Genomic DNA, 56,561 nt, shown 5'->3' on the forward strand with positions numbered 1-56,561 from the left:
CATCGTGTTCGGCGGGGCCGACATCCGTGACCTCGACGACGAGGCCCTGCGCCGCCAGCGCCAGGGTGGCTTCGCGATGGTGCTGCAGTCCGGCATGAACGCGCTGAACCCGGTGCGCACGGTGCGCAACCACTTCATCGACGTGTTCAAGGCCCACGGGCACGTGCCGCGTGAGCGGTGGGACGCCCGGATGCGGGAGCTGATCGGCAAGGTCAAGCTGCCCGAGACGATGCTCGCGCGGTACCCGGGCGAGCTCTCCGGCGGCATGCGGCAGCGCGTCTCGATCGCCCTCGCCCTGTCGCTCGAGCCGCAGCTCATGGTGTTCGACGAGCCGACCACGGCCCTCGACGTCCTCGTGCAGCACGCGGTGATGGACACGATCATCGAACTGCAGCGCTCCGAGGGCTTCACGGCGATCCTCATCAGCCACGACCTCGGCATCGTCCTCGAGGCCACCGAGCGCGTGCTCGTCATGCACGAGGGGCGGATCGTCGAGGACGGCCGATCGCTCGAGGTCCTCCGCGACCCGCAGGACGACTACACGAAGATGCTGCTGTCGCACTACGCGGACCCGCGCGCTGAGGTCGTGTCGCTGCCCGGTTTCCCGGACCGGTCGCTGCGCTCGTCCGAGGGCGCGACCCGCCAGGAGACCACGTCCTCGTTCAGCACCGTCGGGTCCCGCGAGCGCAGCGCCGCCCGCAACCCGATCGTCGTCGACCACCTCGTCAAGACGTACCCGGCGCCCCGCCGCGGCGAGCAGCCCGTGCAGGCCGTCCGCGACGTGTCGTTCACCCTCGAGCCGGGGCAGTCGCTCGCCCTCGTCGGCCAGTCCGGCTCGGGCAAGTCGACCATCGCGAAGATGCTCACCGGCGTCGAGCAGCCGACCAGCGGCACGGTGCGGTTCGGTGACACGGACGTGGCCAAGCTCGGGCGGCGAGGGCTCAAGGACCTGCGCTCCGAGGTGCAGATGGTGTTCCAGGACCCGTACGCGGCGCTCAACCCGCTGCACACGGTGGAGTACATCCTGTCCCGGCCGATCGCGAACTACACCGGACTCCGCGGACGTGATGCCCGGCGCCGGATGCTCGAGATCCTCGAGACCGTGGGCCTGACGCCCGTCGAGCAGTTCGCGCAGAAGCTCCCGCACCAGCTGTCCGGTGGGCAGCGGCAGCGCGTGGTCATCGCCCGGGCGCTCGCGAGCGACCCGCAGGTGATCATCGCCGACGAGCCCGTCTCGATGCTCGACGTCACGCTGCGCGCCGGCGTGCTCGCGCTGCTCGAGGACCTCCGCGAGCAGTGGGGTGTGTCGCTCCTCTACATCACGCACGACCTGCTGAGCGCCCGGCTCATCACGGACGACATCATGGTGCTGCACGACGGCGCCGTGGTCGAGCGGGGCCGGACGGCCGAGGTGCTGCAGCACCCGCAGGACGACTACACGGTCGCGCTGCTGGACGCGGTGCCGAACCCGCGGCGGACACTGCTCGCATGACCACCGTGCACGAGTTCCCGTCCGTCCCGGCCTTCGGGCACCTCCCCACGCCCGAGGGCGTCGACGTCGTCGGCATCGACCTGCCCGTCGGGCGGCTCACCGCCTACCGGGTGGTCCCGTCCGGACCGTCGAAGGGCGTCGTGCTCGTCGTCCCCGGGTACACCGGCTCGAAGGAGGACTGGCGCACCTTCATGCCGCTCCTGCGCGAGGCCGGCTGGACCGCCGTCGCGATCAGCCGCCGGGGCCAGGCGGACTCCGCGGCGCCCGACACCCCCTCGGAGTACTCGCTCGACGAGGAGGCTGCCGACGTCGTCCGGGTCGCCGCACTGCTCGACGACGGCGCGCCCGTGCACCTGATCGGCCACTCGCTCGGCGGCGTGATCGCCCGGGCAGCAGCCATCGCGTCGCCGCACGCGTTCCGCAGCGTCGTGCAGTTCTGCTCCGGCCCGTACGGCTGGCCCTACCGCAAGGTCACCGAGCTGACGATCCTGCACGACACCGGCGGCAACCTCCGCCAGCTGTTCGACGCGACGAACCCCCTCTGGGCCGGGCGTCCGGACGAGGACCTCCCCGACGACGTCCGGATGGTCCGCGACCGCTTCGACGCGACGAGCCCCCTGAGCGTCGTCGCCGGTGGGCACGTCCTCGAGGACCACACCGACTCGTCCGCCGAACTCCGCGCGACCGGCCTGCCGGTCCTCGTGGCGCACGGCGAGTGGGACGGCGCCTGGCCGATCCCGTGGCAGCGGCAGATGGCCGAGGACACCGGCGCCCGCTACGAGGTCGTCGCCACGAGCTACCACGGCCCCCACGTCGAGAACCCCGCCGCGACCATCGCGCTCTTCGACGACTTCCTCGGCCGGCACGCACCGGCTCGCACCTGAAAGGCTCCATCATCACCACGCTGCAGTTCCCCGACGGCTTCCTCTGGGGTGCCGCCACCGCCGCCCACCAGATCGAGGGCAACAACGTCAACTCGAACTGGTGGGTGCACGAGCACGAACCCGACACCACCATCGTCGAACCCTCCGGCGACGCCGCGGACAGCTACCACCGGTACCGCGAGGACATCCGCATCGCCGCCGACCTCGGCCTGAACTCCTACCGGTTCAGCATCGAGTGGGCCCGCATCGAGCCCGAGCGCGGTCACGTCTCCCGCGCCGAGGTCGACCACTACCGCCGCATGGTCGAGGCCTGCCACGAGGTCGGCATCGAACCGATCGTCACCCTGATGCACTTCACCGTGCCGCGCTGGTTCGAGCGCGACGGCTTCTGGCGCGCCGACGACGCCGCCGACCTGTTCGCCCGCTACACCGAGGCCGCGCTCCCCGTCGTGCAGGACGGCGTCCGCTACGTCTGCACGATCAACGAGCCGAACATCGCGGCGATGCTCGCCGGCGGAGAGGACGCCGCAAACCTGGTCGCCTACGGCCTGCCGAACCCGGACCTGCACGTGGCGGACCAGCTGCTCGCGTCGCACAAGCGGTCCCGCGAGGTCCTGTCGCAGGTGTCCGGCATCCAGTCCGGCTGGACCATCGCCACGCAGGCGTTCCGCGCGAACGGCGAGCCCGGCTCCGAGGAGATGCTCCGCGAGTACGGCTACCCGCGCGACGACTGGTACCTCGAGCAGGCCGCCGGCGACGACTTCCTCGGCGTGCAGGCGTACACCCGCACGTTCATCGGCGCCTCGGGCCCGGTGCCGGTCGAGGACGACGTCGAGACGACCCTCACCGGGTGGGAGTTCTACCCGGAGGCCTCGGCCGACGGGCTCCGCAGCGCCTGGGAGCTCTCCGGCCACGTGCCGCTGATGATCACCGAGAACGGCATCGCCACCGCGGACGACTCCCGCCGGGTCGCGTACACGCAGGGCGCCCTCGAGGGGATCCACCGCTGCATCGAGGACGGCATCGAGGTCCTCGGCTACCAGCACTGGTCCCTCCTCGACAACTACGAGTGGGCGTCCGGCTACCGCCCGACGTTCGGGCTCGTCGCGTGGGACCGCGAGACCTTCGCGCGGACGCCGAAGGACTCGGCCCGGTGGTACGGGAAGGTCGCGCAGGCGAACGCGCTCGAGACCCGTCGCGACTGACGCGACCCCCTGACGGACTGGAGGCGGGGGGGGCCCGCGGGCCCCCCCCCCCCCCCCCGGGCGGCCCGCCCCCCCCCCCGGCGGGGGGGGGGGGGGGGGCCCCCGGCCCCCCCCCGCCTCCAGTCCGTCCAGGGGCCCCTCGGTCAACGGGTCGCCTCATCGCTCGAGGGATCGTCGGCAACGTGGGCCTCGCCGATCGCGTGCGCGTCGAACCAGGCGAGCAGCACCTCCTCCGCCTTGCGCGACCCGCGCTCGCGGGCGATGTCGAGCGCCGTCCGCCCCTCGGCGTCGAGCAGGGTGACGTCCGCGCCGCGTTCGATGAGTGCCTCGGTCGTGCCGCGCCGGTCGAACCAGGCGGCGGCGTGCAGCGGGGCGAAGCCCCATCGCGGGTCGACCTCGTCGATGCCGGTCGGGTCCGCGCCGAACCCGTCGAGCTCGAGTGAGAGCCCACCGACGTCACCGTGACCCGCAGCGCGCACCGCGGGGGCGGCCCACTCGAGCCAGCCGTCCGGCACCGGGCCGTGCCAGCCGTGGGTGGGGCGCGCCTCCAGGTCGGACCACGCCGACTCGGCGACGGGGCGGACCTCGATCACCACGTCACGGAAGTGCACCGCGAGCTCACCGGTGGGGGAGAGCAGCAGGCGGAGCTCCCAGACGTCGGCGTCGACGTGCGCGATCTCGCCGCGGGAGACCTGCACGTCGCCGGCGAGGACCGCGAGCGGTGCGGTGTCCTCGGGCTCGAGCACCGCGCGGTGGAACTCGAGCGTCACACGGGCGTGGTTCCAGCGGCGCCAGAGGCCGTCCGGTGTGTCGAGGACCTCGTCGGTCCGGACCACGAGGACGGCCCGGACGGTGCGGGTCGGCGCCTCGTCGATGCCGGCGGTGTCCGGGGTGCCGGTCGGGGTCGTGGTCTCGGTCTCGTGCCACGCGGCGATGCGGGCCTCGTTCCACGTCACGGACGCGAGGGCCGCGACGGACGGGGGTGCGTCGGTGACCAGGCGGGCGAGGTGCTCGGCGTAGCCCTCGACGTCCTCGAGGGAGACGTACCCGACCCCGGGCCAGCCCACTCGACTCCATCGCACGGACATCAGCATACTCGGCGGGGTCTCGTATACCACTGTAACACATCTACGCCACATTCAGTACGGTCACGACTGTTGCCCGTTCTCGAGGAGGAGCCTCCGCCATGACCCAGGACCGAACGACACCACGAGCGGCGTCCGCAGCGCCCAGCGCCGACGTCGCTCCCGACGCCGCGGTCGCGAGCGACGTCGTGCTCGCAGCGGGAGTCCGCGTCTGGGGCGTGTCCCACGTCGAGGCCGGCGCCGTGATCGGCAGCGGCACGACCGTCGGCCGCGGGGTCACGATCGGTGCCGGCGTGCGCATCGGCGCCGACTGCAAGGTGCAGAACGCGGCGCTGGTCTACGGACCCGCGGTGCTCGGCGACGGCGTGTTCGTCGGGCCGGGATGCATCCTCACGAACGATCACGTGCCGCGAGCGGTCGATCCCGACGGCACGGTGCGACGCGTCGGTGACTGGCAGCCCGCTGCCGTGGTGGTGGAGCAGGGGGCGTCCCTCGGTGCCGGCGCCGTCTGCGTGGCGCCCGTCCGCATCGGGAGGTGGGCGATGGTCGCAGCCGGTGCGGTGGTCGTCGCGGACGTGCCCGACCACGCCCTCGTCGCGGGGGTGCCGGCGCGGCAGATCGGGTGGGTCGGCCGGACCGGCACACGGCTGGTGCGGGTCGACGACCTGACCTTCGTGTGTTCCGACACCGGCGACCGGTTCGTCCTCGACGGCGAGCGGCTCGAGGTCGTCCGATGACCGCGACGGCGCCGGGGCCGGAGGTCATCCCGGCGGCGAGGCCACTGATCGGGACGGCGGAACGACGGGCCGTCGACGCCGTCCTGACGTCCGGCGGTCTGGCCCAGGGGCCGGAGGTGGCGGCCTTCGAGCGCGAGTTCAGCGAGGCGCTCGTGGAGTCCCGACCGGTAACGGCCGTGAACAGCGGCACCGCCGCCCTGCACCTCGCACTCGTCGCGCTCGCGATCGGCCGCGGCGACGAGGTCGTCGTCCCGTCGTTCACCTTCGCCGCGTCGGCGAACGCCGTCCGTCTCGCCGGCGCGGACCCCGTCTTCGTCGACATCGACCCCGCGACCTACTGCATGGACCCGGGCGCCGTCCGCAGCGCGATCACCGGACGGACGCGTGCGGTGATGCCGGTCCACCTCTACGGCCACCCGGCCGACATGACGGCGATCGCAGCCCTGGCCGCCGACCACGGTCTGCTCGTCGTCGAGGACGCCGCGCAGGCCCACGGTGCGCGGTGGGCCGGTCACCGCGTCGGCAGCGGTTCGGACGCCGCCGCCTTCAGCCTGTACCCGACCAAGAACATGACGGCGGGCGAAGGCGGCATGGTCGCCACGGCGGACGCGGCGAGTGCTCGCCGCGTCCGCCTCCTGCGCAACCAGGGGATGGAGCGCCGCTACGAGAACGAGGTCGTCGGGTTCAACGCGCGGATGTCCGACGTCCACGCCGCCATCGGACGTGTCCAGCTCGCGAAGCTCCCGCAGTGGACCGCACAGCGACAGGCGAACGCGGCGTACCTGACGCGGGAGCTGCGCGGGGTCGGCGCACCGGTCGTCGCGCCGGAGGCCGAGCACGTCTTCCACCAGTACGTGATCCGGGTCCCGGAGGACCGTGACGGCTTCGCCGCGGCGCTCCTCGAGGAGTTCGGGATCGCCACCGGTGTCTACTACCCGACGCCCGTGCACCGCCTGCCGTCCTTCGGGCTCGCGATCGACCTGCCCGAGACCGAGCTCGCGGCCGCACAGGTCCTGGCGCTGCCGGTGTACCCGTCGCTCACCCTGCGGCAGCTCGACCGGATCGTCGACGCGGTCAACACCCTGGCGGGAGCCGGCCGGTGAGCGCCGTGCTCCGCGCGGGGGTGATCGGGCTCGGCATGATGGGGCGCCACCACGCGAGGGTGCTCCACGCCCTCGACGGCGTCGAACTCGTCGCGGTCGCGGACGAGGTCGGGGACCGCCTCGGGGCAGCGCAGGGCGCCCCCGTCGTCGGCTCGGTGGACGAACTCCTGCGGGTCGGCATCGACGTCGCCGTCGTCGCCACCCCGACCGCGACGCACGAGGAGGTCGGTCTCCGGCTCGCCTCGGCAGGGGTCCACACCCTGATCGAGAAACCCGTCGCGGTCGATGCCGCCGCGGCAGCGCGTCTCGTCGCCGCGTTCGACCGGGCCGGGCTCGTCGGAGCAGTCGGGCACATCGAGCGGTACAACGCGGCGCTGCAGGCCCTCCGGCAACGGCTCGACGCCGGCGAGCTCGGTGACGTCTTCCAGATCGCGACGCGGCGTCAGGGTCCCTTCCCCGACCGGATCGCGGACGTGGGCGTCGTGAAGGACCTCGCCACGCACGACATCGACGTGACCACCTGGATCGCGCGCTCGCCCTACGCGAGCATCAGCGCACACGCCACCACGAAGAGCGGGCGGCTGCACGAGGACCTCGTCGCCGTCTCGGGGCGCCTGGAGGACGGCACCGTGACGTCGCACCTCGTCAACTGGTTGAGCCCCTTCAAGGAACGGGTCGTCGTCGTGACCGGTGCACGGGGCGCGTACGTCGCGGACACCCTCACCGCCGACCTCACCTTCCACGAGAACGGCACCGAGCGGACGTCGTGGGACCAGCTCGCCGCCTTCCGCGGCGTGGCCGAGGGCGCGTCGACACGGTTCGCGATCCCGAAGCGGGAACCGCTCGTCCTCGAGCACGAGGCGTTCCGTGACGCCGTCCTCGGTCGGCGGCAGGACGTCGTGACGCTCGCCGACGGCATGCGGACGGTCGCCGTCGCAGACCGCGTCATCACGTCGGCACGGACCGGCACGGTCTCGATCGTCGACCACGCGGCAGCAGGAGGGGGCGCAGGATGAACGTCGTCGTCGTCGGTCTCGGCAAGATCGGTCTCCCGCTCGCGGTCCAGTACGCCGGCTCGGGCGCGACGGTGTCCGGTCTGGACGTCTCGACGCGGGTCGTCGACGCCGTCAACGCCGGGACGGAACCCTTCCCCGGTGAGGCCGAGCTCGCGGTCCGACTCCGGTCTGCGGTGGCCTCCGGTCGTCTGTGCGCCACGGTCGACGCCGCGACGATCACCGCGGCGGACGTCGTCGTGGTCGTCGTGCCGCTCGTCGTCGACGGCGACGGCCGGCCGGACTTCACGTCGATGGACGGCGCGACGGCATCGATCGGGAAGCACCTCCGACCGGGCACGCTCGTCGTGTACGAGACGACCCTGCCGGTGGGGACGACCCGCGGGCGGTGGCTGCCCCGACTCGAGGCCGCGTCCGGCCTCGTCGCCGAACAGGACTTCCACGTGGTCTTCTCGCCGGAACGGGTGCTCACCGGACGGGTGTTCGCGGATCTGCGCCGGTACCCGAAGCTGGTCGGAGCGGTGTCCCCCGCCGGGGCGGCAGCAGCCCGACGCTTCTACGAGGACGTGCTGCAGTTCGACGAGCGCCCCGACCTCGGGCGTCCCAACGGGGTCTGGGACCTCGGCAGCACGGAGGCCGCAGAGCTGGCGAAGCTCGCCGAGACGACCTACCGTGACGTCAACATCGCGCTCGCGAACGAGTTCGCACGGTTCGCGGACGATCACGGCATCGACGTGGCGGCGGTGATCACCGCCTGCAACTCGCAGCCCTACAGCCAGATCCACCGCCCGGGCATCGCCGTCGGAGGCCACTGCATCCCGGTCTACCCGAGGCTGTACCTGTGGAACGACCCGGAGGCGACGGTCGTGCGTGCCGCGCGTGAGCGGAACACGGCGATGCCCGAACACGCCGTGGGGCTGCTCGAACGCGCACACGGCAGTCTGGACGGGCAGCGTGTCGTCGTCCTCGGCGCTGCCTACCGCGGCGGCGTCAAGGAGACGGCCTTCTCCGGGGTGTTCGCGACGGTCGACGCGCTCCGCGCACGCGGTGCGATCGTCACCACCTCCGACCCGCTGTTCCCCGACCGGGAACTCGCGGCGTCGGGACTGCAGCCGCACCCGGCCGGATCGCGCGTCGACGCCGCGATCGTCCAGGCGGACCACGCCGAGTACACGGCCCTCGAGCCGACCGACCTCCCCGGGGTGCGGACCATCGTCGACGGCCGTCGTGTCCTCGACCCCCGGCGCTGGTCCGGCGTCACCGTCCTGGCGATCGGGAGCGGCGGGGGCGTCGGGAGCGGCGGGGGCGTCGGGGGCGTCGGGGGTGCCGGCGGCGGGGCCGGTGGGGCGCCGTGACGACCGCCGACCGCCGGCACCGGGTGCGCTCGCGGTTCCGTCCGCGCGGGGTCGCACTCATCCTCGGCGGGACCGTCGTGGGGCAGGGGCTCGTCGTCGCGGTCTCTCCCCTGTTGACGCGCCTCTACCGGCCGGAGGACTTCGGTGCACTGGCCGTCGTCACGGCGATCGCCTCGGTCATCGGAGCCGGCGCGACCGCCGGGACCGACCGCGCGCTGGTCGTGGCGCACGACGATCGAGGCGTCCACGCCCTCCTCTGGGCCGGGAGCCTGTCGATCGCGGCCACCGGGACCGCCGTCGCCGTCGCTGCCTGGGCGCTCCGCGGCTGGACGTCCGCTGTCTTCGCGACGACCGTCCTCGCGTCGTCCTGGTGGGTCCTGCCGGTGTCGGTCGTCGCCGTCGGGGCGCACCGTCTCGCGTCCGCCGTGCTCGCTCGTCGCGAGCAGCACCGCGCGATCGGGCTCCGCAACGCGGTCCAGGGCATCGGCCAGACCGCATGGAACCTCCTGGCGTCCGCTGCGGGCCCGGTCGGCCTCGTCGGTGGGCTCGCCGCGGGACGGTTGGTCGCGGTCGTCGGCGTCGGACTGCGCCGACCGACCCCGTTCTCACGCGTCGCGGTCAGGCGTGCCGTGCGTCACCACCGGCGGTTCTTCCTGCTCACGCCCTGGTCGGCCGCGACGAACGTGCTCGGACAGCAGGCTCCGGCCCTCGTCTTCGCTGCACTGCACGGTGCGACGGCAGCCGGTCTCGTCGCCCTGACGATGCGCGTCCTCGGCGCACCGGTGGGCATGCTGGCGGATGCGGTCGCGCAGTACGCGGCCGGGGCGTTCGGCCGGGTGCGCCGGAGCGGTGGGCCGATGGCTCCGCTCGTCGCGCGCCTCGTCAGCCGTCTCGCGATCGCGGGCGCCGTCGGCGTCCTCGTCGTCGTGGTCGTCGGCCCGGGGGCGTTCGGAAGCGTCTTCGGCGCCGAGTGGGCGGTGTCCGGCGAGTACGCCCGGGTCCTCGTCCCGGCGTTCGCCGCGCAGGTCGCGGTCTCGCCGGTGACACAGGTGCTCGCGATGGTCGGGCAGCAGGCCGCCCAGCTCGCCTGGGACGTCGGCCGCCTCGTCCTGACGACGGGCGCCGTGCTGGTGCCGTCCGCGCTCGGGGCGTCCGTCCCCGTCGTCCTCGCCGCGCTCGCCGTCGCCATGGTCGTGGCGTACGGAGCGATGCTGGCGATGGTCGTCGCCGTGGTCCGCCGGGCCCCCGCTGCACCCGCTCGTGTCCCGACCGCCGAGGAGTCGTAGCGCGGCGTCCGTGGATCGACGGCCTCGCGTGCCCGCGGCTGTCCATCCGGTCCGCGGCGCCAGCGCGAGCAACAGCGTCCCGACCAGCAGGCCGTGCGAGAGCATCGCGGTGAAGATCGAGGTGTTCGACAGCATGATGCTCGGCATCACCACTGCCATCGCGGTCACGCGCATCGGCAGACCACGTGTGGCTCGGTCCAGGAAGTGTGTCCAGACCAGGAGGGCCAGCGCGGCGACGGCGATGCCGAGCCAGCCGAAGTTCGCGAAGCCGTCCGCGAAGAGGTTGGCGTTGGCGTAGCCGACGGCACCCGGCACCAGGAAGTCGGCGATCCGCTTCGGAGGCGGCAGCTCGTCGGGGTAGTCGACCCACCACCGGAGGAAGGAGTACCCGTACCGAGCCGTGGGGTGGCCCGAGAAGTACTCGACGTACACGGACGACAGCAGCCCCGGTGTGAGCATGAAGCGTCGCGTGAACACCGAGGTCCAGGTGATCCCGCCCTGGATCTCGTCGGCGACGGCGGACACGACCATGATCGCCAGCGGCGCCACGAGGAAGGTGCGTGCCCGCGGGACGAGGGAGACCCCGAAGAGCACGGCCATCCCGAGCACCGCGACGAAGGAGAAGAGGACGGCCTTGAACCCCGTGCTCGAGTACAGCAGGAACTGACCCGCGAGGGCCAGTGCGACCAGAGCGGGTCGTCGCTGCAGGAGTCCGCGGGCGAGCACGAGCGGGTTGACGACGTAGGCCTGCCCCGTCAGCAGGTAGCCGAGCAGACCGCCGGTGCCGACCTCCGACGTGTAGTCCGCACGCACGTCGTAGATCTCGTCGAGTGCGACGAGCCGGAGGTGCACCCCCACCGTGACCGCCATGAGCCCGTAGGTCACCAGACTGTACGCGGAACAGACGAGCCACGTCGTCGTCGCCCGCCCGATCCGTGCTCCTCCGAACCGGAACTCGTCCGGGCCGGTGCACGCGTCGCCCGCCGGGACCGGACCGCGAGGGGTGGTGACGGCGACCGCCGAGAACGCCGTCCCCACCGCCGCGGTGAGCATGAGCGCAGCTCCCCGGTCGAGGTGTCCGGTCGACACGCTCATCAACATCGTCGGTGCGACGCAGACGACGAAGATCGTCCACAGCACGACGTGCGATGCGCGGTGGAGCCGACGCGGGAGCGAGAGTGCGGTCGCACTGGTCAGCGAGACGGTCGCGAGGGTCGCCTCCCAGGGGGCCGGCACGTACCCGTACCCCAGGTACCCGAACAGCGGCGCGACGAGCTCCGCCGAGATCCAGCGCATCGTCAGGTCCATGACGCTGACCGCGAGCACGGTGCCGACCGCGGTGCTCACAGCTCGGCGGAGCCGCAGCGCCTCGGCGGACGGGACGTTCACGACCCCTCTCCGGTGCGGAGGCCCGGGGCGAGCTCGTCGTACATCCGCACCAGTCGCGCGGCTTCCGGTGCCCAGGTGAACCGTCGCGCAGCACGTCTGGCCTCTGTGCTGTGTCGTTCGAGCAGCGCCGGATCGTCGGCGTACCTGCGGACAGCACGTGCGACGGCCGCCGGGTCGCCGGGCGGGACGAACGAGACACACTCGACGCCGTCGAGCAGCCCTCGCCACAGCGGGACGTCGGAGGCGATGACGGCGAGTCCGGCTGCCAGGTACTCGAACAGCTTCGTCGGGAAGATCTGGTCGTTCACCGGCGTCCGGAGGAACGGGACGACCCCGATCCGGGCGCGCAACAGGAGGTCGCGGGCCTGCATCGGCCCGACGACACCACCGTGGTGCGCACGACCGGTCGCCTCGGCCCGCCGGAGCTGCTCGACCGGTGTCGCGCGGTCGATCGACCCGACCATCTCGAGGCGCCAGTCAGCCGGGAACCCCTCCTCGTGCACCGCACGGGCGAGGACGTCGATGCCCCGGTCGTGGCTGAGCACGCCGACGTGCGCCACCACGGCGTCACGCTCGAGCACCGGGCGCTGACGGTCGTCCTCCGGTCGGCCCAGTGGGAAGTTGTGGATCGCGAGTCGGCGGTCGGCTGGGAAGCGTCGACCGGTCCACTCGGTGGCGGTCACGACACGGTGAGCGGTGCCGGCGAGCACCAGGAGCGCGCGGGACAACGCCGCGAACACCGCGCGTTGCCGAGGGGTCAGGTAGTCCTTCCCCCGGACCTGGTCGGGGAGGTCCTCGTGTGCGTCGTAGACCACGATGCGGCCAGCGAGCCGGAGGACCGGGATGGTCCAGATCAGTTCCGGGTCGTGGAGGTGGACGATCCGCGCGCGTGAGCGGAGGGCCAGCACCAGTGCCTGCACCGTCGACACGGCCATCCGGCGCGCCCGTCGCCGCACCGGGATCGTGACGACCTCCACTCCGGTCTCCGGTGCGGTGAGCGGACTCGCCACCGCGATCAGACGGACCCGGTACCCGGCGGCAGCCGCAGCCGCAGCCTCGCGCAGGTGCACGCGGTTGTCGACCCACGGGTGCGCGCTCGAGACGTGGACGATCTGCGGGTTCACGACCGGCCTCCTCGGATGTCGGGGGACGGCGCCTGCCGGTCGACGACGACCCCGTCGAGCACCTCGGCGAGGGTCGCCGCGAGCGCCCGGTAGTCGTGCTCCCGACGGACGTGCTCCCTGCCTCGGCGGCCCATCTCGTCCCTGACCGCTGCGGGCATCGCCGCCAGACGGAGCATGCCCGCCGCGAGGGCGCCGGGGTCGTCCGGTTCCACGTGGACACCGCACCGGGAGGCGCGCACGGGCTCGAGGGGCACCGACGCCCCGACGAGCAACGGCCGCCCGAGGAGCATGTACTCGTACTGCTTGTTCATCGAGACGCCGTGACGGTACAGCGGCAGGTCGTGCATGTTGACGACGAGGCAGCCGGCGCTGCGACCGATGGTCCTGGCGACGTCCTGCGGTACGCGACCGTCCCAGCGCACCGCCCCGGCGGACGGGAGGCGCGACGCACGTTCCCGGAGACGGGTCACGTCCGATCCGTCCCCGACCAGGCGGAGTGCGAGTGCCGGTCCGCCGTCGAGCCGACTCTGCCGCCACGCGATGTCGAAGCCGTCGAGCACGGCTTCGAGCGCGTTCGCCGGGCCCATCGAACCGAGGTACGTCACGGTGAAGGCGTCGGCGTCGGCGTCGGCGGTCACCCCCCTGTCCGTGGTTCGTCCGTCGTGTCCGTCGTGTCCGTCGCGTTCGTCGGGTTCCTCGCTGAGGTCGACACCGTTCGGCACCCACGTGAAGGGCACGTCGTGGCCGCGCTCCCGGTAGTAGCGGCCGACTCCCTCGAGCGGTGAGGTGACGTGCACGGCTCGGGACACCGTGCGGTGTTCGACAACACGGAGCACGCGGACGAGCGGGTGCCGCTCGGACACCCCGGCCAGCCCGACGACGGACTCCGGCCACAGGTCCCGTGGCTCGAAGACGAAGGGGACGCCGAACCGGCGGGCGAGGGTGGAGGCAGCCAGCGCGGCGAACGGGTGGAACGACCCACCGATGACGACGTCCGGGCCGGGCAGGCCGCGCAGCGTTCCCGGCGCCAGGAGGAGTGCGGTGAACACCGCGATGTCGGCGACGCGCCGGACCGTTCGACGTCGTCCCGATCCCCGGTGGTCGACACCGCGGAGCCAACAGAACTCGTGACCACCGCCGGACCACCGTTCCCGCAGGCGGAGACCGGACACGTGGGAGCGCCCGGTCGGGTGGTCCGTCCCCGCCGCGATGACCACCGTGTGCCACCCGTGGGCAGCGAGTGCCTCGGCCAGGTGCTGGTGCCGGGTGGCTCGCCCGTCGCGATCGCGGTGGTGTGCGTAGTGGTTGATGATCCAGAGCGTCCTCGTCACCCCTGCTCCTCCGTCGTCCTGGTGCCCTCGAAGGTGTCGGAGCTCACGTGGCCCGGAGCGGTGATGCCGTCGCGTCGCGCGACGACGAGCACCGTCCGGAGCAGGATCGCGGCGTCGAGGCGGAGCGACATCCGGTCGACGTACTCGACGTCGGCGCGCAGCCGATCGGGCCAGGGGAGCGCGTTGCGGCCCCGCACCTGCGCCAGCCCGGTGAGGCCAGGACGCACCTCGTGTCGTCGCGACTCCTCCGCGGTGTAGAGGTCGAGGTAGCGGCAGAGGCTCGGGCGCGGACCCACGAAGCTCATGTCGCCCCGCAGGATGTTCCACAGGCTCGGGAGTTCGTCCAGGCTGCTCGCTCGGAGCGCACGTCCGAACGGGGTCAGGCGGTCGGCATCGGACTCCACGCCCCGGTCGTGGTCGATCGGGAGCATCGACCGGAACTTCAGGATCGTGAAGGTCTCACCTCCGAGTCCCGGCCGCTCCTGCCGGAACAGCACGGGCCGACCCAGCCGGAGTGCGACCAGTGCTGCGGTCGCGGCCAGGACCGGGCTGAGCGCGACGAGCGCGAACGCTGCGCCGACGGCGTCGAGCACCCGCTTCGCCCGCATCGTCCTCGGTCGGGGGCCCTGCTGTGCCGGAGCACCAGCGCGGGTCGTCCGGTCCGTGTCCCTCATGCCTGGTCGTCCCGCGAGGAGTACGCCGAGCGGTACGCGTCACGCAGCCGACCCTGCTTCACCTTCGACAGGACGATGCCGTCGGGCCGCTGGCCGACCCGGGCGAGCGCATCGACGGCGGACCGGACGTCGGACTGCCGGGTCTGGCCGGCCGCGACGACGAGGAGGGTCGTGTCCGTGACGGTGCTGACCAGCGCGGCATCGGTGACCGCGAGCACCGGCGGCGTGTCGACGAGCACGACGTCGTAGGAGGAACGCACCTGCAGGAGGACCTGTCGCATCGCCTCCGATGCGACGAGCTCGCTGGGGTTCGGGGGGATCGTCCCGGCGGGGAGCACCGCGAGCCGTTCGACGCCCCAGTCCTGCACCACGTCGTCGAGCTCGGCACGGCCGACGAGCACGTCGGTCAGACCGACGGCGTCCTCGAGCCCGAGCAGGCTCGCCACCCGTGGACGTCGGAGGTCGGCGTCGACGATCAGGGTCTCGAGGCCGCTCTTGCTCAGGGCGATCCCCAGGTTGGCGGTCGTCGTCGTCTTGCCCTCCGAGGGACGGGCGCTCGTGACGGCGATGGTCCGCCCCTCGCGCAACCCGGATCCGAGGAACTGGATGTTCGTGCGGAGGCTCCGGTAGGCCTCGGCCCGCTCGCTGTTGACGTCGTCCCGGTGGATGAGCGGACGACTGGCGTTGTCGGCGTCGAAGGAGATCTCCCCGACCAGGGGCGTTCCCGTCTGGAGGTCCTGCGGGCGTCGGATGCGCGTGTCGAGCGAGGCGGCGAGCAGCGCGAGACCCGCTCCCACCAGGAGACCGACGAAGGCGCCGGCGGCGAGGTTGCTGCCGACACGCGGGGACTTCGGTGCGGTCGGCTCGGCGGCGGGAGTGACCTCCTCGAGCTTGACCGAGGGTCTGCCGTCAGCGGTCTCCGGTTCGATCTGGGAGACCACCGCCGACAGGGTCGCGCCGACACGCGCAGCGATCTCGGCTGCCCGTGCAGCGTCGCGGTCGTCGACGGCGATCGAGAGGATCACGGTTCCGGTACCGCCGGTCGCCCGGACTCGTGCGCCGAGAGCGCTCGGGCTCTCGGCGAGTCCGAGTTCCCGCACGACGGGCGCGAGGACACGGGGCGAGGAGGCGAGCTCGACGTACGACTTGATCTTCTGCTGGGCCGCGGTCGAGCCCTGTGCGATCTCACCGGCTGAGGTCTCGGCCTGGCCGGCGACGGAGACGTAGTAGGACGTGGTGGCCTCGTAGGTCGGTGGTGTGATCGCCGTCCAGCCGACCGCACCGACGACACCGAGCGCGGTGGCGCCGGCGACGATCCACCACCCGGACACGAGCGCTCGGACGAGCAGGAGCGGGTTCACGGTCACCTCCGGGGGCGGACGTCCAGTCTGGCATCTCACACACTACAGATCAGATGGCGGCGACGTTCCTCCGGTCGTCCTCATCAGGCCGCGGAGGCGGTGTTGCGCTGTCCCTGGTCGTCGATCTGCGGGGCGGTCCCGCGCCAGTGGACGGTGTTGTCGTCGCCGGTGATGACGATGCGTTCTGCTCCGCTGACGTCGACGGTCGTACCGCTCGCCTCCACGGTGATCGTCGCGATCCCGTCCAGGACGTACTGCCGGTCCGCGCTGATCAGGTTCGCGGCGGCGCAGTCCTCCGCGGTGATCGGCTCGTCGCCGCCGTCCGGGTCCCACAGCTGCACGGCCCCGTCGACGCACGCGTTGTAGACCGTCTCGGCGGTCGTCGAGGACGGTGTGGGTCCCGGTGGGTCGGTGTCGTCCGACGAGCACGAGGCGGCGCCGACGGAGAGCGCAGCGGTCAGGGCGAGCAAGGTCAGGGAGCGGATCGGGCGCACGGTGGTCCTCCGAGGGTCGTTCGTGACGAGCGAGGGGGAAGCGGGGAGGCCGCACTGCTGGTGCGTGCGGCCTCCCGATGGTGGTCAGGTCACTCTGCAGGCAGGTCGAAGAGCTCGCTGGTCTCGGTCTGCTCGTTCTTGGTGACCTCGAGCTTGAAGCGGAAGTTCTTCGCAGTGGACGACACGACGCGGTCGAACTGCCACCTGCCCGAACCCGTCATCGTGAAGGTGCCGGGCACGATCTGCGTCCCGGAGACGTTCAGCACGCGGAACGTCGCGCCGGGCGTCCCGTTGCCGGTGAAGCGGTTCAGGACTCCGGGGGTGACGCTGGTCTGGTCCACGGTGACGGGACGGAACACGGTCGCGGCGAGGGAGAACACCGAGGTGCGGTACTGCTGTCCGCTGGGCAGGGTGATCTCCAGCTTGAAGTCGAACTTCGACGCGGTGGAGGAGACGACACGCCGGAAGGTCCAGACGCCGTCCTTGCTGATGGCGAAGGTGCCGGGGACGATCTGCGTGTTCGACACGTTGAGCACGCGGTAGGTCGCGCCCGCCGGGCCCTGCCCGGTGAACGTGTTCTCCACGCCGGCTTCGACGGTCGTGTTGTCCACGACGACCGGAGCGGGAGCTGCAGCGGTGTCGGCGGCGAGTGAGAACAGCTGCGAGGTCAGCTTCTTGCCGTCCTTCGTCTGCTCGATCGCGAACTCGAACTCCGACGCGCCCTTGGAGACCACGCGGGTGAACGAGAAGGCCCCGGTGGTGCTGTCCGCCGTGATCGTGCCGGCGACGATCTGCGTTCCGGAAGCGTTCAGGACCCGGAGGCGCGCGCCCGGCGTCGCGTGTCCGGTGATGGTGTTCTCCAGACCGGCGATGACGGTCTTCGTCGTCAGGGTGACCGGGGAGAAGTCCGCGATGTCGGACCGCAGGGTGAACAGGTCACTGGTGAGCGTGTCGTTCCCCTTGCTCTGCCGGATCTTGAAGGCGAACTCGGTCGCGTCCGACGGGAAGGACTTCGTGAACTCCCACTTGCCGGTCCCGTCGACGGCGACGTCGCGGCGGAGGATGTCCTGGTCGTCCGCGTCGAGGATCCGGAGCGTCGCCCCGGGGGTCGCGGTTCCCTCGAAGGTGTTCACCGTGCCGGCGATGAACTCCTTCGTCGTGACCGTCGCGGGGGTGAGGCCGTTCTTCTCCGGGGTCACCGTGACCTCGTCCGACGTGCGGTTGTACCCCTTCGTGATGCCCTCGACGACGAGGTGGTACTCGCGGTCCTCGAGGCCGTCGATGCGCAGCGTGAAGGTGTCGCTCGGTCCAGCGGTCACCGACTCGAGCACCTGGTCGCTCCCGACCTCCCGCACCTGCACGGCCGTTCCGTCCGGTGCCGTGCCGTCGATCGTGAGCGAGCCGTCCGGTCCGAGTGTCGGAGCCTCGTCCGAGGTCACCTCGACGCCCTTCCCGTAGTCGATCGGAAGCTCGATCTCGCTGTCGTGCTCGTCGCCACCGATCGTCTGGCTCACGGTCAGTTCGTAGATGCCGGGGCGGTTCGGCGGGTTGAGCGGCGCGTCCCAGTCGCCCTGCTCGTCCGTCTGGGCGGTGAACGGCAGCTTGGTCGTCCCGGACCAGAAGTTCACGGTCGTGTTCGGCTGACCGGTCCCGGAGAGCTGGACGACGGTCTCGAGGTTCGACGAGAACGTGGCTGTCGCCTCCAGTGCCTTGACCTCGCGCTCCGCCGGTGTCCTCGCGTCTGCCAGCGACACGAGTTCGCGGGTCTCGCTGCTGTCGTCGGTTTGCGCTGCAGTCGCGGCAGCAGGGCCGAGACCCAGCCCGGTGACGATGGTCGCGGCGGTGAGGCCGGCGGCCGCGGTTGCTCGGAGGGTCTGCTTCATCTGTGAGGACGTCCTTCGGATCGTGCCGCGCGACTCCGCGGCGCCAACGTGGAATCTGAAACATTGCAACGGACGCTGAGATCTTCCGAAGCGTGATGCATACCCGCGCGCCGCTTGAGTCCGGTCGGCGCAACTTCCACGCCTTCGACTTGACGCACCCGGCGACCCGAGTAAACTTGAGTGCAGCGGACGCAACTCCGCGTAGGCTTCAGCAAGACCACGAACCCAACCGAAGGAGCACCACAACATGGGACGTGCAGTAGGCATCGACCTCGGAACCACCAACTCGGTCGTCAGCGTGCTCGAGGGTGGCGAGCCCACCGTCATCGCGAACGCCGAGGGGCTCCGCACCACGCCGTCGATCGTCGCCTTCACGAAGGACGGCGAGGTCCTGGTCGGCGAGACCGCCAAGCGCCAGGCCGTCACGAACGTCGACCGCACCATCGCCTCCGTCAAGCGCCACATCGGTACCGACTGGAAGGTCGACATCGACGGCAAGAGCTACACGCCGCAGGAGATCTCGGCCCGCACCCTCGGCAAGCTCAAGCGCGACGCCGAGCAGTACCTCGGCGAGGACGTCACCGACGCGGTCATCACCGTCCCGGCGTACTTCAACGACGCCGAGCGCCAGGCCACGAAGGACGCCGGTGAGATCGCCGGCCTCAACGTCCTCCGCATCATCAACGAGCCGACCGCTGCGGCGCTCGCCTACGGCCTCGACAAGGGCAAGGAGGACGAGCTCATCCTGGTCTTCGACCTCGGTGGCGGCACGTTCGACGTCTCCCTGCTCGAGGTGGGCAAGGACGACGACTTCTCCACGATCCAGGTCCGTGCGACCTCGGGCGACAACCGCCTCGGCGGCGACGACTGGGACCAGCGCATCGTCGACCACCTCGTCAAGAAGTTCAAGAGCGAGCACGGCGTCGACCTGTCCACGGACAAGATCGCGAAGCAGCGCCTGAAGGAAGCGGCTGAGCAGGCCAAGAAGGAGCTCTCGTCGCAGATGTCGGCGAACATCCAGCTCCCGTACCTGACGCTGACCGCCGAGGGCCCGCTGAACCTCGACGAGACCATCTCGCGCGCACAGTTCGAGCAGATGACCTCCGACCTGCTCGACCGCACCAAGAAGCCGTTCAACGACGTCATCAAGGAGGCGGGTGTCTCGGTCAACGACATCGCCCACGTGGTGCTCGTCGGTGGTTCGACCCGCATGCCCGCCGTGGCCGAGGTCGTCAAGAGCCTGACCGGTGGCAAGCAGCCGAACCAGGGCGTCAACCCGGACGAGGTCGTCGCCGTCGGCGCCGCGCTGCAGGCCGGTGTCCTGAAGGGCGAGCGGAAGGACGTCCTGCTCATCGACGTCACGCCGCTGTCCCTCGGCATCGAGACCAAGGGCGGCCTGATGACGAAGCTCATCGACCGCAACACCGCGATCCCGACCAAGCGCAGCGAGACCTTCACGACCGCCGACGACAACCAGCCGTCGGTCGCGATCCAGGTCTTCCAGGGCGAGCGCGAGTTCACCCGCGACAACAAGCCGCTCGGCACCTTCGAGCTCACCGGCATCGCGCCGGCTCCCCGTGGCGTGCCGCAGGTCGAGGTCACCTTCGACATCGACGCCAACGGCATCGTGCACGTGTCCGCGAAGGACAAGGGCACCGGCAAGGAGCAGTCGATGGTCATCTCCGGCGGCTCGTCGCTGCCGAAGGAGGACATCGAGCGCATGGTCCGCGAGGCCGAGGAGCACGCCGCCGAGGACAAGGCTCGTCGCGAGGCCAACGAGCGTCGCAACCAGGCCGAGCAGCTCGTCTACTCGATCGAGAAGCTCATCAAGGAGAACGACGAGAAGCTCCCCGCGGACGTCAAGTCCGAGGTGCAGGGCGACGTCGACTCCCTCAAGTCGGCCCTCGCGGGCGACGACGACGAGGCCGTGAAGACCGCGTTCGACAAGCTCAACGAGTCGCAGGGCAAGCTCGGCCAGGCCATCTACGCCCAGCAGGACGCGGGCGCCGCGGCCGGTGGCGAGCAGCCGACCGCCGACCAGCCCCAGCAGGACGACGAGGACATCGTCGACGCCGAGGTCGTGGACGACGAGGACGACAAGGACAAGAAGTAACCATGACGGACCCGAAGGACAACGTGCCCGAGGACCGCGAGCCCCAGGTCGAGGGCGACGCCACCAACGCGCAGGAGCCCGAGGACCTCATCGAGGCGGAGGGGCCGGACGTGGAGATCCCCACGGACGGCCCCGCCGCCGGCGGCCCGCAGGCCGACCAGGCGAGCGACCTCTCCCCGGAGGACCAGGCCCTGCTCGACGACGCGGCCCGCGGCATGGCGGAGGACGAGCTCTCGCAGGCCGACCGCGACCTCGTCGCCGACATGCGTGCCGACATGCTCCGCGCGCAGGCCGAGCTGGTGAACTTCCGGAAGCGCGTCGAGCGCGACCGCGAGGCGAACCGCGACGCCGTCATCGCCGAGGTCGTCCGCGCCCTGCTGCCGGCCCTCGACGACCTGACCCGCGCCGAGGCCCACGGTGACCTGACCGAGGGCCCCATGCAGGTCATCGGGCAGAAGATCCGCGGCGGCTTCGAGAAGTTCAAGCTGGTGCAGATCGGCGAGAAGGGTGAGCTCTTCGACCCGAACGTGCACGAGGCGATCGTGCAGCTGCCGACGCCGGGTGCGACGGACCAGACCGTGGCGGACGTCGTGGAGCCGGGCTACAAGCTCGGCGACCGCGTGCTCCGCGCGGCCAAGGTCGCCGTCGCGGTCCCCGCCTGAGGCTCGGGAAGGAGGTAGGGATTCATGGCCAGTCAGGACTGGTTCGACAAGGACTTCTACAAGGTCCTCGGCGTCGACAAGACGGCGAGCGACGCTGAGCTGAAGAAGACCTACCGGAAGCTCGCCCGGCAGTACCACCCGGACTCCAACCCGGGTGACGCTGCCGCCGAGTCCCGCTTCAAGGAGATCAGCGAGGCCTACTCGGTGCTCTCCGACAAGGAGCAGCGCGCCGAGTACGACCAGGTCCGCGCCATGGGTTCGGGCGCCCGCTTCACCGCGGGTGGCCCGGGCCAGGGCGGTGGGTTCGAGGACGTCTTCGGCGGGATGTTCGGCCAGCAGGGCGGGCAGCGCGTCCGCTTCGGTCAGGGCGGCGGCGGCCGCGGCGGCGCCGGCGGCTTCGAGGACATCCTCGGCGGGATGTTCGGCGGCGGGCAGGGCTTCGGGCAGTCGTCCGGCGGCTTCCGCGGGTTCGGCGGCCCGACCAAGGGCCGCGACGTCACGGCGTCGACGACGCTCGACTTCACCACCGCGATCGCCGGCGACACCGTCAAGCTCGCGCAGGGCAACGGCCGACCGGTGAACGTCCGCATCCCCGCGGGCGTCGCCGACGGCCAGAAGATCCGCCTGCGCGGTCGCGGCGAGCCGAGCCCGGACGGGGGAGAGGCCGGCGACCTGGTCGTCAGCGTCTCCGTGCGCAAGCACCCGGTCTTCGAGCGCGACGGGCAGCACCTCCGCGTGGACGTCCCGGTGACGTTCGTCGAGGCGGCGCTCGGCGCGACGATCCAGGTCCCCACCCTCGGCGGCGATCCGGTGAAGCTCAAGGTCGCCCCCGGCACGCCGTCGGGCCGCGTCCTGCGCGTCAAGGGCCGTGGCGTCACGACCAAGAGCGGGACCGGCGACCTCCTCGCGACCGTCCAGGTCGCGGTGCCGTCGCACCTGTCGGACAAGCAGCGCGAGGCCGTCGAGGCCCTCCGCGCCGTCCTGCCCGACGAGGACCCCCGCGAGGACCTCCTCGCCAAGGCGCGCAGCTAGCGCTGCGCAACCAGCACGACGACCGGCCTGGAGGCTCGGCGCGGCTCCGTCAGGAAGCCGCACCGGGCCTCCAGGCTGGTTCTGCACCACGCGGACGACGGAAAGGAACCAGCCATGACCGACATGGACGAGAACTCGCCCGTCTTCGCGATCGCGGTGGCGGCGGAGCTCGCGGAGATGCACCCGCAGACGCTGCGGCAGTACGACCGGCTCGGCCTGGTCGTGCCGGGCCGTACCCGCGGCGGCTCACGCCGCTACTCGATGCGCGACGTCGCGCAGCTGCGCGAGATCGCGCGGCTCGGGTCCGAGGGGGTGTCGCTGGAGGGGATTCGGCGGGTGCTCGACCTCGAGAACGAGAACCAGCTCTTGCGTGACCGTGTCCGCGAGCTGGAGCGGGCGCTCGCCGATCAGCTCATCGCGCGGCCGGGTGCTCGTGTCTTCGCGGCGACGACGACGGGCGCCGCAGTGCCGTTGCGCGCCGGCATGCGACCGCAGCGGAACACCGCCGTGGTGCTGTACCGACCCAGATCGTAGGAGAACACAGTATGTCGCATTCCGGTTGACTGTTGTCGATCACGACGGTCGTGATCGAGAACAGGAGGAACGATGCGACGACGAACATCGCTCGACATGGTCGGCACCACGGTGCTGGCGGCCGCACTGGCGCTGGGGGCGACGGCGACGGCGACGGCGGCGACTGGCGAACAGCCTGCTGTGTCGACGGGATCGACGCGGACCATCGCGAAGGCACCAACGGGCGTGAGCCTGAAACCTCTCGATCCGGACACCTACCAGGTGACCGGGCAACCACACTGCGGGCTCATCGAGTACACGTGTCAGATCCACGTCGGGAACGTCGGCCCGACGAGCTCGAGCAACTACCACTGGGACGGCGGAACGTCGACCGCAGAGTTCGACGGTTGGGGGTACGGCGAGACCCGGACGCCCGTCTACTGGACGTACGCGTGCTCCGTCTTCGGGTGTACGAACTCCGCGAAGGTGACGGCTGGCTCCGCGACACGCCCGTTCCCGCAGCTCGGCATCACCGCCAGGGTGCAGAGCAAGAACGACGCGAACCGATCGGTGGTGATCACCGGCACGGCAACCGGCCGAGCGGTCATCAAGCGCGGGGGTGTCCAGGTGGCGACGGCGACGAGTGACCGAACCGGGACCTGGAGCACGACGGTGACGGGCCTGTCGACCGGGTCGAACACGATCACGTTCCAGCAGTGGGTCGACGATCGGTACCGGGACGAGACGTCGGTCGTGGTCGACTTCCCACCGACGCCCGGTCAGATCGTCGGCGATCCCGGCACCGCGGAGCTGCAGCGCGGCGTCACGACGCCGGTCTCCGTGTCGTACACGGCGAAGTCGGCGTTCCACACACCGACGGGGAAGCTCGTGGTCACGGCACCGGAGGGTACGACGTTCGCGCCGGGGCAGGACCGGCAGCGCGGGGAGTACCTCCAGGCGGGCACCTGGCGTGCCTTCGGCGGAGACTCCCTCGTGGACGGATCGCGATCGGCCGACGGGCGGACGTACACGTTCCAGCTCGGGAACCGCGATTGGGACGTGGCCAAGGACCAGCGCTTCCGCTTCACCCTGGACGTCCAGGTCCCCCTCGACGTCGCGACCACCACGAGCGCCATGACCGGCAAGCTCGCCGGGAGCTTCCCCGGTGCCTCGTTCGACACGACCGCCACCACCACGACGACCGTGGTCGACCAGGCGCTCACTGCTCGGGTCGAGAGCCAGGACGAGGTGACCCGGACGGCGACGCTGACCGGGACGGCGCCTCGCCGTGCGGACTCCCTCGACGTCACGTGGGAGGGCGACAGCGGGACCGTCACGCGGACGGTGACGCCGTCGGACGGAGCCTGGCGCTCCGTCGTCGACGGCCTCCGCGTCGGCGACACGACGGTGCAGGTCGTGGCGAAGGTCGGTGAGCAGGCGATCGGCGACCCGGTGTCCGTCACCGTGCACCTCGACGCCGCGCCGTTCGACGCGACAGCACGGTTCGAGGACGACGTCACGAAGCCGGTGGTCATCGAGGGTTCCGGGACCGCTGGTGGAACCGTCACGCTCGACGGGGTCTGGACGGCCGTCCCGCCGGTGGAGGTCGGAGCGGACGGACACTGGTCGGTCACCGTTCCGGCGCCGGACCAGCCGGGGAAGCAGACCGTGACCGCCATCGAGACCATCGGTGGCCAGCCCGCCGGCTCGGAGCAGGTCGAGGTCGACTACGGTCGGGCCGTGCGCATCACCTCACCCGGGGACGGCTTCGCGATCACCCCGGGATACAACCGGGTGCGGGTGAGTGGGAAGGCCGAACCGCACGCGCAGGTGCGCCTCGGTGAGGGCGATGACGACGCCGCCTACGGGTCCGTCACAGCCGACGCCGACGGCGACTGGGCCATCACGACGCCGGCGCTCGCGCTCCGCGACCACGACCTGGTCGCGACGGCGCTGTCGAAGGGCGCGAACACCACGCGGGACACGGTGCGGATCGTCCCCGAGGGCTGATCCTGACCGATCCTCCGACGGGTCGGCGGCGGAACCGGACCGGTTCCGCCGCCGACCCGGCCGTCACGGGAGGTCGTCGTCGAACACGTCGCGACGGACACCGTCGACCGCGGGGCACCGGGGGAGCGAGGGGCGGTCGTCCTCGGATGAGCAGCGGCCGGGGCGGCGGCTCCGGACCGTCTCGATGGCCGAGCGGACGCAGGATGCGCACACGTCAGGACCGTCCGCGGTCGGGGTCGGGGAGCAGGTGGACCGTCCAGGTCGCCCGCTCCGCGAGCCGTCCGTCGCGGCAGTCGACCGCGACGCGGAGCGCGACGAGGCCGTTCCGGATGTGTTCCCACGGCAGTGCCGCCCGGATGTCGTCGTGCCGCAGGCGGTACGTCAGGCCGTCGAGGGTCCCGCTCAGGGCCGCCACGAGCAGGGGGTTGTCGCATGCCGCGAGGAACGTCCGGTAGACCGGGGTGATCGCGTCCGATCCCCACTGCCACGTGGGCATCGCCATGCAGTCGAGCACGAGACCGATACGCCGGAAGAGTGCGGCGCGGTCGCGGTCCCCGAGGTCGCCGATGGTGGTGCGGACGACACCGCCGAAGAGCAGGCCGAGGGTCTGCAACGTCGGGACGAGTTCGTCGCGGCGGGGAACCGTCACACGCGTGTACCGGTTCGGGCGGAACTCGACGAGACCGAGGTGACCGAGGTCCGACAGTGCTTCCCGCACCGGCGTCCGGGAGCACCGGAGCCGGAGTGCGAGCTGTTCGTCGTCGAGCAGGGTGCCCGGGGCGAGCGCCCCGCTCATGATCTCGGTCCGCAGGCGTTCCCGCGCCTGGTCCCTCAGGCGGGGACGCCGGCCGGCGTCTGGCAAGGCGAACATCGGCCCCTCTCGCTCGTCCTGCCGCTGCCTCGTCGTGCAACGGTCTCCTCCGAGCGTACGGCTCTGGGATACCAGCGGTACCGGTGATATACCGCTCCGGTGCCCACGGGCTCGGAACCGCATCACCGTCTGGGTACCCTGGGGCGGTGCCATTCGACTTCGCCGACCACTTCCGGCGCTCCCCGGTCAACGACGAGCCCGACCTCGTCGCGATCGACGGCACCGACCGCTTCATGCTCGACGAGGCGCCGCACGTGCACGGAGACGCGCTCCGGCAGCCCGGTGAGGTCGCCGTCGTCGACGACCGGTACGGGGTGCTGACCCTCGGAGCGATGACCGTGCACGGCGCATCGGGCGTCCGGGTCGTGCAGGACTCACTCGTCGGGGTCCGGGCGCTGCAGGCGAACGCCGGGACCTTCGGCCGCAGCGGCTTCGTGCTGACGGAGTCGCTCGAGCAGGCGTTCCGCGACGTCCGGCTCGTGCTCCTCCGGCTGTCGAAGTCGAACGACCGGCTCGACGAACTGGCCCGCGCTGTCGCACGGTGGGCGGCCCCCGACGTGGTCCTGCTCTGCGGTGGGGTCTCGAAGCACATGAACCTGTCGCAGAACGACGTCCTGCGCCGCTACTTCGGCGAGGTCACGGCGTCCCGCGGGCGCGGCAAGTCCCGGCTGCTCGTGGCGCAGGACCCGCTCCGTGCGACGGCGGTGCGCGCCGACGCCACGAACCCGTGGCCCCGATCCGTGCACGTCGACGAGCTCGGGATGACGCTCGTCGCGCACGGCGGCGTCTTCGCGGGGACGTCACTCGACCAGGGCACCCGCGTGCTGCTCGACGTGATGGACGACGCCGTGCCGTCGGCGCGCGTCGCCGTCGACCTCGGCTGCGGGAACGGCGTCATCGCGACCGCGCTCGCCCGGCGCCGTCCGGCCGTCAAGGTGGTCGCGACCGACGTCTCGGCGATCGCCGCGGCGTCGACGCGCGCGACGGCGGTGGCGAACGGCGTCGCGGACCGGGTGACGGTCGTGCGGTCGGACGCGGGCGACGAACTCGACGAGGGGTCTGCGAAGCTCGTGCTCTGCAACCCGCCCTTCCACGAGGGCACCACGGTGAGCACCGACGCGGCCGAGGCGATGTTCCGGAACGCGGCCACGATCCTCCAGACCGGCGGTGAACTGTGGTGCGTCTGGAACTCGCACCTGCGGTACCGACCCGTGCTCGAGCGGCTCGTCGGGCCGACCCGGCAGGTCGTCCGGACCGACAAGTTCACGGTGACTGCGTCGCGACGCTCCGACTGAGGGACGGCACGAGGCCCCCGTCACCGTGGTGTCGGGGGCCTCGTGCTGCGGTCAGCGTCAGATGTGCACGGACACCTGGGTCTGCTTGCCGCCGGAGACGAGGGTGATCAGGTGGTCGCCCTTCGCCAGGCCGGAGACTGAGACGGTGCCCTCACCGTCGTCCTTGATCACGCCGGTGGCCAGCGTGCGGTCGCCCTCACGTGCCTGCAGGCCGCCGATGCCCGAGGGCAGGCCCCACACGGTGATCTTCGCCGAGCCGAGCAGCGCGCTGGTGCTCGTGACCTCGGCCTCGAGCGCGCCGGCGGCGTGGTCGCCGTTGCCGATCGTCAGCGTGCGCTCGACCTGCTCGCTGTCGATCGTGGCGGTGACCGTCACGGTCGTCGTGAGCTTCTTCGGGGCGGTGACCACTATCGCGAGCGCGTGCACTACGGCGAAACGGCCGCGTGCCCGACTGTCGAGCGCCTCGCGACGGACGGGAGGCCCGTGGCTGCGCAGCCACGGGCCTCCCGTCCGTCCTGTGGTCGCGGTGCGCGACCGTCGGCACTCAGGCCGGGACGTAGTCGAACGTGTCCGGGTCCGGGCCCGTGCGGTGGCCCTTGTCGAGCGAGGTGATCGCCGTCATGTCGTCGTCCGAGAGCTCGAAGTCGAAGATCGCGAAGTTCTCCTCGACGCGCGAGCGCGTGACCGACTTCGGGAAGACGATGTCGCCGCGCTGGATGTGCCAGCGGAGGACGACCTGCGCCGGGGTCTTGCCCGTGGCGCCGGCGATGCGGGTGATGGTCTCGTCGTCGAGCACGAGGCCCTGGGCGATCGGGGACCAGGCCTCGGTCGCGATGCCGTGCTCGGTGCCGTGAGCGCGGAGCTCGTCCTGCACGAGGTACGGGTGCACCTCGATCTGGTTCACGGCCGGCGTGATCGTCGTCTCGGCGGCCAGGCGGTTGAGGTGGTGCGCCTGGAAGTTGCTCACACCGATGGAACGGGCGGTGCCGGCGTGGTAGAGCTCCTCCATCGCCTTCCATGTCGGCACGAAGTCCGACACGGTCGGCAGCGGCCAGTGGATGAGGAAGAGGTCGGTGTACCCGCCGAGCAGGTCGGCCGACTTCTTGCCGTTCTCGGCGGCGAGGGCCGGGTCGTGGAAGCCGTTGTTGAGCTTCGACGTGACGAAGATCTCCTCACGAGGGATGCCGGACGCCTCGATGGCCTCGCCGACCTCCTTCTCGTTGCCGTACATCTCGGCGGTGTCGATGTGGCGGTAGCCGACCTCGAGTGCGGTGAGGGTCGCTTCCTTCGTCTTCTCAGGCTCGATCTGGAAGACGCCGAAGCCGAGCTGCGGGATGGTCTTGCCGTCGTTCAGGGTGATGTTCGGAACGGTCATGACGCCATGCAACCAAACGTCCCTCAGGAGGCATTCCGGCAACACTCAGTCGGACGCGCTGCGCGCGGGAACCGGACCGGTCAGGCGAGAGCGTCGGTGACGTACGCGAGCAGCGCGTCGCCGTACGCCACGGCCGCGTCGTCGCTCCGGAACTCCTGCGCGACCCCGCCGATCGTCGCCGTCACGACGAACCCCGCGGTGAGCGACACGAACGCCGGTCCGAGCAGGCCGCGGAGCTGGTCCTCGCGGGGGAGCCAGAGCGACTCGGACGCCTCGACCGAGTCGAGCGCCCACTCCGTCGTGCCGTTGAACCCGAGCGATGTGCCGCTCGGGTGGTCGTGGCGTTCGACGGTCATCTCGGACACCGTGTAGACGTCGTCGTCCACCCCGGGCTTGTCGATCACGAACCGGTCGCCCGTCGCCGGGTGCCAGCGGAGTCCGGCGTCGCGCAGCGACCGGGCGAGTTCGACGGTGATCACCGCACCACCCTGCCACGCCCGCCGGGAGGACGGACGCGACCCGACAGGGCCCGTCGCCGTGAGGACACGTCGCGCCGCCCGCCGTCGGGGACGTGGTCGTCGGCAAGGTCGACGTACTAGCATCGCCGAGCACCCCCGCGCGCGACGAGCAGTCGTCCGCGCGCGCGGACGCGACGACGCCTGGGCAACCGGTGCCGTGCCTCCCGGCCGTTCACGCGGCCACGGGCGCGACCGCCGGTCGGTGTCACGGAGCCGGAGTGGCCACGAGCCGCCGCCGGGTCCTGTCCGCCCTCCCCGTCCGCCCAGCAAAGGACCCGCATGACCCTCGAGCGCGAGGAACTCCGCGACGACTGGACCGTGGCGATCGCCGGCGACCAGCTGCCGGCCGGAGCGCCGGCCGGGATCGAGGGTCGCACGATCCCCGCCACGGTGCCAGGGCAGGTGCACACGGACCTCGAACGCGAGGGCCTCGTCGCCGACCCGACCGTCGACCGCAACGAGGACGGCGCGAAGTGGGTCGGGCGGGCCGACTGGGCCTACCGGCGCACCGTCGACGTCGCACCGCGGGGGTACGAGCGCGTCGACCTCGTCTGCGACGGGCTCGACACGGTCGCCGAGCTGAGCCTCGACGGCGTGGTCGTCGGGACCACCCGGAACATGCACCGGCGGTACCGGTTCGACCTCAACGACCTGCCGGGAGTCGCGGGCGACCGCGAGCTCGAGCTGCTCTTCGAGTCGCCGTACCGCGAGGCCGGCCGGGTCGCCGCCCGCGCCGGCGCGATGCCGGGGCCGTACGACGAACCGTTCCCGTACATCCGCAAGCAGGCGTCGAACTTCGGCTGGGACTGGGGCCTGACCGCGGTGACGAGCGGCCCGTGGCGTCCGGTCGCGATCGAGCGCTGGTCGACGGCGCGGCTCGCCGAGGTGAAGCCGCTCGTCGACGTCGAGGCGGGCGAGGGCGTCCTCGACGCGCACGTGCGGGTCGAGCGGTCCGGGATGAACGACCTCGACCAGGACGGTGAGGACGACGACCTCGTGCTCGTCGTCACGGTCGCCGGCCCGACGGTGGACGGCGGGACGACCCGACAGCGTTCGCGGGCGCAGCTGACGCCGAAGGACGACGAGACGGTCGTCACGGTGCGCGTGCCCGAGGTGCGGCGCTGGTGGCCGCGCGGCTACGGCGAGCAGCCCCGCTACGACGTGACCGTCGAGCTGCAGACCGTCGACGGGGAGGTCCTGGACCGCCGCACGGCGAAGACGGGGTTCCGCTCGGCCCGGATCGACACCGCGGACGACACGATCGGCAAGCCGTTCACCGTCGTGGTGAACAGCACCGTCATCGACGTCCGCGGTGTGAACTGGATCCCGGACGACGTCATCGTGTCGCGGGTGGACCGCGCGCGGATCGCGGACCGGCTCGGCGTCGCCGCGGACCTCGGCGTGAACCTCGTCCGGGTGTGGGGTGGCGGGGTCTACGAGTCCGACGACTTCTACGACGTCTGCGACGAGCTCGGCCTGCTCGTCTGGCAGGACTTCGCGTTCGCGTGCGCGGCGTACCCCGAGATCGAGCCGATCCGCAGCGAGGTCGTCGCCGAGGCCCGGGACAACGTCGCACGCCTGGCCGGCCACCCGTCGCTCGTGGTGTGGAACGGCAACAACGAGAACATCTGGCTGCACGACGCGGACGGCTGGGCCGACGAACTCGGCGACCGTGGCTGGGGACTCGACTACTACCTCGACCTGCTGCCGACCATCGTCGACGCGGTCGACCCGTCGCGCTTCTACACGGTCGCCTCGCCCTGGTCGGGCTCCGAGAGCCTGCCCGCGAACGACGTCGACCACGAGACGCACCACTCGTGGGACGTCTGGAACCGGCTGTCCGACGACCACTACCGCGACTCGGTGCCGCGCTTCGTGTCCGAGTTCGGGTGGCAGGCGCCGCCGGCCTGGCGCACGCTGCGCGATGCCGTCACCGACGAGCCGTTGCGCGTCGACTCGCCCGGTGTGGTGCACCACCAGAAGGCCGACGACGGCATGGGCAAGCTGGCGCGGGGCATCGAGCCGCGCTTCGGGTCCGTGGACCCGGCCGAGTTCGACCGCTGGCACTACCTGACGCAGCTGCAGCAGGCGCGGGCGATCGCCACCGGTGTCGAGCACTGGCGGACGCACTGGCCGCGGAACACCGGCGTCATCGTCTGGCAGCTCAACGACCTGTGGCCGGTGGCGTCGTGGTCGGCGATCGACTCCGCGGGACGGCTCAAGCCGCTCGCGCACGAGCTGCGTCGCCTGTACGACGACGTGCTGCTGGCGATCCGGCCCGTCGCACGTCCCGCCGCCGATGACAGCGCGGCGCCGGCGTCGTCCGGGGACCGGACGGGAGGCGCGGATAGCGTCGGACCGTCGGCTCCCCTCGACGACGTGGCCGGGAGCACCCGTCCCGCCGACGGTGCCCCAGAGCCCGGTGGGCTCGTCGACACCCTGTCCCTCGGGGTGTCCCCCGGGTCGTTCGGGCACTCGCCCGTCGAGATCGCGGTGCGGTCCGCCCGGGGCGGGCGCGACAGCGTGGTGCGGGTCCGGCGCATGCACGTGTCCGGCAGGATCCTCGCCGAGGTCACGCTGCCCGTGCGGCTGTCGGAGGCCGGCGTCGCCGTCGTCGACCTGCCGGAGTCGGTCGGCGTCCTCGACGATCCGGACAGCGAGCTCGTGGTCGCGGACATGGACTGGCGTCGTGCGGTCTGGACCGCTTCGCCCGACAAGGACGTGCGGTGGGAGCCGGCGCGGTACCGCACGACGGTCACCCCTGCTGCCGACGGCGACGGACACGACCTGGTCGTCGAGGCGGAGTCGCTCGTGCGGGACCTGCTCGTGCAGCCGGACCGCATCGCGCCGACCGGCACCGTCGACCGCGGGTTCATGACGCTGCTGCCGGGGGAGCGCGTGGGCTTCCGGGTCCGCGGGCTGTCCGACGCCGAGGCAGCTCGACTCGTGGACGGGCCGGTGCTCTCCACCCTCGACCGACAGCTCCGACCGACTGGAGTATGATGTTCCACGTCGCTGCGCCTTGACCCGCACCGGCGTCATCGCACCCCCGGAGCGCAGCGGCCTCCGGGGGTGCTGCCGTTCCGCTGGCCCTGCGTGTCCTCCCTGTGCGAACGGTGTCCGTTCCGACTCCCGCCTGGGCTTCCGGTCGGGTGCGGGTTACGATGATCGGACGACGGACTTCCGCCCGCTCGGTCGACGATGACCGGTCGGGCGTCGCCAGACCCAGAACAAGGAGACATGATGCTCGGAAACCTGACGGGGATCCACCTGCTGATCATCCTCGGGATCATCATCCTGCTGTTCGGTGCGACCAAGCTCCCGGCGCTCGCCAAGGGCCTCGGTCAGTCGATCAACATCTTCAAGAAGGAGATGGGCGACGACAAGAAGAAGCACGACGACGGCACGGCGAACACCGTCGTGACCGACCCGGCGGCGCAGAGCACGGCACAGCCGACCGCGCAGCCCGTCGTGAACCCCGGCCCCTCGGTGCAGCCGAACGTACACTCGACCGCCGAGCCCAAGAACTAGGACACCCAGCCCCGTCCTGTCGGCAGCCCCCGCGACCACTCGGTCGCGGGGGCTTCGGCGTTCCCGGGTGGTCGGGCGGTCGTCGGGCGGGGATCGTCGAGCGGCCCGTGCGGCGGGGCAGTGGCCGGAGCGGAGCCCGTCGGCCCGACCGGCCGCCGCGTCACCCCGGCGAGGATGATGGGACGCATGACCGCTCCGGCCGCACCGGCCCCGCTCCGTGACGACCGCCGGGTGGTCCTCGTGGTCGCGATCCTCGCGTCGTTCGTCGTCGGGCTCGACTCGAGCGTCGTCAACGTGGCCCTGCCCGCGATCCGCCGGGAGCTCGGTGGCGGGCTCGTCGTGCAGCAGTGGACCGTGGACGCCTACCTGGTCACGCTCGGCTCGTTGATCCTGGTCGCCGGCTCCCTCTCCGACCTGTTCGGTCGCGTCAGGATCATCCGGTGGGGCCTGGTCGTCTTCGGCGTCGCGTCGGTGGTGTGCGCGATCGCGCCGACGGGCGAGGTCCTGGTCGTCGCCCGGGCGTTCCAGGGCGTCGGTGGGGCGCTCGTGACCCCGAGTGCCCTGGCCCTCATCGTGGCGGCGTTCCGGGGCGCCGCGCGGGCGAAGGCGATCGGGTCGTGGACGGCCTGGTCGAGCGCCGCGTCCATCCTCGGGCCGGTCGTCGGCGGGCTGATCGTCGACGGCATCGGCTGGCGGTGGATCTTCGTGGTGACCGCCGTGCCGATCGCGGTGACGATCCCCCTGGTCCGACGGATCTCCGGCGACGTGGTCACCGGTGACCATCCGCGGGTGGACGTCGTCGGTGCGGTGCTCGCCGTGGTCGGGGTCGGCGGTGTCGTCCTCGGTCTGATCGAGCAGGAGCGCCTCGGGTGGAGTGCGCCGGTCGTCGTCGCCGCGCTCGTGCTCGGTGCGGCGTCCCTCGTGGCCTTCGTGCCGTGGGAGCTCCGCGTGGCCCGGACCGCCGGCTCGCCCCTGGTGCCGCTGGAGCTGTTCCGCGCGCGCAACTTCACGGTCGGCAACCTCGCGACGCTCTCCATCTACGGGGCGCTCGGGATGGTGTTCTTCGTCGTCACCCTGTTCCTGCAGGAGGTCTGGGGCTTCCCCGCCTGGGTCGCCGGCCTCGCGACGTTGCCGCCGACGCTGATGCTCCTGGCGCTGTCCACCACGGTCGGTTCGTTCTCCGGCCGGTACGGTCCGCGGTGGTTCATGGCTGCCGGGCCGGCCGTGGCCGCGGTCGGCGCGCTGCTGATGCTGCTCGCCGGCGACGACCCGGCGGGCTACTGGTGGTCGGTGCTGCCCGGACTGGTGCTGATCGGCGCGGGGATCGCGACCATGGTGACGCCGCTGACGAGTGCCGTGCTCGGGTCGGTGCCGCAGGCGGAGGCCGGCGCCGGATCCGCCGTGAACAACGCGGTCGCCCGCGTCGCCGGGCTGGTGACGGTGGCCCTGGCGGGCGTCGTCCTCGGTGGCGGGGTGAGCGTCGACGGGCTGCACCGCACGATGGTCGTGATGGCGCTGCTGCTCGCAGCCGGCGCCGTCGTCAGCGCGGTCGGGATCCGGAATGCACCGCTGCGCTCGTAAGTTGAGTGCAGTAGACTCAAGTACACCACCACCGCACGGAAAGGACGGACCGCATGGCGAACCTCCAGGGCGCTCCTGACTCGCAGGAACGGCAGAAGACCGCCCTCGAGCAGTACGGCGTCGACCTCACCGCGATCGCGCGGAGCGGCAAGCTCGACCCGGTGATCGGGCGCGATGCCGAGATCCGCCGCGTCTCCCAGGTGCTGACGCGCCGGACCAAGAACAACCCCGTGCTCATCGGCGAGCCCGGCGTCGGCAAGACCGCGGTGGTCGAGGGCCTGGCGCAACGCATCGTCGCCGGTGACGTCGCTGACTCGCTGAAGGACAAGCGGCTCGTCTCGCTCGACATGTCCGCGCTCATCGCCGGTGCGAAGTACCGGGGTGAGTTCGAGGAGCGGCTGAAGGCCGTCCTCAAGGAGATCGACGACTCCGACGGCCAGGTCATCACGTTCATCGACGAGCTGCACACGCTGATGGGTGCCGGCGGCGGCGAGGGGTCCGTGGCGGCGTCGAACATGCTCAAGCCGATGCTCGCCCGCGGTGAGCTGCGGCTCATCGGCGCGACGACGCTCGACGAGTACCGCGAGTACATCGAGAAGGACGCCGCACTCGAGCGCCGCTTCCAGCAGGTGTTCGTCGGGGAGCCGAGCGTCGAGGACACCGTGGCCATCCTGCGCGGGCTGAAGGAGCGCTACGAGGCGCACCACAAGGTGACGATCAACGACTCCGCGCTGGTCGCCGCGGCGAGCCTGTCGAACCGCTACATCTCCGGTCGCCAGCTCCCCGACAAGGCGATCGACCTCATCGACGAGGCCGCGAGCCGACTGCGCATGGAGATCGACTCGAGCCCGGTCGAGATCGACGAGCTCAAGCGCAGCGTCGACCGGCTGCGCGTCGAGGAGTTCGCGCTGAAGCAGGAGAAGGACGATGCGTCGAAGGCGCGGCTGGAGACCCTGCGCGCGGAGCTCGCCGGACGCCAGGAGCGGCTCGACGAGCTCGAGCAGCGCTGGCAGGCCGAGCGGGCGAGCCTGAACCGCATCGGCGAGCTCAAGCAGCAGCTCGACGAGCTCAACATGCGCAGCCAGCGCGCGCAGCGCGAGGCGCAGTACGAGACGGTGTCGCGCATCGAGTACGGCGAGAAGCCCCGGATCGAGGCCGAGCTCGCGGCGGCCGAACAGGCCGAGAGCGCCGACCGCATGGTGAACGACAGCGTCACCGACGAGGACATCGCCGCCGTGATCGCGCAGTGGACGGGCATCCCGATGGGGCGCCTGCTGCAGGGCGAGACCGAGAAGCTCCTGCACCTGGAGACGGAGCTCGGCCGACGGATCATCGGGCAGCGCACCGCGGTGGCGACGGTGTCCGAAGCGGTCCGTCGCACCCGCGCCGGCATCTCCGACCCGGACCGACCGACCGGCTCGTTCCTGTTCCTCGGCCCCACCGGTGTCGGCAAGACCGAGCTGGCCAAGGCGCTCGCCGAGTTCCTGTTCGACGACGAGAAGGCGCTCGTCCGCATCGACATGAGCGAGTACGGCGAGAAGCACTCGGTCGCACGGCTGATCGGCGCCCCGCCCGGCTACGTCGGGTACGAGGCCGGCGGGCAGCTCACCGAGACCGTCCGCCGTCGCCCGTACTCGGTGGTGCTGCTCGACGAGGTCGAGAAGGCACACCCCGAGGTCTTCGACGTCCTGCTCCAGGTGCTCGACGACGGCCGCCTGACCGACGGGCAGGGCCGCACGGTCGACTTCCGGAACACGATCATGGTCCTGACGTCGAACCTCGGCTCGCAGTTCATGACCGACCTGACGCTCACGGAGGGGCAGCGCGAGGAGGCGGTCCGTGAGCTCGTGCAGCAGGCGTTCCGGCCGGAGTTCGTGAACCGTCTCGACGACATCGTCGTGTTCCAGGCGCTCACGAGCGAGGACCTCGGGCAGATCGTCTCGCTGTACGTGGACCGGCTGGCCCGTCGACTCTCGGATCGCCGACTCGAGCTGGCCGTCACGCCGGCGGCGCGCAGCTGGCTCGCCGACCGCGGGTACGACCCGGTGTACGGGGCGAGGCCGCTCCGACGCCTCATGCAGCGGCAGATCGACGACCGGTTGGCGCGCGCGATCCTGTCCGGCGACGTCCGTGACGGGGACACCGTCCGGGTCGACGTCGCCGCGGGCGGCGACGAGCTGACGGTCGAGCCCTTCGAACTCGCGGAGATCGTCGAGGAGTAGGTCGCGCCCGCCCCGCGGCAGCGTGCGGCCTGGAGGCCCGGTGCCGGTCCGACGGACCGGCACCGGGCCTCCGGGCCGTTCCGGAGAGTGCAGCGTTACGGTCGCGAAACAGCGCGGGCGCGACGGTGGTCGCATGGAACCACAGACCGTCGACACCGTCCCGCTGTTCATCACCCGGTCCGCGGACACGGCCGAGTTCGTCGTCCGGGTCGACGAGCGGCGGGGGACCGTGCACCTCGACTCAGCGGACTCATGAGTACCGCATGTGGAATGTCATGCATGCGTGTACTCGTGGTGGACGATGAGACCTCCCTGGCCGATCTCCTCGCGAAGGGGCTCTGTCGCCAGGACATGGCCGTCGACGTCGCCTACCGTGGGGACGACGCGGACGAGCTCCTGTCGGTGAACGACTACGACGTCGTCGTGCTCGATCGCGACCTGCCGGGTCTGCACGGCGACGAGGTCGCGCGGCGACTCGCAGCGCGCGGTGCACTGACCCGCATCCTCATGCTGACCGCCGCGACCACGCTGGCCGACCGCGTGCACGGCCTCGAGCTCGGTGCGGACGACTACCTCGCGAAGCCGTTCGAGTACCCGGAGCTCGTCGCCCGGGTCCGCGCGCTCGGGCGGCGGAGCGTGCCGCCGGTCGCGCCCGTGCTCGAGCGGGACGGGATCGTCGTCGACTCGAACCGGCGCATCGGCACCCGCGACGGACGACCGCTCGACCTGACGTCGAAGGAGCTCGGTGTCCTCGAGGTGCTGCTCCGCGCCGATGGTCGCATCGTCTCGTCCGAGGAGCTGCTCGAGAAGGTCTGGGACATGAACGTCGACCCGTTCACCGCGGCGGTCCGGGTGACGGTCTCGAAGCTCCGCAAGAAGCTCGGGCAGCCGGACCCGATCCGCACCGTCCCCGGGTGCGGGTACGCGTTGTGATCCGGCTCTGGAGCATCGGGACCCGGACGGCCGTCGGGTTCGCGGTGTCGTCGATGGTGCTCACCGCGGGCGTCCTCGTCTTCGTCAACCTGGCGTCGCAGTGGTCGCTGAGCGCGGTGGCCGACGGGCCGGCCGTCGAGCTGCCGTGGACCGGGACCGCTTCCCTGGCCCCGGGTCCGGACGGCGGCCGAGACGTCGGGCCCGAGGGGCAGCCGGGTGCCACGGTCGCGCTCGTCAAGGTGGTCGCCGCCCAGCAGTGGCAGTGGTCCGCCGTCGGCATCGTCGCCGCCGGCGTGCTCGCCGGAGCGCTCGGATGGGTCCTCAGCCGCAGGGTGCTGCGACCGATCGACCGGATCACCGCCACCACGAACCGCATCTCGGCGTCGACGCTCCACGAGCGGGTCGCCCTCGACGGGCCGGACGACGAACTCCGACGCCTCTCGGCGACGATCGATGCCCTGCTCGACCGGCTGGAGGCGGCGTTCGCGAGCCAGCGGCGGTTCGTGGCGCAGGCGGCACACGAGCTCCGGACGCCGCTCGCGGTCCAGCGGGCGTCCCTGCAGATCGGCCTCGCCGACGATGCCTCGGCGGCCGAGGTCGCCGCGGTGCGCAGCGAACTGCTGGAGCAGAACCGGCGGACCGAGCACCTCGTCGAGTCGCTGCTCGTGCTCGCCGAGGCCGAGCGTGGCCTCGAGGACCGCGGTGCACCCGTCGACCTCGAAGCGATCGTGCGGGACGTCGTCGCGCAGGCCCGCACGCACGCCGAGGGCGTCGGCGTGACGATCCACGCCGAGATCGGGCCTGCTCCGAGCGGCCTGACCGGCGAGGCGCTCCTGGTGTGGCAGCTCGTCGCCGACCTCGTCGACAACGCCGTGGAGTACAACCACGACGGCGGCACGGTGCTGGTCCGGACCGGGCCGTGCGGTGTCACCGTGGAGAACACCGGGCCGCTCGTCCCGCCGGCGGACGTCGCGACGCTGACCGAACCGTTCCGCCGCGGCGGACAGCCCGGGTCGAAGCGGCACAGCGGCCTCGGGCTGTCGATCGTCACCGCCATCGCCGTTGCGCACGGTTGGGACGTCCGCATCGAACCGCGTTCCGGCGGCGGGCTCCGCGTCGCCGTGCTCGTCCGTCCGGCCGCTGTTCCGCTCGTGTGACCATCGGTGACACGTCGGCGAAACACCGTGTGCGATGTGCTGGGACACATGAACGACACCACACGAACCTCCGGTCTGGTCCGCGCCGCAGCGGTCCTCGTCCTCGCCCTCGTCGGGTCGGCCGCCCTCGCCGCGTGCTCCACGTCGCCGACGTCGTCCGCGACCTCGCGTGCAGCGGCATCGGTCGGCGCGAAGTGGGGCGACTGCATGCGCACCGCCGGCTTCCCGGTCGAGGACCCGTCGGACGACCAGGTGCGGAGTGGGGCGGTGACCTCGCCGAGCGGCGTCGATGCAGAGCGGTTCACCGAGGCGTCCGGCAAGTGCGCGTCGGACCTCGGCGTCACGGGTACCGACTCGGCGCAGAAGGACAGGTGGAAGCGCCAGTACGCCGCCGTCGACTCCTGCGTCCGCGAGCAGTACCCGGATGCGCCGGAGCAGCAACCGGGCGTCATCGACTACAGCAGCTACCCGCGTGCCCAGGAGCCGCAGTTCCAGGACACGCTCTCGTCCTGCCTGAGCAAGCACGCCCCGGACACCCAGCAGCTGGACCGGTGACCGTCAGCACCTGACCGCCAGCACCTGACCGCCAGCACTGACCGCCAGCACGTGACCAGCACGACGAGCATCGGAGACACCACCATGACCACCTGCGCCACCTGCGCCACCCGCACCGGGATCGCCGCCGCGATCCTCGTCCTCGCCGGCGTCCTCGCCGGCTGTTCCACCACCGCACCGGATCCCGCACCTTCGTCGTCCGGACCGGCCGTGTCGAAGGCCGACCACGCTGTCGCGTCCTGCATGCGCGACGCCGGCTACGACGTGACCGACGACGACTACCGGTTCTTCCCGACCGACGGGGACAACACGGACCGGCAGGAGGTGTTGGACGAGTGCACGAAGGAGCACGATCCGGAGACCGCGCGTCAGGCCGAGGAGGCCCAGAACGACCCGGAGTACCTGGCAAGCCACGCGAAGGTCGCGAAGTGCATGCGGAAGGCAGGCTACGCCGACTACCCGGACGACCCCCGCGATGCCGACTCGTACTCGCCGCCCGCTGGCGACTCGGTGTTCGGCGAGGAGCTCCGGAAGTGCTTCGAGGGCGCCGGGGCGAAGGTGACGACGCAGTGAGCGGCACCACGACGAAGCGCACGGCCGTCCTCGGTGCGTGCCTGATCGCCGCGCTGGCGGCGGGAGTCGGCACGTGGGCGGTGGTCGGCGGTCCCCCGCAGGAGTCCTCCGCCGCACAGGGTCGGACGCACCACGCCACGGCGCCCGTCACGAAGGGGGACCTCACCGACTCGAAGGTGTTCGCCGGCACCCTCGGGTACGGCGCGCCGACCGGTGTCCCCGGCGCGGCCTCCGGCACCGTGACCTGGCTGCCGGAACCCGGGCAGGTCGTCGAGCAGGACCAGCCGCTCTACGCGGTCGACGAGCGGCCCGTCCGCGCGATGTACGGCACGACGCCCCTCTGGCGGACGCTCGAGTACGGCGCGAAGGGCGCCGACGTCCGGCAGCTCAACGAGGACCTCGCCGCACTCGGGTACGACGTGTCCGCCGATGCGGTCTTCGGCAGGCGCACGCTCGCCGCGGTCAAGCGGTGGCAGCAGGACCGGGGCCTGGAGCGCACGGGCACGATCACGGCGAACGACGTCGTGTTCGTCGACGGTCCGGTCCGGGTCGCCTCGCTCGTCGCGAAGCTCGGGCAGCCGGCCGCCGGCGACGTCCTCGAGGTGACCAGCACCAGGCGGGTCGTGAACGCCACCGTGTCGCAGACCGACGCGGAGCGCCTGCCCGTCGGGGCGGAGGTCCGCGTCCGGATCAACGGCGGCGGGGACCCGGTCGAGGGCGAGGTGGTCGACGCGGAGACGGGCGAGGGGGACGGCGGCGCGAAGACCGTGGTCACCACGATCGCGTTCGACGCCGGGGACCGGCAGCTGCCGGCCGCGGCGTCCGTGCAGGTCGAGGCACCCGGTCAGACGGCGACCGGCGTGCTGTCCGTGCCGGTGCAGGCACTCGCCGCGGGGGGCCGCTCCGGCGAGTACAGCGTCGAGGTCGTCCGTCGCGACGGCACCACGAAGCGCGTCCGCGTCGAGGTCGGACTCGTCGCCGACGGACGCGCGGCGGTGACCGGGGACGTACACGAGGGCGACGAGGTCGTGGTGCCCTCGTGAGCGCCGCACGCCTCGCCGAGCGTGCGGCCCCCGGGACACCGACCCCGGACACGGTCGTGCACCTGCGGGACGTCACGAAGACCTACGGCGACGTGCGGGCACTCCGCGGCGTCTCGCTGGACGTCACCGCGAGGGAGCTCGTGGCGGTCGTCGGGCCCTCGGGGTCGGGCAAGTCCACCATGCTGAACACGGTTGGCACGCTCGACCGACCGACGTCCGGCAGCGTGCGGATCGCCGGGCACGATGTCGGGTCGATGCGCGACGACGACCTCTCGCGGCTCCGCGCCGAGCACATCGGGTTCGTGTTCCAGCACTTCCACCTGCAGGCGGGCGCGACGGCGGCGGAGAACGTCGCCGACGGGCTCCTCTACGCCGGCGTCGCGCGGCGCGCCCGCCTGGAGCGTGCGAAGGACGCCCTCGAACGGGTCGGACTCGGCCACCGTGTCGGTCACCGCCCGACCGAGCTGTCCGGCGGTGAGAAGCAGCGCGTCGCCATCGCCCGCGCCATCGTCGGCGACCCGACGATCCTGCTGGCCGACGAACCCACCGGGGCACTGGACAGCGCGAGCGGGCAGCGGATCCTGACACTGCTCCGCGAGCTGAACGACAGCGGGACGACGGTGCTCGTCATCACGCACGACCTCGCCCTGGCGGCATCGCTGCCGAGGCAGGTGCGCATGCGGGACGGCGCCGTCGAGGAGGACTCCAGCACGTCGGACGCCGGGGTGCTCGCCGACGCGATCGCCGGGGTCGCACGGTGAGCGCGCACACGACGACCGCGCACCGGACGACCGCGCACACGACGCGCTCGCCCGGTTCGCGGACGCGGACGGTCGGTCCGGGTGACCTCCTCCGCCTCGGGGTCTTCGGCCTGCGCACCCGGCCGGGCCGGGTCGTGCTGTCGGCGCTCGGCATCGCGATCGGCATCGCCGCGATGATCGCCGTCGTCGGCATCTCGTCGTCGAGCAAGGCGGCGCTGGACCGGGTGCTCGACACGCTCGGGACGAACGTCCTGACCGTCACCAAGGCGCAGGGGTTCGGGCAGGTCGCGCCCCTGCCGACGACCGCCGTCGAGTCCGCACGCCGCCAGCCGGACGTGCAGGCGGCCGCGGGCGTCGGCGAGGCGAAGGACGGGCGGGTCTACCGCAGCCCCTTCGTGCCGGCGGCGGAGACGAAGGGGGTCGGCGTGATGACGACGTGGGGCGACGTCCCCGCGGTGCTCGGTGGGTCGGTCGCGGCCGGCCGCTGGGTCGACCCGTCGCCGGACGCCCCCGCGCAGGCCGTGCTCGGCGCGGTGGCGGCCGAGAACCTCGGGATCGACCGGCTCCGCCCCGACACCGCGGTGTGGATCGGCGGGCAGCGGGTGCAGGTCGTCGGGATCCTCGCGCCGATGCGACTCGCGGACGACCTGGACAACCAGGTCTTCGTCCCGCAGCGGTTCGCCGCCTCCCTCGGCTTCGACGGGCACCCCACGGCGGTCTACACGCGGGTGGACCCGGAGCGCGTGGCGGCGGCGCGCGACGTCCTCGCGGACGCGATCCGGCCCGATCGACCGCAGGAGGTCGGCGTCACCCGGCCCTCCGACGCCCTCGCGGCGAAGAACGCGACGGACGACTCGTTCACGGGCCTGCTCGTCGGCATCGGCGGGGTCGCCCTGCTGGTCGGCGGGATCGGGGTCGCGAACACCATGGTGATCACGGTGCTCGAGCGACGAGCGGAGGTCGGCGTCCGACGCGCACTCGGCGCCCGCAGACGGAACATCCGCGATCAGTTCCTGGTCGAGTCGCTCCTGCTGTCGTTCCTCGGCGGCATCGCGGGGGTGGTCATCGGGCTGGGGGTCACGATCGTCTTCGCGGTCGCGCAGGGGTGGCCGGTGGCGATCCCGCTGTGGGCGGTCGGGGGCGGACTCGCCGCGACCGTGGTGATCGGCGGCGTCTCGGGTCTGTACCCGGCGGCACGCGCCGCGCGCATCCCGCCCACCTCGGCGCTCGCCGCGGTCTGACCGGTCGCGTGATCCGCCGGGCGCACCGGTCGGGAGGCCCGGTGCCGGTTCCTGGAACCGGCACCGGGCCTCCCGGCCTAGCGTCCAGGGCATGCCAGAGCTGCCGATCCTCCGTCGCCTCACCGACTCCATCGAGCACGCGAGCGTGCTCGACGAGGCCGTCGACCTCGACACGCGCGTCGTGCGTGCGGTCGCGAAGCCGAAGGCCCTGCGGCAGCTGCTGCACGGTGTGCCGTTCGGGCACCCGCTCCACCCGCTGATGGTGCAGGTGCCGCTCGGCGCCTGGATCTCGGCGGCCGTCCTCGACCTGATCGGCGGGAAGGGGAACGCCCGCGCGGCGCAGACCCTGACCGGGGTCGGGATCGCATCGGCGGGCAGCGCCTCGGTCGCCGGGTACGTCGACTGGGCGGAGCTCTCGCTCGAGCAGCGCCGCACGGGGTGGGTGCACCAGGCCGTCAACTGGGTCGGCATCACGTTCTTCGGGCTGTCGTGGTGGCAGCGACGGAAGGGCAACACCGCGGCGGGCAAGGCCCTCGGCTTCGTCGGGCTCACCGTCGTGAGCGTCGGCGGGTACCTCGGCGGGCACCTGTCGTACCGGCAGCGTGCGGGCGTCGGGTCGAGCGACCGGGTGCCGTTCGACGACTGACGCCCCGCGCAGCCCCAGCGGGAACGCCCGATCTGCACCGGCAGGTCGGGCGTTGCTGCGTCCCGAGTTCCTGCGTTCGTGTTGGTTCTGTGACGGAACGGTTGCGTTCGTGTGGCTTTCGGACGTACAGTTCCTGAAACCAACGGGAACGAAGGAGTTCGGGCATGTACGCAACGGAGCGGCAGGACGCGATCGCCGCCGCGCTGCAGTCCGCCGGACGGGTGTCCGTCGCCGACCTCGCCGAACACTTCGACGTCACCACCGAGACCGTCCGCCGCGACCTCGACGCCCTCGAGGCCGCTGGTGTCCTGCGCCGCGTGCACGGGGGAGCGGTGCCGGCCGGGCGCTCCAGCGTCGTCGAGCTGAGCGTCGCCGAGCGCGAGGGCCAGCACGGCACCGCGAAGACCGCGATCGCCCGCGCCGCGATGCACCTGGTGCCGGCGACCTTCACCGGCTCGATCGCCCTCGACGCCGGCACCACCTGCGCCGCCGTCGCCGCCGAACTCGTCCGGTGGGAGCCGGCGACCCCCGGCGCGACCCTGACCGTCGTCACCAACTCGGTGCCGATCGCCGCCACCCTGCAGCACAGCGAGCACGTCGAGCTGCACCTGCTCGGCGGCCGGGTGCGCGGGGTCACGAGCGCCGCCGTCGGCACCGCCACCGTCCAGCAGATCGGTGCGCTCCGCCCGGACATCGCCTTCGTGGGCACGAACGGCCTGTCCGCGGGCTTCGGCCTGAGCACGCCCGACGAGTACGAGGCCGCCGTGAAGGGTGCCTACGTGCTCGCCGCCCGCCGCAGCGTGGTGCTCGCCGACGCCGCGAAGCACGGGGTCGAGGCGCTCATGCGCTTCGCCCGCCTCGACGAGGTCGACACCCTCGTCACCGACCAGGAGCCCCCGGCAGACCTCGCCGGCGCGCTCACCGACGCCGACGTGGAGGTCGTGGTCGCATGAGACCCGAGAACGGCACCGTCCAGCACAGCACCCGCATCGTCACCGTGACGCCGAACCCGTCCCTCGACCGCACGATCGAGCTCGCCGGCGAACTCCAGCGCGGCGCCGTGCAGCGTGCCGTCCGCACCACGGCCGAGCCCGGCGGCAAGGGCGTCAACGTCTCCCGGGTCGTCGTCGCGAGCGGCGGGGACACCCTCGCGGTGCTGCCCGGCGACGAGCTCGACCCCGTCCTGCTCGGCCTCGCGACCCGGGGCATCCCGACCGCCGCCCTGCCGATCGGGGCCCCGCTCCGCTCGAACGTCACCGTCACCGAGCCGACCGGCACGACGACGAAGCTCAACGAGCCCGGCCCCTCGCTCGCCGGACGGATGGACGACCTCGCCGCGCTCGTCGCCGACGCCGCCGGTCCCACCCCGACCGGCCCGGCCGCCCGCTGGGTGGTGTTCGCCGGGTCCCTGCCGCCCGGGCTGCCCGACGACGCGCTCGCCGTGCTCGTCCGCGCGGTGCGTTCGCGCCACGGTGACGCCGTCAAGATCGCCGTGGACTCGTCCGGCGTCCCGTTCACCGCACTGCTGCAGTCGGGGGAGCGGATCGACCTCGTCAAGCCGAACGCCGAGGAGCTCGCCGAGGTCGTCGGCGGCGACCCCGAGGTGTACGAGCACGACCTGGAGGCAGCCGTCGCCGCCGCGCACCACCTGCGGGACAAGCACATCGACACCGTCCTGCTCACCCTGGGCAGCGCGGGTGCCGTGCTCGTCTCCGGCGAGGGCAGCCACGCCGCCGCCGCACCGCGGATCACCGCCCGATCGACCGTCGGCGCCGGCGACTCGTCCCTGGCGGGCTACCTGCTCGCCGAGGTGGCGGGCGCCTCGGCAGCCGAGCGGCTCGCCCAGGCCGTCGCCACCGGAGCCGCCGCAGCCGCACTGCCCGGCAGCGACGTCCCCGCCCTCGACCACACCGACCCCGGCAGCGTGACCGTCCGGACCCTGCACACGACGCAGGTTCCCGCACCGATCGCCTGACCGGACCCCACCGCACCACTGCACGACCCCGCAGCACCACCCCTCGAACCAGCACTGCCCGCGCCACGGCGCCACTGCAAAGGAGCAACCCCATGTCCGCAGACACGACGCAGCGCCTCATCAGCGCCGAGCTCGTCGGCCTCGACGAGGACCTCGGCGCGACGTCGTCCGACGTCATCCGCGTGCTCGCCGACCGCGTCGCCGCGACCGGCCGCGCGGCCGACGGCGCCACCCTGGCCGAGGACGCCATCAAGCGCGAGGCGAGCGTCGGCACCGGCGTGCCCGGCGGCATCGCGATCCCGCACGCCCGGTCGGCCTCGGTGTCGAGCCCGACGCTGGCGTTCTCGCGCCTCGCGCGGAAGGTGCCGTTCGGTGCGCCGGACGGGGACGCCGACGTCGTCTTCATGATCGCCGTGCCCGAGGGTGCCGACAAGGACCACCTCACCGTCCTGTCGACCCTCGCCCGGGCGCTCATCCGCGAGGACTTCACCGCCGCGCTCCGCGCCGCCTCGACCCCGCAGGAGGTCGTCGACCTGGTGCAGCGCGAGGTGGGCGGCGAGGTCGCCGCAGCCGGTGTCGGGAACGCGAGCAGCGCCTCCCGTCCGGCCACGACGCAGCCCGCGCAGGCCGCAGCAGCCGGCGGCGCGACCGCCGGCGCCACCGGCGCACGCAAGGTCATCGTCGGCGTCACCGCCTGCCCGACCGGCATCGCGCACACCTACATGGCCGCCGATGCCCTCGTCGCCGCCGCCGAGCGCGCCGGTGCCGAGATGCACGTCGAGACCCAGGGCTCCTCGCAGGTCGAGCCGCTCGACCCGGCGCTCATCGCCCGTGCCGACGCGGTCGTCTTCGCGGTCGACGTGGACGTCCGCGACCGCAGCCGCTTCGCCGGCAAGCCGCTCGTCTCCGGGCCGGTGAAGCGCGGTGTCGACGAGCCCGACGCGATGATCGCCGAGGCCATCCGCGCCGCCGACGACCCGCACGCCGCCCGCGTGCAGGGCGGCGCCGCGACCGCGTCCGAGTCGAACAAGGCCGACGAGCACTTCGGCCAGGCGCTCAAGCGCTGGCTGCTCACCGGCGTGAGCTACATGATCCCGTTCGTCGCCGGCGGTGGACTCCTCATCGCCCTCGGCTTCCTGCTCTCGGGCTACGGCATCGCGCTGCAGCACGGAGACTCCGGGCAGAACAACGCCGTCTACACGCTGACGAACTACACGCTGCTGAACCTGCCGCCGGAGGGACTCGGGTACTACCTCGGCGCCGCCGCGTTCCAGATCGGCGGGGTGTCCCTCGGGTTCCTCGTCGCCGCACTCGCCGGGTACATCGCCTACGCGATCGCCGACCGACCCGGCATCGCGCCGGGCTTCGTCGCCGGGTCGATCGCGGTCTTCATGAACGCCGGCTTCCTCGGCGGACTCGTCGGTGGTCTCATCGCCGGTGCCGCCGCGTACTGGATCGGCCGCATCCCGACCTGGCGCTGGCTCCGCGGCCTGATGCCGGTCGTGATCATCCCGCTGTTCGCGTCGATCATCGCCTCCGGCCTCATGCTCCTCGTGCTCGGCGGCCCGATCGCCTGGCTCATGACGCAGCTCACGAGCTGGCTCAACTCGCTCAACGGCGCCTCGGTCATCCTGCTCGGCATCATCCTCGGCCTGATGATGGCGTTCGACCTCGGTGGCCCGGTCAACAAGGTGGCGTACTCGTTCGCCGTCGCCGGGCTCGGTGCCGGCACCGCGAGCAACGTCGTGCCGTTCGAGATCATGGCCGCCGTCATGGCAGCCGGCATGGTGCCGCCGCTCGCCCTGGCCCTCGCGTCCACCGTGCTCTACCGCAAGGGCTTCACGAAGCCGGAGCGCGAGAACGGCAAGGCCGCGTGGCTCCTCGGTGCCTCGTTCATCTCCGAAGGTGCGATCCCGTTCGCCGCGGCCGACCCGCTGCGCGTCATCCCGGCGTCGATGGTCGGTGCCGCGGTCACGGGTGCCATCTCGATGGCGGCGGGTGTGACCTCGCGTGCACCGCACGGCGGCATCTTCGTCTTCTTCGCCATCGGGAACATCGCGATGTTCGTCATCGCGATCCTGGCCGGCACGGTCGTCTCCGCGCTGGTCCTGGTCGCCCTGAAGAAGTGGGTGCGCAAGTCGCCCGCCGCCGAGTCCGCAGCCGCTGAGCAGGCAGCAGTGGCCGGCGAGACGGTCGGGCAGCGCGCGCCGGCCGCCGTGTAGCGGTCGTCACCACCTGGGACGGGAGGCTCGGTGCCAGCTGGCACCGGGCCTCCCGTCCGTCGTCGGGTCGTGTCCGGTACACGCCGGGCCGGGATCCACAGTCCGAGCGGGAGCATTGCAGGTATCACATACCACGTTCTACGATGGCCTCGTGATCGATTCGAACAGCAGCTGGACCAGTGCCGCCGACGCCGGGGCGCTCACCGCCCGTGTGGCCGAGCTCGTCGGTGTCGGCGGCGATCCTGCCGAGGTGGCGGCCGCGACCGACCTGGTCCGCGGGAAGCGGGTGCTCGTCACCGGCGCAGGGGGGTCCATCGGCAGCGAACTCTGCCGGCAACTCGCCGGGGCCGACCCATCGGCGCTCCTCATGCTCGACCGGGACGAGACGGCACTGCAGCAGGTCCAGGTGGCCGTGGCGGGGCACGGCCTGCTCGACACGCCGGACGTGGTCCTCGCAGACATCCGTGACGCGGACACGATCGCCGAACTCCTGCGGGACCGCCGTCCGGACATCGTCTTCCATGCGGCAGCGCTCAAGCACCTCCCGATGCTCGAGCAGTACCCGGGAGAGGGCTGGAAGACCAACGTCATCGGCACGGCGAACGTGCTCCGGGCTGCCGTCGACGCCGGGGTCGAGACGCTCGTCAACGTCTCCACCGACAAGGCCGCTGATCCGTCCAGCGTCCTCGGTTCGACGAAGCGGGTCGGGGAGCGTCTCACCGCCTGGTACGCGGCGGAATCGGGGCGGCACTTCGTGTCGGTACGGTTCGGGAACGTCCTCGGGAGCAGGGGATCGATGGTCCCGTTGTTCGCCGAACTGATGCGGACCGGGCGCCCGGTGACGGTCACGCACCCCGACGCCACCCGGTACTTCATGTCGATCCCGGATGCCTGTGGGCTGGTGGTCCAGGCCGTGGCGATCGCCGAGCCCGGGGAGGTCCTCGTGCTGGACATGGGCGATCCGGTGCGGATCCTCGACGTGGCGCGGGGCATGCTCGCGATGACCGGGAGCGAGAGCGACATCGTGTTCTCCGGGCTGCGTCCGGGTGAGAAGCTCCACGAGGAACTCCTCGGGGGCGGCGAGATCGGCCGGCGGTCGGTCCACCCCAGGATCTTCCACACCGCGGTCCCCCCGTTCGACCCCGCACTCCTGACGGCACCTCGAGATCCCGCGACCGCTCCGGTCTTCCTCGCAACGGCGGCGTGACCGCTGCGTGACCGCGGCGCGGGTCCGTCCGCGCTCGGTGTCCAGCGCGACCTCGGGCGCACCGTGATCTGTCAGGACGCTCAGGGAGACTCGGGGCATGACGACCGCCCTCACGCTGCCGCCGACCCTGACCGCGACCACCGCTGCTGCGGGCTCCCGGCCGGAGGGCACCGAGGACCTCGGCGGCCTGTCCGGCTTCGTGCTGCAGCTCATCGACGCGCTGGGGGAGTGGGGCGTCGCACTGATGCTCTTCGTCGAGACGGTGTTCCCGCCGATCCCGTCCGAGGTCATCCTGCCCCTCGCGGGCTTCCTGGCCGGCGCCGGGCAGATGAACCTCGTGCTCGTACTGGTGCTGGCGACGCTCGGCTCGTACCTCGGCGCGCTCGTGCTCTACTGGCTCGGCGCGGTGATCGGGTTCGAGCGGACCGTGCGGCTGCTCGGACGGCTGCCGCTCGTCGACGAGGACGACTTCCGCAAGGCCGCCGACTGGTTCCACCGCCACGGCAAGAGCGCCGTCTTCTTCGGCCGTTTCGTGCCCATCGTCCGCAGCCTGATCTCGCTGCCCGCCGGTGCGGACCGGATGCACCTGGTGCCGTTCTCGGCCTTCACGATCATCGCCAGCGGCATCTGGAACAGCGCGCTCGTGCTGCTCGGTGCCGCGTTCGGCACGCAGTACGACAAGGTCGAGCAGTACACCGAGTGGATCGACCGCGTGCTCTACGTGGCGATCGCGGTCGTGGTCGTCACCTTCGTGGTCCGACGCATCCGCCGAGTCCGCGCCGAGCGGGCGGAGCGGCGATCGACGGAGCGGCGGTCGACGGAGCAGGACGCGCAGCCGACCGGAGCCGCCCGCGGACGCCGTCGTGCGACGTCCGCGAACGACTGACGGGTCACTTCTTCGTGAGGGCCGACTCCTTGTGGGCGGCCTTGTTGCCGGACTTCTCCGACTCGATGATCCAGTACGGGTCGTCGTCCGTGGGCTTGAAGTCCTGACCGTCGAACGTGAAGTCCTTCGTCTTCTTCTCGACGAGCTTGCCGGTCGTCTTGCCCTGCGAGGTGTTCCAGTGCACCTCGTCGCCCTTCGACAGCGCCACGATGTCCTCCTTGCGTAGTCGGTGTGGTTGCGTGGACCCGGACGCTACCCCCGGAGATCCGCGGATCCACGGGCATCTGTCCCCCATCACGATGTCGTAACGCCCCTGCGGGATCGAGATGGGACGCGTACCGTTGACGGTGAGTCAGTTCGCCGGCGTGTGCCGCGGTCCCCGATGGCTCCAGACGGAACGACGTGCACCATGACCCTGGTCGACAGCGCACGAGCCGACACGGTCCTCTCCGGCCGCTACCGGCTCGTCAGGCTCATCGGTACCGGTGGCATGGGTTCCGTGTACGAGGCCCGCGACGAGCACACCTACCGGCTCGTCGCCGTGAAGCTCTTCGCGACGCCGGACTCGATGACGACGGCCGACCGGGTCCGCCAGGAGCGCGAGATCCGCCTGCTCAGCATGCTCTCGCACCCGGGCCTCGTGCCGCTCTACGACGCCGGGACCCACGAGTTCGAGGACGGGCCGCACCGCTTCATCGTGATGGAGCTCATCGCCGACACGACCCTGCTCCGGCGGCTCGCGGGCGGTGCGCTGCACAACTACGAGGTCGCCGACCTCGGCGCGCAGCTCGCCGACGCCCTGGCGTACGTGCACTCGCGCGGCATCGTGCACCGCGACGTCAAGCCGGCGAACATCCTGATCAACGACGAGGGTGCGTCCGGCTTCGCCCGCTCGGTCAAGCTCACCGACTTCGGCGTCGCGCACTTCGTCGACGGTTCCCGCCTGACCAACGACGGCACGATCATCGGCACCGCGGCGTACCTCAGCCCGGAGCAGGTCGCGGGTGAGCCGATCGGCTTCGCCACCGACGTCTACTCGCTCGGCCTGGTGCTGCTCGAGTCGCTGACCGGCAAGCAGGAGTACTCCGGCACGCTCATCGAGGCGGCCCTCGCGCGGCTCCGGAACGACCCGCAGGTCCCCGCGGAGGTCGGTGCCGAGTGGAAGGACCTGCTCGCCAAGATGACCCACCGCGACCCGGCCAGGCGCCCGACGGCGGTCGCGGTCGCGAACGCGTTGCGCGGTGGTTCGACGCAGATCACCGGCCCGGTCCCGCTCGGTCCGGAGCGCACGAAGCACAAGCGCGACCACAAGCTGCACCGCGCGGCGCACAAGCACGCCAAGCGCGGCACCTTCACGGCGGTCCGGCGCTGGCGGCGTCGGAACGTGCTCGTGGGCTCGTTCGCGACGTTCGGCGTGCTCGCCGCGTGCGCTGCCGCCTACGTCGCCGGCACCCTGCACTGAGCGCATCCGTCGGGGGACGGCGGTCCCTGGCAGGATGGGGACATGACCGACCAGCGCTGGATCAAGATCTGCGGCCTGTCGACGCCCGAGACCGTGGACGCCGCCCTGGACGCCGGTGCCGACGCGGTCGGGTTCGTCTTCGCCGCCGGCAGCCCCCGGACCGTGACGGCCGACCTCGCGAAGGAGCTCGTCGAGCGGGTGCCCGAGGGCATCGACGCCGTCGGCGTCTTCCGCGACCAGCAGATCGACGAGGTCGTTGGCATCGCGTCCGAGGTCGGGCTCACCACCCTGCAGCTGCACGGCCGTGAATCGGTCAGCGACTTCGCCCGCGCCCGTGACGCCGGCTTCTTCACGATCCGCGCCGTCTCCGCCGACGACTACCTGCGCGAGACCGTCGAGCAGCGCGCGGAGTACGACCACGACCTGCTGCTGCTCGACGCCGCGGTGCCGGGCAGCGGGACGCTGGTCGACCCGTCGATGCTCGCAGGCCGCGTGGACGAGGCCTGGATCCTCGCCGGCGGTCTGACGCCCGCCAACGTCGTCGCCGCCGTGCAGGCCCTCGACCCGGACGGGGTCGACGTGTCGAGCGGCGTCGAGTCGGAGCGCGGCGTCAAGGACGCCGCGAAGATCCGCTCCTTCGTCGAGGCGGTCCGCAGCATCCCCTGACGCGCACGCGCGACGTCACCGCGCGCACGCGCGACGTCACCACGAGACGGACGGGAGGCCCGGTGCCAGCTGGCACCGGGCCTCCCGTCCGTCCGTGAGCGCGTCAGCGCAGGGGGCTCACCGCAGGGTGGGGATGAGCTCCGTGAGGAACGCGTCCGTGTCCTCCCAGCCCTCCACCGCGTGGCAGGGGACGCCGAGCGCCTTCACCGGGTAGTCGTTGCCCTCCGGGTCGAGCCGGTCGCCGACGAACAGCATGTCGTCGAGCGCGATGCCGGTCAGCTCGGCGAGGCGGCGCATGCCGTACGCCTTGTCGATGCCCTTGCGGGTGATGTCGACGCTGGTCGACCCGCCGGAGCGGACCTCGAGGTCGGGGAGCTCGGCCTGGACGAGGCGGCGCAGGTGGTCCTTCTTCTCGCCGGTCGGGTCCCAGCGCTTCTTGACGTCCACCGGAGCGGACTGGCCGAGCGCGGAGAACGTGATCTGCGACCCGCGGTCCTCGAGGATCGCACCCCAGGTCTCGGCCTCCCAGTAGCCGGCCGCCTTCGCCTGCGACTCGACCGCGGCGAGGGCGCGGGTCTTCTCGTCGTCCGTCAGGTCCTCGGCGTACTGCAGCGCCCAGTCCGACCCCGACCAGCGGTAGTACGCCGTGCCGCAGGTCGGCAGCAGGTGCAGGTCGTCGAGCACGAGGCCCGCACGCTCGCGGAGCGGGAGCACGAGCTGCTGCTCGAACTGCTGGAAGTTGCCGCCCGAGATGACCGCGACCGGCACGGTGGCGAGCAGGGCGGCGAACGTCTCGAGCATGCGCGGGTCGAGCGGGGACTTCGACGGGGCGAGGGTGTCGTCGAGGTCGAAGGCGACGAGGCGGGGCGTGGTCATGCCCCCGATTCTGTCAGCTGCCGCCTCCGTCAGGCGCGGTGGGCGGCGGGGACGCGGTCGCGGGCGTAGGTGATGTCCGTCCAGCCGTGCGGCGCCGGGTTGCCGTCCTCGTCGAGGTTCACGAAGACGATCTCGTCGATGGTCACGATGCTGCGGTGCGTGAAGAGGTTCCGGGCCTCGGCCCGCATCGTCAACGAGGTGCGGCCGAACCGGGTCGCGACGAGGCCGATCTCGACGATGTCGCCCTCGCGTGCCGCCGACACGAAGACCAGCTCGGACATGTACTTCGTGACGACCTTGCCGTTGCCCAGCTGGATGATCGCGTAGACGGCGGCCTCTTCGTCGATCCAACGGAGCAGGCTGCCGCCGAACAGCGTGCCGTTCGCGTTGAGGTCCTCGGGGCGGACCCACTTACGGGTGGTGAAGTTCATCTCGGGCTGCTGCTGCTGATCCATGTTCGTACATGGTACGACGGCCGGGTCCCGTCGGGATCCGGCCGTCGTGGGGCGCTGCTGCACCGTTCGGCGCTGCTGCGCGGTGGGGCGCTGCTGCGTCCTCGTCACTCCTTGACGAGGACGACCTCGTCGAGGGGCAGGCGGGTGCGCGGCGCGACCTCGCGCTCGGCAGCCTTGTCGTCGAGCTGCGACGGGTCGGCCACGGTGCCGATCGCCGTCACCGTGTAGGGCAGGAAGCGCTCGGGCAGGTCGAAGGCGGCGCGCAGGCCCTCGGCGTCGATGCCGGCCATCTGGTGGACGTGGAGGCCCTCGGCGTGCGCCTGGACCGTCAGCGCGGTGAGGGACTGTCCGAGGTCGTACTGGGCGAACGGGCGCTCCTCGCCGTCCTCGGTCGTCGTCTCGAGGATGCCGACCACCAGGGCGCTGGCGCGGAAGGCCCACGCGGCGTTGAAGCCGAGCAGGTTGTCGTTGATCTTCGCGAAGGTGTCGGTCCCGCGGCGGCCGGCGATGAACCGGCGCGGCTGGTGGTTCATCGCGGACGCGGCCCAGCGAGCGGCCTCGAGGACGGCGTCGAGCTGGGCGTCGGTCACGGTCGCGGTGTCGTCGTAGGAGCGCGGGCTCCAGCGCTCCTCGAGCAGCGGCACGAGCGGCTGGCTGGAGTCGGTCGAACGGGTGAGCGTCTCGGGCGTCGAGGTCATGGTGGCTGCAACGGTAGTCGATGCGTACGCATTTCCGGCCTGAGTGACGTCACATGTGGGCGGTGGCGGCGTGCGGCTCGTGCTGCACGTGTTGCCGTCCTGGTCACCGACGGCGGCTCCGGGCTGCGAGGATGGAACGCGATGGGTGGCGTGTTGACGGGGTTCGCGATCATCGGCGCGATCATCGCCGCCGGGTACGTGGTCGGCCGCGTCCGCCTGCTCGGACCGCACGCACAGTTCGTGATGAGCCGCCTCGCGTTCTTCGTGCTCATGCCGTGCCTGCTCTTCCACACCATCGCCACGGCGCACATCGAGTCGCTCGTGTCCCCGATGCTCTGGGTGTCGCTCATCAGTGCCGTCACGGTCGGGCTCGTGGCCGTCGTGCTGTTCCGGCTGGTGCTCCGCCGGTCGGTCGCGACGACCACGGTCGGTGCGCTGGCCTCCGGCTACGTCAACGCCAACAACATCGGCCTGCCGGTCGCGGTCTACGTGCTCGGCCAGGCCACCGCGGTCGTGCCCGTCATCCTGTTGCAGCTCGTCGTGCTGGCCCCGCTCGCGCTGACCGTGCTCGACGCGGCGACGTCGGGCGGTGGCGGGTGGCGGTCACGGGTCGCCGGACCCTTCCGGAACCCGATCATCATCGCCTCGCTCGCCGGGCTCGTGTGCTCCGCGCTGCGGGTCGAGATCCCGGAGCCGGTGCTCCAACCGTTCTCGCTCGTCGGCGCCGCGGCGGTACCGGTCGTGCTGCTGTCCTTCGGCATGAGCCTGCACGGAGCGACGCCGCTGCGGGACCGTGCGACCCGGCCGGACGTGCTCGTGGCCTCGGCGCTGAAGCTGCTCGTGATGCCGGCGGTGGCGTTCGTCGTCGCCCGGTTCGTCTTCGGGCTCGGCGACCAGGACGTGTTCGTCCTGACCACCCTCGGTGCGCTGCCGGCGGCCCAGAACGTGTTCAACTACGCGCAGCGCTACCAGGCGGCCGTCCCGGTCGCACGCGACGTGGTGCTCGTGTCGACGATCGGTGCCGTGCCGGTCCTGGTCGTCATCGCGGCGCTTCTGCACCCGTAGCGGCGGGCGGGGCGGGCGGGGTCCCGCTTGCCGCCGGAGCAGCGGGAGTGCCGAGCGGGCCACTTCTGGGACGCTGGACGGCGTCGAGCGACCGATCGAACCCGGCGGGCGACCAGCGCGCGGCACGTCGTGCCCGCTCAGTGCTGCTCCGCCCGTGCGCCGAGGACCGTCGCGGCGCGCTGACGTCTGGTCGGAGCCGGCCCGGCGTCCGGTCGGAGCCGCGCCGACGTCCGGTCGGAGCCGTCCCGGCGTCCGGTCGGAGTTGACCGGATCGCGCGTCGTGACCGTTCCGGTGTCAGAAGATCATCGGGCGGTCGTCGTCGAGCGAGGTCTCCAGGTCGAGGTCGACCGACACGGGGACGTGGTCGCTCGGGGCATCGCCCTTCCGCTCGTCGCGGTGGATCGTCGCGCCGACCGTGACGTCCGCGAACGCCTGCGAGCCGAGGACGAAGTCGATGCGCATGCCCTCGTTGCGGGGGAAGCGGAGCGACTTGTAGTCCCAGTAGGTGTAGCCCTCGGGCACCAGCGGGCGGACGACGTCCTGCAGGCCGCGGGCCTCGAACTCCCGGAAGGCGTCGCGCTCCGGTTCGCTGACGTGCGTGGCACCCTCGAACACCCGGACGTCCCAGACGTCCTGGTCGAGCGGTGCGACGTTCCAGTCGCCCATCAGCGCGAGCGGGGTGTCCGGTTCGGCCTCGAGCCACTCGGTCGTGCGGTCGGCCAGCTGCGCGAGCCAGTCGAGCTTGTACGTGTAGTGCGGGTCGCCGAGCTCACGGCCGTTGGGGACGTAGAGGCTCCAGAGTCGGACACCGTCGACGGTGACACCCATCGCGCGGGCCTCGACCGGCAGGTCCGGCCCCTCGTGACCCTTGAGGAACCCGGGCTGGCCGGGAAAGTCGCGGGTGACGTCCTCCATCGGCAGGCGGCTGGCGAACGCGACGCCGTTCCACTGGTTCAGCCCGTGCGCCTCGACCTGGTACCCGGCGGCCTCGAACGCCTCGACCGGGAACTGCTCCGGCTTGCACTTGATCTCCTGCATGCCGAGGACGTCGACGTCCTCGCGCACCAGCCAGTCCACGATCCGGCCCACTCGGGTGCGGACGGAGTTCACGTTCCAGGTCGCGACGCGCATGGGATCGAACCTACCGGTGGCGGCTGGCACGCTGCTCGCGCGCCCCCCGCCTAGAAGCGGACGCCGCGCGCCGCCATGAACGGCGCGGGGTCGGTCGTGGCCCCGTTGATGTGGACCTCGTAGTGCAGGTGGCACCCGGTCGAGTTGCCCGTCGAGCCGACCAGGGCGATGAGCTGCCCGGCGGAGACTCGCTGGCCCGGCGAGACCCGGAATCCGCCGTTCACGATGTGGCCGTACGCCGTCGCGACGCCACCGCCGTGGTTGATCCGGACGTAGTTGCCGTACCCGCCGTACCAGCCGACGTACTCGACCGTGCCAGCCGAGGCCGCGACGATCGCCGTCGAGCAGCCGCTCGTCAGGTCGAGTCCGTCGTGCTTCGTGACGCGACCGGTGATCGGGTGGACGCGGTACCCGTACGGGCTGATGACGTACCCGCCGCCGGGACGGACCCAGCCGGTGCCGGAGCCGGAACCGACCCCGCCGCCGCCACCACCGCCGGCAGCCGGAGCGGGCGCCCCGCCGCCACCGCCGCCGCGGTTGGCTGCGGCTGCAGCCTGACGCTGGATCTCGCGCTGTCGCGCAGCCTCGGCCTCTTGCCGGGCCTTCTCCTCAGCCGCCTTGCGGACCGCCTCGCCCTCGGCGAACTCGGCCTCGGTGCGCACACGGCCCGAGGTCAGGGTCGCGAGCTGGGCGTCGAGTCGCGCCTTGTTCTCCTGCTGCTCGTCGTACGCGGCCTGGACCTTGTCGGCAGCGGCCTGCGCGGCCTGCATCGTGCGCTCGGCCTCGGCAGCGCGCTCCTCGAGCGCCTGCGACGCCCGGTCGGCCTGCGCGGTCAGCGACCGGGCGACCGAGGCATCGGCGCTCGCCGC

The 56,561-nt window shown here is 71.8% G+C and carries 54 protein-coding genes (2 of these 54 running past the window's edge); 37 read left to right on the forward strand and 17 right to left on the reverse strand.

What is annotated here, in order from left to right; genetic code table 11:
• The 3 genes in view from ACIPEQ_RS04795 to ACIPEQ_RS04805 are tightly spaced (at most 8 nt apart) and all read left to right on the forward strand, a layout consistent with a single transcriptional unit that may run on beyond the window.
• On the forward strand, positions 1–1,492 hold the 3' portion of the coding sequence (locus ACIPEQ_RS04795; RefSeq protein WP_402714288.1) for an ABC transporter ATP-binding protein. 293 nt of this gene lie to the left of the window's left edge; 1,492 of the gene's 1,785 nt are visible here — the last part of the coding sequence; the start codon falls outside the window, past its left edge; its stop codon occupies positions 1,490–1,492.
• Positions 1,489–2,376, forward strand: coding sequence for an alpha/beta fold hydrolase (locus ACIPEQ_RS04800; protein WP_402714289.1), 888 nt, complete (start codon positions 1,489–1,491; stop codon positions 2,374–2,376). The genes ACIPEQ_RS04795 and ACIPEQ_RS04800 overlap by 4 nt, the downstream gene beginning before the upstream one ends.
• A gap of 8 nt (positions 2,377–2,384) precedes the next feature.
• On the forward strand, positions 2,385–3,581 hold the full coding sequence (locus ACIPEQ_RS04805; protein ID WP_402714803.1) for a glycoside hydrolase family 1 protein: 1,197 nt from the start codon (positions 2,385–2,387) through the stop codon (positions 3,579–3,581).
• A 143-nt stretch (positions 3,582–3,724) separates the two neighbouring features.
• Here ACIPEQ_RS04805 and ACIPEQ_RS04810 read toward each other — a convergent pair whose 3' ends face one another.
• Positions 3,725–4,663, reverse strand: coding sequence for a hypothetical protein (locus ACIPEQ_RS04810; RefSeq protein WP_402714290.1), 939 nt, complete (start codon positions 4,661–4,663; stop codon positions 3,725–3,727).
• A 104-nt stretch (positions 4,664–4,767) separates the two neighbouring features.
• On the opposite strand from ACIPEQ_RS04810, the gene ACIPEQ_RS04815 reads away from it, so the two are divergent.
• The 7 genes from ACIPEQ_RS04815 to ACIPEQ_RS04845 all read left to right on the forward strand — a co-directional run bounded on the left by ACIPEQ_RS04815 (position 4,768) and on the right by ACIPEQ_RS04845 (position 10,827).
• Entirely contained in the window at positions 4,768–5,403 is a 636-nt protein-coding gene (locus tag ACIPEQ_RS04815; protein WP_402714291.1) for an N-acetyltransferase, read from the forward strand.
• Positions 5,400–6,506: a DegT/DnrJ/EryC1/StrS family aminotransferase gene (locus tag ACIPEQ_RS04820; protein ID WP_402714292.1), complete on the forward strand. Its 1,107-nt coding sequence runs from the start codon at positions 5,400–5,402 to the stop codon at positions 6,504–6,506. Before ACIPEQ_RS04815 ends, ACIPEQ_RS04820 begins: the two co-directional genes overlap by 4 nt.
• A complete protein-coding gene (locus ACIPEQ_RS04825) occupies positions 6,503–7,522 on the forward strand; it encodes a Gfo/Idh/MocA family protein (protein ID WP_402714293.1) in 1,020 nt (339 codons plus the stop codon). Before ACIPEQ_RS04820 ends, ACIPEQ_RS04825 begins: the two co-directional genes overlap by 4 nt.
• Positions 7,519–8,874, forward strand: coding sequence for a nucleotide sugar dehydrogenase (locus ACIPEQ_RS04830; RefSeq protein ID WP_402714294.1), 1,356 nt, complete (start codon positions 7,519–7,521; stop codon positions 8,872–8,874). The genes ACIPEQ_RS04825 and ACIPEQ_RS04830 overlap by 4 nt, the downstream gene beginning before the upstream one ends.
• A 77-nt stretch (positions 8,875–8,951) precedes the next feature.
• Entirely contained in the window at positions 8,952–10,160 is a 1,209-nt protein-coding gene (locus tag ACIPEQ_RS04835) for a lipopolysaccharide biosynthesis protein (RefSeq protein ID WP_402714804.1), read from the forward strand.
• Between the two features lie 109 nt (positions 10,161–10,269).
• The gene (locus ACIPEQ_RS04840; RefSeq protein ID WP_402714295.1) at positions 10,270–10,458 is read left to right on the forward strand and encodes a hypothetical protein; all 189 of its coding nucleotides are present in this window, start codon (positions 10,270–10,272) and stop codon (positions 10,456–10,458) included.
• Positions 10,459–10,560: 102 nt separating this feature from the next.
• Positions 10,561–10,827 (forward strand): hypothetical protein, encoded by a 267-nt coding sequence (locus ACIPEQ_RS04845; protein WP_402714296.1) that lies wholly within the window; start codon positions 10,561–10,563, stop codon positions 10,825–10,827.
• Positions 10,828–11,545: 718 nt separating this feature from the next.
• On the opposite strand, the gene ACIPEQ_RS04850 is transcribed toward ACIPEQ_RS04845, so the two are convergent.
• From ACIPEQ_RS04850 to ACIPEQ_RS04875, 6 genes are all read right to left on the reverse strand, one after another.
• The gene (locus tag ACIPEQ_RS04850; protein ID WP_402714297.1) at positions 11,546–12,673 is read right to left on the reverse strand and encodes a glycosyltransferase; all 1,128 of its coding nucleotides are present in this window, start codon (positions 12,671–12,673) and stop codon (positions 11,546–11,548) included.
• Positions 12,670–14,004 (reverse strand): glycosyltransferase family 4 protein, encoded by a 1,335-nt coding sequence (locus ACIPEQ_RS04855; RefSeq protein WP_402714298.1) that lies wholly within the window; start codon positions 14,002–14,004, stop codon positions 12,670–12,672. The genes ACIPEQ_RS04850 and ACIPEQ_RS04855 overlap by 4 nt, the downstream gene beginning before the upstream one ends.
• A complete protein-coding gene (locus tag ACIPEQ_RS04860; protein WP_402714299.1) occupies positions 14,001–14,678 on the reverse strand; it encodes a sugar transferase in 678 nt (225 codons plus the stop codon). The genes ACIPEQ_RS04855 and ACIPEQ_RS04860 overlap by 4 nt, the downstream gene beginning before the upstream one ends.
• The gene (locus ACIPEQ_RS04865; RefSeq protein ID WP_402714300.1) at positions 14,675–16,039 is read right to left on the reverse strand and encodes a polysaccharide biosynthesis tyrosine autokinase; all 1,365 of its coding nucleotides are present in this window, start codon (positions 16,037–16,039) and stop codon (positions 14,675–14,677) included. Before ACIPEQ_RS04865 ends, ACIPEQ_RS04860 begins: the two co-directional genes overlap by 4 nt.
• Positions 16,040–16,122: 83 nt before the next feature.
• The gene (locus ACIPEQ_RS04870) at positions 16,123–16,533 is read right to left on the reverse strand and encodes a DUF3060 domain-containing protein (protein WP_250366691.1); all 411 of its coding nucleotides are present in this window, start codon (positions 16,531–16,533) and stop codon (positions 16,123–16,125) included.
• Positions 16,534–16,622: 89 nt separating this feature from the next.
• The gene (locus ACIPEQ_RS04875) at positions 16,623–18,416 is read right to left on the reverse strand and encodes a hypothetical protein (RefSeq protein WP_402714301.1); all 1,794 of its coding nucleotides are present in this window, start codon (positions 18,414–18,416) and stop codon (positions 16,623–16,625) included.
• 247 nt (positions 18,417–18,663) lie between these two features.
• Between ACIPEQ_RS04875 and dnaK the strand changes: the two genes are divergently transcribed.
• The 5 genes from dnaK (at position 18,664) to ACIPEQ_RS04900 (ending at position 24,746) form a co-directional block, all read left to right on the forward strand.
• Entirely contained in the window at positions 18,664–20,529 is a 1,866-nt protein-coding gene (gene dnaK / locus ACIPEQ_RS04880) for a molecular chaperone DnaK (protein ID WP_402714302.1), read from the forward strand.
• A 2-nt stretch (positions 20,530–20,531) separates the two neighbouring features.
• Positions 20,532–21,191 carry a nucleotide exchange factor GrpE gene (locus tag ACIPEQ_RS04885; protein WP_402714303.1) on the forward strand — a complete coding sequence of 220 codons (660 nt, stop codon included), beginning with the start codon at positions 20,532–20,534 and terminating at the stop codon, positions 21,189–21,191.
• 24 nt (positions 21,192–21,215) lie between these two features.
• On the forward strand, positions 21,216–22,223 hold the full coding sequence (locus tag ACIPEQ_RS04890) for a DnaJ C-terminal domain-containing protein (RefSeq protein WP_402714304.1): 1,008 nt from the start codon (positions 21,216–21,218) through the stop codon (positions 22,221–22,223).
• Positions 22,224–22,346: 123 nt separating this feature from the next.
• Positions 22,347–22,757, forward strand: coding sequence for a heat shock protein transcriptional repressor HspR (locus tag ACIPEQ_RS04895; RefSeq protein WP_402714805.1), 411 nt, complete (start codon positions 22,347–22,349; stop codon positions 22,755–22,757).
• A 72-nt stretch (positions 22,758–22,829) separates the two neighbouring features.
• On the forward strand, positions 22,830–24,746 hold the full coding sequence (locus ACIPEQ_RS04900) for a hypothetical protein (RefSeq protein WP_402714305.1): 1,917 nt from the start codon (positions 22,830–22,832) through the stop codon (positions 24,744–24,746).
• A gap of 214 nt (positions 24,747–24,960) precedes the next feature.
• Here ACIPEQ_RS04900 and ACIPEQ_RS04905 read toward each other — a convergent pair whose 3' ends face one another.
• The gene (locus tag ACIPEQ_RS04905; RefSeq protein ID WP_402714306.1) at positions 24,961–25,617 is read right to left on the reverse strand and encodes a GntR family transcriptional regulator; all 657 of its coding nucleotides are present in this window, start codon (positions 25,615–25,617) and stop codon (positions 24,961–24,963) included.
• 146 nt (positions 25,618–25,763) lie between these two features.
• Between ACIPEQ_RS04905 and ACIPEQ_RS04910 the strand changes: the two genes are divergently transcribed.
• On the forward strand, positions 25,764–26,912 hold the full coding sequence (locus tag ACIPEQ_RS04910; RefSeq protein ID WP_402714307.1) for a class I SAM-dependent methyltransferase: 1,149 nt from the start codon (positions 25,764–25,766) through the stop codon (positions 26,910–26,912).
• Positions 26,913–26,969: 57 nt separating this feature from the next.
• On the opposite strand, the gene ACIPEQ_RS04915 is transcribed toward ACIPEQ_RS04910, so the two are convergent.
• From ACIPEQ_RS04915 to ACIPEQ_RS04925, 3 genes are all read right to left on the reverse strand, one after another.
• Positions 26,970–27,320, reverse strand: a complete 351-nt coding sequence (locus tag ACIPEQ_RS04915; RefSeq protein WP_402714308.1) for a hypothetical protein — start codon at positions 27,318–27,320, stop codon at positions 26,970–26,972.
• Positions 27,321–27,456: 136 nt separating this feature from the next.
• Positions 27,457–28,287: an aldo/keto reductase gene (locus ACIPEQ_RS04920; protein ID WP_402714309.1), complete on the reverse strand. Its 831-nt coding sequence runs from the start codon at positions 28,285–28,287 to the stop codon at positions 27,457–27,459.
• Between the two features lie 80 nt (positions 28,288–28,367).
• The gene (locus ACIPEQ_RS04925) at positions 28,368–28,766 is read right to left on the reverse strand and encodes a pilus assembly protein CpaE (RefSeq protein WP_250366701.1); all 399 of its coding nucleotides are present in this window, start codon (positions 28,764–28,766) and stop codon (positions 28,368–28,370) included.
• 318 nt (positions 28,767–29,084) lie between these two features.
• Between ACIPEQ_RS04925 and ACIPEQ_RS04930 the strand changes: the two genes are divergently transcribed.
• The 18 genes from ACIPEQ_RS04930 (at position 29,085) to ACIPEQ_RS05015 (ending at position 49,338) form a co-directional block, all read left to right on the forward strand.
• Entirely contained in the window at positions 29,085–31,808 is a 2,724-nt protein-coding gene (locus ACIPEQ_RS04930; RefSeq protein WP_402714310.1) for a glycoside hydrolase family 2 protein, read from the forward strand.
• Between the two features lie 237 nt (positions 31,809–32,045).
• Positions 32,046–32,336: a twin-arginine translocase TatA/TatE family subunit gene (tatA, locus tag ACIPEQ_RS04935; protein ID WP_374109354.1), complete on the forward strand. Its 291-nt coding sequence runs from the start codon at positions 32,046–32,048 to the stop codon at positions 32,334–32,336.
• Between the two features lie 186 nt (positions 32,337–32,522).
• On the forward strand, positions 32,523–33,917 hold the full coding sequence (locus ACIPEQ_RS04940; RefSeq protein WP_402714311.1) for an MFS transporter: 1,395 nt from the start codon (positions 32,523–32,525) through the stop codon (positions 33,915–33,917).
• 53 nt (positions 33,918–33,970) lie between these two features.
• Complete coding sequence (locus ACIPEQ_RS04945; RefSeq protein WP_402714312.1) at positions 33,971–36,139, forward strand: ATP-dependent Clp protease ATP-binding subunit; 2,169 nt, start codon at positions 33,971–33,973, stop codon at positions 36,137–36,139.
• 133 nt (positions 36,140–36,272) lie between these two features.
• Positions 36,273–36,395, forward strand: a complete 123-nt coding sequence (locus tag ACIPEQ_RS04950) for a hypothetical protein (protein WP_402714313.1) — start codon at positions 36,273–36,275, stop codon at positions 36,393–36,395.
• Between the two features lie 23 nt (positions 36,396–36,418).
• A complete protein-coding gene (locus ACIPEQ_RS04955; protein WP_402714314.1) occupies positions 36,419–37,072 on the forward strand; it encodes a response regulator transcription factor in 654 nt (217 codons plus the stop codon).
• Entirely contained in the window at positions 37,054–38,229 is a 1,176-nt protein-coding gene (locus ACIPEQ_RS04960) for a sensor histidine kinase (protein WP_402714315.1), read from the forward strand. The genes ACIPEQ_RS04955 and ACIPEQ_RS04960 overlap by 19 nt, the downstream gene beginning before the upstream one ends.
• A gap of 48 nt (positions 38,230–38,277) precedes the next feature.
• Entirely contained in the window at positions 38,278–38,784 is a 507-nt protein-coding gene (locus ACIPEQ_RS04965; protein ID WP_402714316.1) for a hypothetical protein, read from the forward strand.
• A gap of 84 nt (positions 38,785–38,868) precedes the next feature.
• Positions 38,869–39,357 carry a hypothetical protein gene (locus ACIPEQ_RS04970; protein ID WP_402714317.1) on the forward strand — a complete coding sequence of 163 codons (489 nt, stop codon included), beginning with the start codon at positions 38,869–38,871 and terminating at the stop codon, positions 39,355–39,357.
• A complete protein-coding gene (locus ACIPEQ_RS04975; RefSeq protein ID WP_402714318.1) occupies positions 39,354–40,400 on the forward strand; it encodes an efflux RND transporter periplasmic adaptor subunit in 1,047 nt (348 codons plus the stop codon). The genes ACIPEQ_RS04970 and ACIPEQ_RS04975 overlap by 4 nt, the downstream gene beginning before the upstream one ends.
• Positions 40,397–41,161: an ABC transporter ATP-binding protein gene (locus ACIPEQ_RS04980; RefSeq protein WP_402714319.1), complete on the forward strand. Its 765-nt coding sequence runs from the start codon at positions 40,397–40,399 to the stop codon at positions 41,159–41,161. The genes ACIPEQ_RS04975 and ACIPEQ_RS04980 overlap by 4 nt, the downstream gene beginning before the upstream one ends.
• Positions 41,158–42,402, forward strand: coding sequence for an ABC transporter permease (locus ACIPEQ_RS04985; RefSeq protein WP_402714320.1), 1,245 nt, complete (start codon positions 41,158–41,160; stop codon positions 42,400–42,402). The genes ACIPEQ_RS04980 and ACIPEQ_RS04985 overlap by 4 nt, the downstream gene beginning before the upstream one ends.
• Positions 42,403–42,493: 91 nt before the next feature.
• Positions 42,494–43,048, forward strand: coding sequence for a DUF2231 domain-containing protein (locus ACIPEQ_RS04990; RefSeq protein WP_402714321.1), 555 nt, complete (start codon positions 42,494–42,496; stop codon positions 43,046–43,048).
• Between the two features lie 164 nt (positions 43,049–43,212).
• Positions 43,213–44,001 (forward strand): DeoR/GlpR family DNA-binding transcription regulator, encoded by a 789-nt coding sequence (locus ACIPEQ_RS04995; protein ID WP_137766419.1) that lies wholly within the window; start codon positions 43,213–43,215, stop codon positions 43,999–44,001.
• Entirely contained in the window at positions 43,998–45,023 is a 1,026-nt protein-coding gene (locus ACIPEQ_RS05000) for a 1-phosphofructokinase family hexose kinase (protein WP_402714322.1), read from the forward strand. Before ACIPEQ_RS04995 ends, ACIPEQ_RS05000 begins: the two co-directional genes overlap by 4 nt.
• A 92-nt stretch (positions 45,024–45,115) precedes the next feature.
• Entirely contained in the window at positions 45,116–47,245 is a 2,130-nt protein-coding gene (locus ACIPEQ_RS05005; RefSeq protein WP_402714323.1) for a fructose-specific PTS transporter subunit EIIC, read from the forward strand.
• A 151-nt stretch (positions 47,246–47,396) separates the two neighbouring features.
• Positions 47,397–48,452: a UDP-N-acetylglucosamine 4,6-dehydratase family protein gene (locus ACIPEQ_RS05010; protein ID WP_402714324.1), complete on the forward strand. Its 1,056-nt coding sequence runs from the start codon at positions 47,397–47,399 to the stop codon at positions 48,450–48,452.
• A gap of 97 nt (positions 48,453–48,549) precedes the next feature.
• Positions 48,550–49,338: a DedA family protein gene (locus tag ACIPEQ_RS05015; protein ID WP_402714325.1), complete on the forward strand. Its 789-nt coding sequence runs from the start codon at positions 48,550–48,552 to the stop codon at positions 49,336–49,338.
• 4 nt (positions 49,339–49,342) lie between these two features.
• On the opposite strand, the gene ACIPEQ_RS05020 is transcribed toward ACIPEQ_RS05015, so the two are convergent.
• A complete protein-coding gene (locus ACIPEQ_RS05020) occupies positions 49,343–49,546 on the reverse strand; it encodes a DUF2945 domain-containing protein (RefSeq protein WP_058729617.1) in 204 nt (67 codons plus the stop codon).
• 201 nt (positions 49,547–49,747) lie between these two features.
• Between ACIPEQ_RS05020 and ACIPEQ_RS05025 the strand changes: the two genes are divergently transcribed.
• Together ACIPEQ_RS05025 and ACIPEQ_RS05030 are read left to right on the forward strand one after the other, a co-directional pair.
• The gene (locus ACIPEQ_RS05025) at positions 49,748–50,800 is read left to right on the forward strand and encodes a serine/threonine-protein kinase (RefSeq protein WP_402714326.1); all 1,053 of its coding nucleotides are present in this window, start codon (positions 49,748–49,750) and stop codon (positions 50,798–50,800) included.
• A gap of 42 nt (positions 50,801–50,842) precedes the next feature.
• The gene (locus tag ACIPEQ_RS05030) at positions 50,843–51,466 is read left to right on the forward strand and encodes a phosphoribosylanthranilate isomerase (RefSeq protein ID WP_402714327.1); all 624 of its coding nucleotides are present in this window, start codon (positions 50,843–50,845) and stop codon (positions 51,464–51,466) included.
• Positions 51,467–51,583: 117 nt separating this feature from the next.
• On the opposite strand, the gene ACIPEQ_RS05035 is transcribed toward ACIPEQ_RS05030, so the two are convergent.
• The 3 genes from ACIPEQ_RS05035 to ACIPEQ_RS05045 all read right to left on the reverse strand — a co-directional run bounded on the left by ACIPEQ_RS05035 (position 51,584) and on the right by ACIPEQ_RS05045 (position 53,495).
• The gene (locus ACIPEQ_RS05035) at positions 51,584–52,342 is read right to left on the reverse strand and encodes an HAD-IIB family hydrolase (protein ID WP_402714328.1); all 759 of its coding nucleotides are present in this window, start codon (positions 52,340–52,342) and stop codon (positions 51,584–51,586) included.
• Between the two features lie 29 nt (positions 52,343–52,371).
• Positions 52,372–52,797, reverse strand: coding sequence for a hotdog domain-containing protein (locus ACIPEQ_RS05040; protein ID WP_250366721.1), 426 nt, complete (start codon positions 52,795–52,797; stop codon positions 52,372–52,374).
• Positions 52,798–52,901: 104 nt separating this feature from the next.
• Positions 52,902–53,495 carry a nitroreductase family protein gene (locus ACIPEQ_RS05045; protein ID WP_126892178.1) on the reverse strand — a complete coding sequence of 198 codons (594 nt, stop codon included), beginning with the start codon at positions 53,493–53,495 and terminating at the stop codon, positions 52,902–52,904.
• A gap of 141 nt (positions 53,496–53,636) precedes the next feature.
• Here ACIPEQ_RS05045 and ACIPEQ_RS05050 point away from each other — a divergent pair, with 141 nt between their 5' ends.
• On the forward strand, positions 53,637–54,560 hold the full coding sequence (locus ACIPEQ_RS05050) for an AEC family transporter (protein WP_402714329.1): 924 nt from the start codon (positions 53,637–53,639) through the stop codon (positions 54,558–54,560).
• A gap of 295 nt (positions 54,561–54,855) precedes the next feature.
• On the opposite strand, the gene ACIPEQ_RS05055 is transcribed toward ACIPEQ_RS05050, so the two are convergent.
• Together ACIPEQ_RS05055 and ACIPEQ_RS05060 are read right to left on the reverse strand one after the other, a co-directional pair.
• Positions 54,856–55,692 carry an exodeoxyribonuclease III gene (locus tag ACIPEQ_RS05055; protein WP_126892176.1) on the reverse strand — a complete coding sequence of 279 codons (837 nt, stop codon included), beginning with the start codon at positions 55,690–55,692 and terminating at the stop codon, positions 54,856–54,858.
• 50 nt (positions 55,693–55,742) lie between these two features.
• Positions 55,743–56,561, reverse strand: the 3' portion of a protein-coding gene (locus tag ACIPEQ_RS05060) for a peptidoglycan DD-metalloendopeptidase family protein (RefSeq protein WP_402714330.1). Its footprint extends 525 nt past the window's final position; only the last 819 of its 1,344 coding nucleotides appear in the window; its start codon lies off the right edge, out of view — the gene reads right to left on this strand; it ends in the stop codon at positions 55,743–55,745.

It is taken from the genome of Curtobacterium sp. NPDC087080 (genome assembly GCF_044745105.1).
Classification (GTDB): Bacteria; Actinomycetota; Actinomycetes; order Actinomycetales; family Microbacteriaceae; genus Curtobacterium.

Excerpts from the sequence above, each read along its gene's own strand:
- ACIPEQ_RS04800 (WP_402714289.1), top strand. The coding sequence starts at position 1,489 with ATGACCACCGTGCACGAGTTCCCGTCCGTCCCGGCCTTCGGGCACCTC.
- ACIPEQ_RS04815 (WP_402714291.1), top strand. The coding sequence starts at position 4,768 with ATGACCCAGGACCGAACGACACCACGAGCGGCGTCCGCAGCGCCCAGC.
- ACIPEQ_RS04820 (WP_402714292.1), top strand. The coding sequence starts at position 5,400 with ATGACCGCGACGGCGCCGGGGCCGGAGGTCATCCCGGCGGCGAGGCCA.
- ACIPEQ_RS04830 (WP_402714294.1), top strand. The coding sequence starts at position 7,519 with ATGAACGTCGTCGTCGTCGGTCTCGGCAAGATCGGTCTCCCGCTCGCG.
- ACIPEQ_RS04860 (WP_402714299.1), bottom strand. The coding sequence starts at position 14,678 with ATGAGGGACACGGACCGGACGACCCGCGCTGGTGCTCCGGCACAGCAG.
- ACIPEQ_RS04875 (WP_402714301.1), bottom strand. The coding sequence starts at position 18,416 with ATGAAGCAGACCCTCCGAGCAACCGCGGCCGCCGGCCTCACCGCCGCG.
- dnaK (WP_402714302.1), top strand. The coding sequence starts at position 18,664 with ATGGGACGTGCAGTAGGCATCGACCTCGGAACCACCAACTCGGTCGTC.
- ACIPEQ_RS04885 (WP_402714303.1), top strand. The coding sequence starts at position 20,532 with ATGACGGACCCGAAGGACAACGTGCCCGAGGACCGCGAGCCCCAGGTC.
- ACIPEQ_RS04890 (WP_402714304.1), top strand. The coding sequence starts at position 21,216 with ATGGCCAGTCAGGACTGGTTCGACAAGGACTTCTACAAGGTCCTCGGC.
- ACIPEQ_RS04895 (WP_402714805.1), top strand. The coding sequence starts at position 22,347 with ATGGACGAGAACTCGCCCGTCTTCGCGATCGCGGTGGCGGCGGAGCTC.
- ACIPEQ_RS04900 (WP_402714305.1), top strand. The coding sequence starts at position 22,830 with ATGCGACGACGAACATCGCTCGACATGGTCGGCACCACGGTGCTGGCG.
- ACIPEQ_RS04905 (WP_402714306.1), bottom strand. The coding sequence starts at position 25,617 with ATGTTCGCCTTGCCAGACGCCGGCCGGCGTCCCCGCCTGAGGGACCAG.
- ACIPEQ_RS04920 (WP_402714309.1), bottom strand. The coding sequence starts at position 28,287 with ATGACCGTTCCGAACATCACCCTGAACGACGGCAAGACCATCCCGCAG.
- ACIPEQ_RS04930 (WP_402714310.1), top strand. The coding sequence starts at position 29,085 with ATGACCCTCGAGCGCGAGGAACTCCGCGACGACTGGACCGTGGCGATC.
- tatA (WP_374109354.1), top strand. The coding sequence starts at position 32,046 with ATGATGCTCGGAAACCTGACGGGGATCCACCTGCTGATCATCCTCGGG.
- ACIPEQ_RS04940 (WP_402714311.1), top strand. The coding sequence starts at position 32,523 with ATGACCGCTCCGGCCGCACCGGCCCCGCTCCGTGACGACCGCCGGGTG.
- ACIPEQ_RS04945 (WP_402714312.1), top strand. The coding sequence starts at position 33,971 with ATGGCGAACCTCCAGGGCGCTCCTGACTCGCAGGAACGGCAGAAGACC.
- ACIPEQ_RS04950 (WP_402714313.1), top strand. The coding sequence starts at position 36,273 with ATGGAACCACAGACCGTCGACACCGTCCCGCTGTTCATCACCCGGTCC.
- ACIPEQ_RS04955 (WP_402714314.1), top strand. The coding sequence starts at position 36,419 with ATGCGTGTACTCGTGGTGGACGATGAGACCTCCCTGGCCGATCTCCTC.
- ACIPEQ_RS04965 (WP_402714316.1), top strand. The coding sequence starts at position 38,278 with ATGAACGACACCACACGAACCTCCGGTCTGGTCCGCGCCGCAGCGGTC.
- ACIPEQ_RS04970 (WP_402714317.1), top strand. The coding sequence starts at position 38,869 with ATGACCACCTGCGCCACCTGCGCCACCCGCACCGGGATCGCCGCCGCG.
- ACIPEQ_RS04990 (WP_402714321.1), top strand. The coding sequence starts at position 42,494 with ATGCCAGAGCTGCCGATCCTCCGTCGCCTCACCGACTCCATCGAGCAC.
- ACIPEQ_RS04995 (WP_137766419.1), top strand. The coding sequence starts at position 43,213 with ATGTACGCAACGGAGCGGCAGGACGCGATCGCCGCCGCGCTGCAGTCC.
- ACIPEQ_RS05000 (WP_402714322.1), top strand. The coding sequence starts at position 43,998 with ATGAGACCCGAGAACGGCACCGTCCAGCACAGCACCCGCATCGTCACC.
- ACIPEQ_RS05005 (WP_402714323.1), top strand. The coding sequence starts at position 45,116 with ATGTCCGCAGACACGACGCAGCGCCTCATCAGCGCCGAGCTCGTCGGC.
- ACIPEQ_RS05015 (WP_402714325.1), top strand. The coding sequence starts at position 48,550 with ATGACGACCGCCCTCACGCTGCCGCCGACCCTGACCGCGACCACCGCT.
- ACIPEQ_RS05025 (WP_402714326.1), top strand. The coding sequence starts at position 49,748 with ATGACCCTGGTCGACAGCGCACGAGCCGACACGGTCCTCTCCGGCCGC.
- ACIPEQ_RS05030 (WP_402714327.1), top strand. The coding sequence starts at position 50,843 with ATGACCGACCAGCGCTGGATCAAGATCTGCGGCCTGTCGACGCCCGAG.
- ACIPEQ_RS05035 (WP_402714328.1), bottom strand. The coding sequence starts at position 52,342 with ATGACCACGCCCCGCCTCGTCGCCTTCGACCTCGACGACACCCTCGCC.
- ACIPEQ_RS05040 (WP_250366721.1), bottom strand. The coding sequence starts at position 52,797 with ATGGATCAGCAGCAGCAGCCCGAGATGAACTTCACCACCCGTAAGTGG.
- ACIPEQ_RS05045 (WP_126892178.1), bottom strand. The coding sequence starts at position 53,495 with ATGACCTCGACGCCCGAGACGCTCACCCGTTCGACCGACTCCAGCCAG.
- ACIPEQ_RS05050 (WP_402714329.1), top strand. The coding sequence starts at position 53,637 with ATGGGTGGCGTGTTGACGGGGTTCGCGATCATCGGCGCGATCATCGCC.
- ACIPEQ_RS05055 (WP_126892176.1), bottom strand. The coding sequence starts at position 55,692 with ATGCGCGTCGCGACCTGGAACGTGAACTCCGTCCGCACCCGAGTGGGC.